Source organism: Aureibaculum flavum, assembly GCF_016406085.1.
In the GTDB taxonomy this organism is placed as follows: domain Bacteria; phylum Bacteroidota; class Bacteroidia; order Flavobacteriales; family Flavobacteriaceae; genus Aureibaculum; species Aureibaculum flavum.
The window spans coordinates 115343-173013 of the sequence record NZ_JAEHFJ010000007.1; the positions used below are offsets into that span (position 1 = coordinate 115343).

59 protein-coding genes and 1 other RNA gene (2 of these 60 running past the window's edge) are annotated in these 57671 nt (G+C 31.6%); 26 read left to right on the forward strand and 34 right to left on the reverse strand.

Going from position 1 to position 57671, the window contains the following annotated elements:
* A protein-coding gene (locus JBL43_RS14465) for a glycoside hydrolase family protein (RefSeq protein ID WP_233098792.1) crosses the window boundary here: on the forward strand, positions 1–632 show its 3' portion. Its footprint begins 505 nt before the window's first position; only the last 632 of its 1137 coding nucleotides appear in the window; the start codon falls outside the window, past its left edge; the stop codon is at positions 630–632.
* A gap of 87 nt (positions 633–719) precedes the next feature.
* On the opposite strand, the gene JBL43_RS14470 is transcribed toward JBL43_RS14465, so the two are convergent.
* From JBL43_RS14470 to JBL43_RS14490, 5 genes are all read right to left on the reverse strand, one after another.
* A complete protein-coding gene (locus JBL43_RS14470; protein WP_198842119.1) occupies positions 720–1241 on the reverse strand; it encodes a hypothetical protein in 522 nt (173 codons plus the stop codon).
* Between the two features lie 65 nt (positions 1242–1306).
* Entirely contained in the window at positions 1307–2854 is a 1548-nt protein-coding gene (locus JBL43_RS14475) for a phospholipase D family protein (protein ID WP_198842120.1), read from the reverse strand.
* A gap of 30 nt (positions 2855–2884) precedes the next feature.
* Positions 2885–3439: a DUF1572 family protein gene (locus JBL43_RS14480; RefSeq protein ID WP_198842121.1), complete on the reverse strand. Its 555-nt coding sequence runs from the start codon at positions 3437–3439 to the stop codon at positions 2885–2887.
* Positions 3440–3497: 58 nt separating this feature from the next.
* Positions 3498–3998, reverse strand: coding sequence for a peptide-methionine (R)-S-oxide reductase MsrB (msrB, locus tag JBL43_RS14485; RefSeq protein ID WP_198842122.1), 501 nt, complete (start codon positions 3996–3998; stop codon positions 3498–3500).
* Positions 3999–4081: 83 nt separating this feature from the next.
* Positions 4082–4930: an alpha/beta fold hydrolase gene (locus JBL43_RS14490; RefSeq protein ID WP_198842123.1), complete on the reverse strand. Its 849-nt coding sequence runs from the start codon at positions 4928–4930 to the stop codon at positions 4082–4084.
* A 93-nt stretch (positions 4931–5023) separates the two neighbouring features.
* Here JBL43_RS14490 and JBL43_RS14495 point away from each other — a divergent pair, with 93 nt between their 5' ends.
* From JBL43_RS14495 to JBL43_RS14505, 3 genes are all read left to right on the forward strand, one after another.
* Positions 5024–5845 (forward strand): M48 family metallopeptidase, encoded by an 822-nt coding sequence (locus JBL43_RS14495; RefSeq protein WP_117885006.1) that lies wholly within the window; start codon positions 5024–5026, stop codon positions 5843–5845.
* A gap of 162 nt (positions 5846–6007) precedes the next feature.
* Positions 6008–7312: an MFS transporter gene (locus JBL43_RS14500; RefSeq protein WP_198842124.1), complete on the forward strand. Its 1305-nt coding sequence runs from the start codon at positions 6008–6010 to the stop codon at positions 7310–7312.
* Between the two features lie 78 nt (positions 7313–7390).
* Positions 7391–7912: a hypothetical protein gene (locus JBL43_RS14505; protein ID WP_198842125.1), complete on the forward strand. Its 522-nt coding sequence runs from the start codon at positions 7391–7393 to the stop codon at positions 7910–7912.
* Positions 7913–7973: 61 nt separating this feature from the next.
* Here JBL43_RS14505 and JBL43_RS14510 read toward each other — a convergent pair whose 3' ends face one another.
* Both JBL43_RS14510 and JBL43_RS14515 read right to left on the reverse strand, forming a co-directional pair.
* Entirely contained in the window at positions 7974–9773 is a 1800-nt protein-coding gene (locus JBL43_RS14510; protein WP_198842126.1) for a DEAD/DEAH box helicase, read from the reverse strand.
* Positions 9774–9922: 149 nt separating this feature from the next.
* Complete coding sequence (locus JBL43_RS14515; protein ID WP_198842127.1) at positions 9923–11326, reverse strand: TlpA family protein disulfide reductase; 1404 nt, start codon at positions 11324–11326, stop codon at positions 9923–9925.
* Positions 11327–11597: 271 nt separating this feature from the next.
* Here JBL43_RS14515 and JBL43_RS14520 point away from each other — a divergent pair, with 271 nt between their 5' ends.
* Positions 11598–13217, forward strand: a complete 1620-nt coding sequence (locus JBL43_RS14520) for an ABC-F family ATP-binding cassette domain-containing protein (RefSeq protein ID WP_198842128.1) — start codon at positions 11598–11600, stop codon at positions 13215–13217.
* Between the two features lie 135 nt (positions 13218–13352).
* On the opposite strand, the gene JBL43_RS14525 is transcribed toward JBL43_RS14520, so the two are convergent.
* From JBL43_RS14525 to JBL43_RS14550, 6 genes are all read right to left on the reverse strand, one after another.
* A complete protein-coding gene (locus JBL43_RS14525) occupies positions 13353–13700 on the reverse strand; it encodes a DUF6515 family protein (RefSeq protein ID WP_198842129.1) in 348 nt (115 codons plus the stop codon).
* Positions 13701–13766: 66 nt separating this feature from the next.
* Positions 13767–14225, reverse strand: coding sequence for a sensor of ECF-type sigma factor (locus JBL43_RS14530; RefSeq protein ID WP_198842130.1), 459 nt, complete (start codon positions 14223–14225; stop codon positions 13767–13769).
* Positions 14225–14815: a hypothetical protein gene (locus tag JBL43_RS14535; RefSeq protein ID WP_198842131.1), complete on the reverse strand. Its 591-nt coding sequence runs from the start codon at positions 14813–14815 to the stop codon at positions 14225–14227. The genes JBL43_RS14530 and JBL43_RS14535 overlap by 1 nt, the downstream gene beginning before the upstream one ends.
* Positions 14816–14855: 40 nt before the next feature.
* Positions 14856–15395 carry an RNA polymerase sigma factor gene (locus tag JBL43_RS14540; RefSeq protein ID WP_233098793.1) on the reverse strand — a complete coding sequence of 180 codons (540 nt, stop codon included), beginning with the start codon at positions 15393–15395 and terminating at the stop codon, positions 14856–14858.
* A 154-nt stretch (positions 15396–15549) separates the two neighbouring features.
* Complete coding sequence (locus JBL43_RS14545) at positions 15550–18009, reverse strand: TonB-dependent receptor (RefSeq protein ID WP_233098794.1); 2460 nt, start codon at positions 18007–18009, stop codon at positions 15550–15552.
* Positions 18010–18099: 90 nt separating this feature from the next.
* Positions 18100–19788, reverse strand: a complete 1689-nt coding sequence (locus JBL43_RS14550) for a M23 family metallopeptidase (protein WP_198842132.1) — start codon at positions 19786–19788, stop codon at positions 18100–18102.
* A gap of 174 nt (positions 19789–19962) precedes the next feature.
* Between JBL43_RS14550 and JBL43_RS14555 the strand changes: the two genes are divergently transcribed.
* The 6 genes from JBL43_RS14555 to JBL43_RS14580 all read left to right on the forward strand — a co-directional run bounded on the left by JBL43_RS14555 (position 19963) and on the right by JBL43_RS14580 (position 23672).
* The gene (locus JBL43_RS14555) at positions 19963–20253 is read left to right on the forward strand and encodes a coiled-coil domain-containing protein (protein ID WP_198842133.1); all 291 of its coding nucleotides are present in this window, start codon (positions 19963–19965) and stop codon (positions 20251–20253) included.
* 5 nt (positions 20254–20258) lie between these two features.
* Positions 20259–20549, forward strand: a complete 291-nt coding sequence (locus tag JBL43_RS14560) for a cell division protein ZapA (protein WP_117884986.1) — start codon at positions 20259–20261, stop codon at positions 20547–20549.
* Between the two features lie 56 nt (positions 20550–20605).
* Positions 20606–20733, forward strand: a non-coding RNA gene (ssrS, locus tag JBL43_RS14565) — 6S RNA.
* Positions 20734–20825: 92 nt separating this feature from the next.
* Positions 20826–22394, forward strand: coding sequence for a ribonuclease Y (gene rny, locus JBL43_RS14570; RefSeq protein ID WP_198842134.1), 1569 nt, complete (start codon positions 20826–20828; stop codon positions 22392–22394).
* 2 nt (positions 22395–22396) lie between these two features.
* Positions 22397–23200 (forward strand): aminotransferase class IV, encoded by an 804-nt coding sequence (locus tag JBL43_RS14575; protein ID WP_198842135.1) that lies wholly within the window; start codon positions 22397–22399, stop codon positions 23198–23200.
* Between the two features lie 22 nt (positions 23201–23222).
* Positions 23223–23672, forward strand: coding sequence for a GNAT family N-acetyltransferase (locus JBL43_RS14580; protein ID WP_198842136.1), 450 nt, complete (start codon positions 23223–23225; stop codon positions 23670–23672).
* A gap of 44 nt (positions 23673–23716) precedes the next feature.
* Here JBL43_RS14580 and xerD read toward each other — a convergent pair whose 3' ends face one another.
* Positions 23717–24613, reverse strand: coding sequence for a site-specific tyrosine recombinase XerD (gene xerD / locus JBL43_RS14585; RefSeq protein ID WP_198842137.1), 897 nt, complete (start codon positions 24611–24613; stop codon positions 23717–23719).
* Between the two features lie 56 nt (positions 24614–24669).
* On the opposite strand from xerD, the gene aroQ reads away from it, so the two are divergent.
* The gene (aroQ, locus tag JBL43_RS14590) at positions 24670–25086 is read left to right on the forward strand and encodes a type II 3-dehydroquinate dehydratase (protein WP_198842138.1); all 417 of its coding nucleotides are present in this window, start codon (positions 24670–24672) and stop codon (positions 25084–25086) included.
* 104 nt (positions 25087–25190) lie between these two features.
* Here the strand turns inward: aroQ and pncA are convergent, their stop codons facing one another.
* Both pncA and JBL43_RS14600 read right to left on the reverse strand, forming a co-directional pair.
* On the reverse strand, positions 25191–25805 hold the full coding sequence (pncA, locus tag JBL43_RS14595; protein ID WP_198842139.1) for a bifunctional nicotinamidase/pyrazinamidase: 615 nt from the start codon (positions 25803–25805) through the stop codon (positions 25191–25193).
* Positions 25806–25818: 13 nt separating this feature from the next.
* Positions 25819–27222 carry a nicotinate phosphoribosyltransferase gene (locus JBL43_RS14600; protein WP_198842140.1) on the reverse strand — a complete coding sequence of 468 codons (1404 nt, stop codon included), beginning with the start codon at positions 27220–27222 and terminating at the stop codon, positions 25819–25821.
* Positions 27223–27459: 237 nt separating this feature from the next.
* Between JBL43_RS14600 and ffh the strand changes: the two genes are divergently transcribed.
* A complete protein-coding gene (ffh, locus tag JBL43_RS14605) occupies positions 27460–28788 on the forward strand; it encodes a signal recognition particle protein (protein ID WP_198842141.1) in 1329 nt (442 codons plus the stop codon).
* 73 nt (positions 28789–28861) lie between these two features.
* Positions 28862–29737: a bifunctional 5,10-methylenetetrahydrofolate dehydrogenase/5,10-methenyltetrahydrofolate cyclohydrolase gene (locus JBL43_RS14610; protein ID WP_198842142.1), complete on the forward strand. Its 876-nt coding sequence runs from the start codon at positions 28862–28864 to the stop codon at positions 29735–29737.
* A gap of 3 nt (positions 29738–29740) precedes the next feature.
* Here JBL43_RS14610 and JBL43_RS14615 read toward each other — a convergent pair whose 3' ends face one another.
* From JBL43_RS14615 to JBL43_RS14640, 6 genes are all read right to left on the reverse strand, one after another.
* Complete coding sequence (locus tag JBL43_RS14615) at positions 29741–30199, reverse strand: YybH family protein (protein WP_198842143.1); 459 nt, start codon at positions 30197–30199, stop codon at positions 29741–29743.
* 189 nt (positions 30200–30388) lie between these two features.
* Entirely contained in the window at positions 30389–30811 is a 423-nt protein-coding gene (locus JBL43_RS14620) for a VOC family protein (RefSeq protein WP_198842144.1), read from the reverse strand.
* 12 nt (positions 30812–30823) lie between these two features.
* A complete protein-coding gene (locus JBL43_RS14625) occupies positions 30824–31186 on the reverse strand; it encodes a cupin domain-containing protein (protein WP_198842145.1) in 363 nt (120 codons plus the stop codon).
* 33 nt (positions 31187–31219) lie between these two features.
* Positions 31220–31516: a chaperone modulator CbpM gene (locus JBL43_RS14630; RefSeq protein ID WP_198842146.1), complete on the reverse strand. Its 297-nt coding sequence runs from the start codon at positions 31514–31516 to the stop codon at positions 31220–31222.
* Positions 31517–31518: 2 nt separating this feature from the next.
* Positions 31519–32412 (reverse strand): DnaJ C-terminal domain-containing protein, encoded by an 894-nt coding sequence (locus tag JBL43_RS14635; RefSeq protein ID WP_198842147.1) that lies wholly within the window; start codon positions 32410–32412, stop codon positions 31519–31521.
* Positions 32413–32424: 12 nt separating this feature from the next.
* A complete protein-coding gene (locus JBL43_RS14640; protein WP_198842148.1) occupies positions 32425–32790 on the reverse strand; it encodes an arsenate reductase family protein in 366 nt (121 codons plus the stop codon).
* Between the two features lie 119 nt (positions 32791–32909).
* Here JBL43_RS14640 and JBL43_RS14645 point away from each other — a divergent pair, with 119 nt between their 5' ends.
* Complete coding sequence (locus tag JBL43_RS14645) at positions 32910–34268, forward strand: MBL fold metallo-hydrolase RNA specificity domain-containing protein (RefSeq protein ID WP_198842149.1); 1359 nt, start codon at positions 32910–32912, stop codon at positions 34266–34268.
* A gap of 16 nt (positions 34269–34284) precedes the next feature.
* On the opposite strand, the gene bla is transcribed toward JBL43_RS14645, so the two are convergent.
* The gene (gene bla, locus JBL43_RS14650; protein WP_233098795.1) at positions 34285–35022 is read right to left on the reverse strand and encodes a subclass B1 metallo-beta-lactamase; all 738 of its coding nucleotides are present in this window, start codon (positions 35020–35022) and stop codon (positions 34285–34287) included.
* Positions 35023–35099: 77 nt separating this feature from the next.
* Here bla and argS point away from each other — a divergent pair, with 77 nt between their 5' ends.
* The 9 genes from argS (at position 35100) to JBL43_RS14695 (ending at position 46718) form a co-directional block, all read left to right on the forward strand.
* Positions 35100–36884: an arginine--tRNA ligase gene (argS, locus tag JBL43_RS14655; protein WP_198842150.1), complete on the forward strand. Its 1785-nt coding sequence runs from the start codon at positions 35100–35102 to the stop codon at positions 36882–36884.
* Between the two features lie 12 nt (positions 36885–36896).
* Complete coding sequence (locus JBL43_RS14660; protein ID WP_198842151.1) at positions 36897–37700, forward strand: HAD family hydrolase; 804 nt, start codon at positions 36897–36899, stop codon at positions 37698–37700.
* A 141-nt stretch (positions 37701–37841) separates the two neighbouring features.
* The gene (locus tag JBL43_RS14665; RefSeq protein WP_198842152.1) at positions 37842–39128 is read left to right on the forward strand and encodes a DEAD/DEAH box helicase; all 1287 of its coding nucleotides are present in this window, start codon (positions 37842–37844) and stop codon (positions 39126–39128) included.
* A 16-nt stretch (positions 39129–39144) separates the two neighbouring features.
* Positions 39145–39627 carry a CIA30 family protein gene (locus JBL43_RS14670; RefSeq protein WP_198842153.1) on the forward strand — a complete coding sequence of 161 codons (483 nt, stop codon included), beginning with the start codon at positions 39145–39147 and terminating at the stop codon, positions 39625–39627.
* Between the two features lie 83 nt (positions 39628–39710).
* The gene (locus JBL43_RS14675) at positions 39711–40394 is read left to right on the forward strand and encodes an SGNH/GDSL hydrolase family protein (protein WP_198842154.1); all 684 of its coding nucleotides are present in this window, start codon (positions 39711–39713) and stop codon (positions 40392–40394) included.
* A gap of 212 nt (positions 40395–40606) precedes the next feature.
* Positions 40607–42211 carry a beta-N-acetylhexosaminidase gene (locus JBL43_RS14680; protein WP_198842155.1) on the forward strand — a complete coding sequence of 535 codons (1605 nt, stop codon included), beginning with the start codon at positions 40607–40609 and terminating at the stop codon, positions 42209–42211.
* Positions 42212–42322: 111 nt separating this feature from the next.
* Positions 42323–43447, forward strand: a complete 1125-nt coding sequence (locus JBL43_RS14685) for a glycoside hydrolase family 18 protein (RefSeq protein WP_198842156.1) — start codon at positions 42323–42325, stop codon at positions 43445–43447.
* 196 nt (positions 43448–43643) lie between these two features.
* The gene (locus JBL43_RS14690) at positions 43644–45449 is read left to right on the forward strand and encodes a TonB-dependent receptor plug domain-containing protein (protein ID WP_198842157.1); all 1806 of its coding nucleotides are present in this window, start codon (positions 43644–43646) and stop codon (positions 45447–45449) included.
* 162 nt (positions 45450–45611) lie between these two features.
* Entirely contained in the window at positions 45612–46718 is a 1107-nt protein-coding gene (locus JBL43_RS14695; protein ID WP_198842158.1) for a serine hydrolase, read from the forward strand.
* A gap of 8 nt (positions 46719–46726) precedes the next feature.
* On the opposite strand, the gene JBL43_RS14700 is transcribed toward JBL43_RS14695, so the two are convergent.
* The 8 genes from JBL43_RS14700 to JBL43_RS14735 form a co-directional block, all read right to left on the reverse strand.
* Entirely contained in the window at positions 46727–47179 is a 453-nt protein-coding gene (locus JBL43_RS14700; RefSeq protein ID WP_198842159.1) for a YciI family protein, read from the reverse strand.
* A 14-nt stretch (positions 47180–47193) separates the two neighbouring features.
* Positions 47194–47532: an avidin-fold protein gene (locus JBL43_RS14705; protein WP_198842160.1), complete on the reverse strand. Its 339-nt coding sequence runs from the start codon at positions 47530–47532 to the stop codon at positions 47194–47196.
* A gap of 76 nt (positions 47533–47608) precedes the next feature.
* Positions 47609–47992 carry a DUF3037 domain-containing protein gene (locus tag JBL43_RS14710; protein WP_198842161.1) on the reverse strand — a complete coding sequence of 128 codons (384 nt, stop codon included), beginning with the start codon at positions 47990–47992 and terminating at the stop codon, positions 47609–47611.
* The gene (locus tag JBL43_RS14715) at positions 47982–48761 is read right to left on the reverse strand and encodes a HipA family kinase (RefSeq protein ID WP_198842162.1); all 780 of its coding nucleotides are present in this window, start codon (positions 48759–48761) and stop codon (positions 47982–47984) included. Before JBL43_RS14715 ends, JBL43_RS14710 begins: the two co-directional genes overlap by 11 nt.
* A 124-nt stretch (positions 48762–48885) precedes the next feature.
* On the reverse strand, positions 48886–49806 hold the full coding sequence (locus JBL43_RS14720) for a YeiH family protein (protein ID WP_198842163.1): 921 nt from the start codon (positions 49804–49806) through the stop codon (positions 48886–48888).
* A 76-nt stretch (positions 49807–49882) separates the two neighbouring features.
* Entirely contained in the window at positions 49883–50767 is an 885-nt protein-coding gene (locus JBL43_RS14725; RefSeq protein WP_198842164.1) for a LysR substrate-binding domain-containing protein, read from the reverse strand.
* Between the two features lie 55 nt (positions 50768–50822).
* Positions 50823–51521: a YARHG domain-containing protein gene (locus JBL43_RS14730; protein WP_198842165.1), complete on the reverse strand. Its 699-nt coding sequence runs from the start codon at positions 51519–51521 to the stop codon at positions 50823–50825.
* A 246-nt stretch (positions 51522–51767) separates the two neighbouring features.
* Entirely contained in the window at positions 51768–53342 is a 1575-nt protein-coding gene (locus JBL43_RS14735; RefSeq protein ID WP_198842166.1) for an alpha-L-fucosidase, read from the reverse strand.
* Positions 53343–53497: 155 nt separating this feature from the next.
* Between JBL43_RS14735 and JBL43_RS14740 the strand changes: the two genes are divergently transcribed.
* On the forward strand, positions 53498–54076 hold the full coding sequence (locus JBL43_RS14740) for a peroxiredoxin family protein (protein WP_198842167.1): 579 nt from the start codon (positions 53498–53500) through the stop codon (positions 54074–54076).
* A gap of 102 nt (positions 54077–54178) precedes the next feature.
* On the opposite strand, the gene rlmD is transcribed toward JBL43_RS14740, so the two are convergent.
* The 3 genes from rlmD to JBL43_RS14755 all read right to left on the reverse strand — a co-directional run bounded on the left by rlmD (position 54179) and on the right by JBL43_RS14755 (position 56635).
* A complete protein-coding gene (rlmD, locus tag JBL43_RS14745; protein WP_198842168.1) occupies positions 54179–55588 on the reverse strand; it encodes a 23S rRNA (uracil(1939)-C(5))-methyltransferase RlmD in 1410 nt (469 codons plus the stop codon).
* 57 nt (positions 55589–55645) lie between these two features.
* Positions 55646–56059 carry a c-type cytochrome gene (locus JBL43_RS14750; RefSeq protein WP_198842169.1) on the reverse strand — a complete coding sequence of 138 codons (414 nt, stop codon included), beginning with the start codon at positions 56057–56059 and terminating at the stop codon, positions 55646–55648.
* Between the two features lie 123 nt (positions 56060–56182).
* Entirely contained in the window at positions 56183–56635 is a 453-nt protein-coding gene (locus tag JBL43_RS14755) for a c-type cytochrome (protein WP_198842170.1), read from the reverse strand.
* Positions 56636–56850: 215 nt separating this feature from the next.
* On the opposite strand from JBL43_RS14755, the gene prfA reads away from it, so the two are divergent.
* A protein-coding gene (gene prfA / locus JBL43_RS14760; protein ID WP_198842171.1) for a peptide chain release factor 1 crosses the window boundary here: on the forward strand, positions 56851–57671 show its 5' portion. Its footprint extends 256 nt past the window's final position; 821 of the gene's 1077 nt are visible here — the first part of the coding sequence; its start codon is at positions 56851–56853; its stop codon lies off the right edge, out of view.

Consider the following 57671-nt stretch of genomic DNA (forward strand, 5'->3'; position numbering starts at 1 on the left):
CAAACGGTTTATGGGAAAAATATAATTTGGTAATGGATAAAGAGTTTCCAAAATACGATTATTGTTATTGCGATAAGTGCGTGTCCGATTTCAAAGCGAAATCAGGTATTGATATAAAAGAAGTTGAAGATCCTTCACAAGTGGAGGAATGGAAACAATTCAGATATGATTTAATTACAAATATGGTGAATAAAATTGCTGAGGTAGTCCATGCAAAAGGAAAGCAATTAAATGCAGCCGTTTTTCCGGGACCTTCATTAGCGAAAAAAATGGTGCGTCAAGAATGGGAAAAATGGGACTTAGATGCAATTTTTCCAATGAATTACAATGATTTTTATTTAGAAGATACCAAATGGGTTGGTGAAATGGTAAAAGAAGAGGTGGCGTCAGTTAATAACGCCAAACCAATTTATAGCGGACTATTTATAACACCATTTCCTAATGAAAAGGCAGAACATCCAGATCCTGAAGATCACGGTGTTTCTCCAGAAGAATTAGTGGATGCTATTGAACAGTCTATGATAAACGGAGCTGCGGGAATTTGTTTATTTACACCAGGGCGTATGACTGATGAGCACTGGAAAGTATTTAAAGAAGCTATTTATAAGGACTATAGTAAAATTGAAGATTGATGGATTTTATATTTATTGAAAAAAAATCATTTTTGTAAAAAATTAAGCATAACATATTACTATATAACCTGTTCGAAAGAAGATGAATTAATATGAATTAATAGTATTAAAGAAGTATGGGAATAATTCTGGAGAAATAGAAACATTTCCGTAATCTAAATCTTTTCTAACTAAGTCAAGATAAATACCCCAATCAGCAGCTGAAGATTGAGTTCCAAATATTTTGAAATACTGCTTTAATACTTTTTCATCATCAACAAATATGCATAATTTGCCAAAACAATCGTTGATTTCGGATTCTGTCGGTCTTTTTTCGTCAATTTTCCTATTTTTTGGAACTTGTTTACCAATCCACTTTTTCGAAGCAAATTCTCTTGACATCAAATTAACAGATTGATATATTATATCTCTTTTTGAATTTAAATAATTTTCTTTTTTTAGAATTTCGGATGCGGTAAATGGTTGCATATTATTTATTTTTTTTAAGTATTCATGTTTTACTTTTTCAATTTTTTTATTATTATAATAATTTATGATACTTGGGATTATAGCAACGACTAAACCAATAATAATACCTTGAATTAATTGGTTGTTAAAAATATTTTCCATAATAAGTATATTTTTTATTTAACGACTTTACTAATTTATTTAATTAATAGTTTTTTAATTTAGTATTACAATATCTCTTTGGGTACAATTTTTCGAGTCCATGCCTTAATACGTTTGGCTGTTTTAACTTCACTATCAGGATTAAAGTCTGTAGTAGTTTGCCATGAATTTTCGGGTTTAAACTCAATTTCCATGCCTTTTAAAACATTGTTAGATATCTTTTTATTGTTGATAATTGCCAAACATTCTGTATTAAGATTGGCACTTCTTGGGTCTAAATTAAAAGTTCCTATCACTGTTGTTTCACCATCAACTACCATTGATTTTGAATGTAAGCCAAAAATGGGTTTAAAATCTAACTTGGCTTGTAAATGGCCTGTCATTATTTTAAAACGCTCTTCGGCATCTGGTTTGAATTCATAGATTTCTACACCAGTTTCTAACAACGCTTTTCTATCTCGTTGATAGCCGCTAAAAGCTTCTAGATTATCTGTAGAGGCTAAACTATTGGTCAAAATTCTAATTTTCACACCGCGTTCTACAGCATTTTTAAACAGGTTACGACTCAATGTTGTCGTAATTAAATAGGGCGTTTGAATGTCTAAAGACGTTTTTGCATTTTTCACTAATTTAATCAATGCATCTGTAGTATATCCGCCACCACCTAAACCTTCAGAGCCATCATTTTTTCCTGGTGCGTCAGAAATAAATGCTACTTCTTTAGTCCAAACTAAACCGCCTGACTCTATTATTTTTTTAAAGGTAGTAGGTAAATTTTCAATTTGTGTCCTTATCTGTGGCCAAAAATTGTCTGGATTACATGCATATTGATGTAATTTTTCAAACCGGTTAGGGTCATTAAATTTTTCGGGTAACTCATCAGCTAAATTTTTAATGGGTACGCTTAAATTATTATTCCAAAACTGTTCAAAGGACTGCTCCACTTTTGGAGCAATTTTGCCAAGCAGTAATACATCTCTATCCCTAAAATTATATTCATGGTCATAATCAAAATATTCATCAGCAATATTTCGGCCTCCCGTAATCACTACTTTATTATCAACAATAAAGGTTTTATTGTGCATTCTTAAGTTTGCAGATCTAAAGTCAGTTGCAAACTTTTTAAGTTTACTAACTATACTTTTACCAAAATTTACACCAGGATTATAGACTTTTATAGAAATGTTTTCATGGCTTTCCATCATTAATATATCCTCTAACTCTGCATCAACCATAATATCATCAACCAAAATTCTGACTTTTACACCACGGTCAGCTGCTCTAATCAAATAATCACATGCTATAAGTCCTACATTATCAGTTGAAAATATAAAATACTGTATATCAATTGTTTTTTCAGCATTTTGTGTAAGCCAAGCTCTTGTGGTCAAAGATCCACCACCATCTTCTAAAACATAAACACCAGTTTTCGTTTGCATTTCCCCCTCAATAGCTGCTAATTCTTTAGAAAGACTAGTGCTGTCATTACTATGAATTGTTTCGCAGAAGTTTTGACTATTAACTATTTCGGGAATTGGTTTTTTGCAATTGCTAAGTAATAGAATGAGTAAAATCGTTGCTGAATAATACTTCGAATAGCTTATATGAGTCATTTATTTTTAATAGAAGATTGGTTAAAGGTATTATAAATCATCAGTAAAATGACCTTTGTGTTTATCTTTTTCAAATTTACTCTTATTATATGTTGAAGACTTATTTTTAGCTATTGAAAGGCTTTTCCATTGTTCACCTTTTATTAATTTACCAACAAAAACGAGTTGACCTATATGATAAGAATAATGACACAATTGTCTATTAATAGCTTCTAGAGCGGTGTGGCCTTCGTTTCTGATATAAATAATTCGTTGTAAATCTTTCGCTTTTAAGTTGTCAATTATAAGAAATAAACAAGCCCATCCCTTTTCCCATGCTCTAGTCATTTCGGTTTTTGAAGTATAACTGTCCTCAAATTCTGAATCTCTATGTCTCCAATCTTTTTCACCATCTTCAGTGTAAAAATATGTCCAACGAGACAACATATTACCTACGATATGTTTTACGATAATGGCAATGCTATTGCTATCTTTATGGAGAGACCAATGAATTTCAGTATCACTAACTTGATCAAAAGTCTTATCGCCTAAGCTTTTGTAATAATTAAATTGTTTTTGAATGCTGTCTATATAATTTTTGTTCATATTTTAAAAAAAAAGAGTCCTCGCTACAAGGACTCTAAATTTAATAAAATAATATTAGTTATTTTTTCTCTGCGGGAACAAACTTTATAGAGCTTGTATTCACGCAATAACGTTGTCCTGTGGTCTCTTTAGGACCATCATCAAAAACATGACCCAAATGTCCATCACATGTTGTACACGTTATTTCCGTTCTAATCATACCAGCACTATTGTCCTTTTTAAAATCAACCGTTCCAGGAATCGCATCATCGAAAGAAGGCCAGCCGCAGTGACTTTCATATTTACTTCCTGATTTAAATAACTGGGCATTACAAGCTCTACAAACATAAGTGCCTTTTTCAAAATGTTTTGTATAGCCAGTGTCACCTGGTCTATCAGTACCTTTTTGACGTAATACATAGTATTCTTGATCAGTTAATTCAGCTTTCCATTCTGCGTCTGTTTTTACAATTTTATCTTTATTGTCTGTCATGTTTTTGTTTTCTTTTTTTGATTTTTGAGCATTACCAGTACAGCTAGCCAGTACCGTAATACATAATAAAGTGATTATACTTTTCATACTTTTAAAATGTTTATTCTTAGCATTTATATGCTTTAAGAAAGTGATTTTTTTAGTGGTGAAGCGGTTCAAATAGTTTACAATTAGTTTTTTATAAATTTAATTATTTTCCCAATTATTTTAGGTTCTCTAAGAATCCTTCTATGTCCTAAACCATTTGAAATTAAAAGCTCACCATTACTTAGGTTTTGTCGTATTTTATAAGCGGAACTTACATCGGCATCATAATCTTCCATATCATGTACTACCAAGGTAGGGATGGTTACTTTTTTAGAACTAGTATTGGCAGCTAATGATTCCAAATCTACTTTAAATTTAGCTCTTATTTGTGCTTTCATTAATTCCGAAATTTTTGGCTTTAGCTTTAATTTTTTTACAAAAAGATCTAAAAATTTGTTGTTTGAACTTTCTACGCCAATGACAATCAGTTTGTTTATAAATGTTTTTTTAGCTAATGCTGCTAATAAAGAAATGCCTCCGAAAGAATGACCTATTGCAGCTTCAAATGGCCCAAATTTTTCATTTAGATATTCAATAGTTGCTATTGCTTCTAACATATTGGTAATTTTACCAGAAGAAAGCCCGTGTGCGGGTAAATCAAAACTAACAACCATCATGCCGTTTTCAAGAAGTTTATCAGCTATTTCGTAGAGTTGAGTGCCCCGTCCGGCCCATCCATGTACTAAAAGAACTTTTGTTTTTGAAAATCCATATTCATAAACATTTACATCTTTTTGGATTGATGGAATATTTACTAAAATATTTTTAGCACTCTTTCGCATCATTTCCTCTCGTTCAGGAGTTTTAAATTTGGGAGGAGTCGTAAATAGTTTTATGGCAAAATTTGCAGCTAATTTGTTAGAAAATAATTGTAATATTTTTCCTGTTCGAATAATAGAACTCGGTATTTCAAAATTGTTTTTTTTTGGCATTATTTTGGATTAATTACAATAAATATTAGCAAATACGAAGTTAATCATTTTTTGTATATTTATATTTGCATTCTTAAAACTTAAAAAAACAAGATGAAAAAAATTATTGCATTAACTATTGTGACCTTATTTTTAATTAGTTGCAGTACAGTGCCAATTACTGGAAGGAAAAGAGTGAACTTTGTAAGCGATGCTGAAGTTTTACCTATGGCCTTCGCTCAATACAAGGGGTTTTTGGAAGAAAATAAATTATCTACCAATGCTTCGAAAACTAAAGAAATTAAAGATATAGGTGCTAGAATATCTCAAGCTGTTGATCGATTTATGCGTGTAAATGGTATGAAAGCAGAAGCTGATAGTTACCAATGGGAGTTTAATTTAGTTGAAGATGAAACGGTTAATGCTTGGTGTATGCCAGGTGGAAAAGTCGTTTTTTATACAGGTATTTTGCCTATTTGTAAAAATTCCGATGGAATTGCTGCTGTAATGGGACATGAGGTTGCTCATGCCTTCGCTAAACATGGTCAAGAACGTATGTCAACTGGTCAATTACAACAGTTAGGTGGCGTTGCAGTTGCTGTTGCAACTGCAAACAAATCAGCTGAACAGCAGCAAATATGGAATACTGCTTATGGTTTAGGTTCTCAAGTTGGAATTATGTTGCCATTTAGTAGAACTCACGAACGAGAAGCTGACAGATTAGGACTAGTATTTATGATTATGGCAGGTTATAATGGTGAAGAAGCAGCCGAAGTGTGGGTGAGAATGAGTGAACGTGCAGGAGGAGAGGCTCCGCCTCAAATTCTAAGTACGCACCCATCTAATGAATCAAGAATAGCCGATTTGAAGGCTTATTTACCTGAAGCAAGAGCTCATGCAAAAAAGTATAATGCGAAAGCATTGACAAGTGAATAAAGATGAATGAATTGATTGGTTTTGATCACATAAAACGATATTTTATATCTGAAAAAATTTAGGATTGGTTAATGTATTTTCCCCAATCTTTTAAAATTATTAGTACATTGTAAGCCGTATTTCATCAGAAATACGGCTTTTTATTTACAATCAACCAACCCTATGTTAAAAAAAGGAGACAAGAAACTAATCAATGCGTGGTCATTTTATGACTGGGCAAATTCGGTATATTCTTTGGTAATTGGTACCGCTGTTTTTCCTATTTATTATGAGTCTGTTACAGAAGGTGGTAACGGTGTAGTCCAATTTTTAGGTTCTGAATGGTATAACACAACGATTTATTCGTATGCTCTCGGATTTTCTTTCTTAATTGTGGCTTTATTGTCCCCAATACTTTCTGCTATCGCAGATTATACCGGTAATAAGAAACGATTTTTAAAATTTTTCTGTCTGTTAGGTTCCCTATCTGTAATGATGTTATTTTTTTTCACAGGTAAGGAAAACGTATGGATTGGAATTGTCTTCACTATTTTAGCCAGTATTGGTTTTTGGGGCAGTATGGTTTTTTATAATGCCTATTTACCTGAAGTTGCTTTTCCTGAACAACAAGATAAAGTGAGTGCTAAGGGATTTATGCTGGGCTATGTAGGTTCTGTAATTTTATTAGGATTTAACTTATCAATGGTTATGATGCCTGAGTTATATGGTATAACTGATGCCACACTTCCGGCTAGAATATCATTTTTAACCGTAGGTCTTTGGTGGATAGGGTTCGCACAGTATACTTTTAAAAATCTCCCTAATAACCCTTACAAACGAAAACCAGAAAAAGATTTCATTTTTAAAGGCTACAAAGAGTTGCGAGTGGTTTTGAAAGAAATAAAAACGCAATCGCAATTGAAAATATTATTAATTTCATTTTTTTTATATAGTGTAGGTGTACAGACAATAATATTATTAGCATCTATTTTTGGTACTAAAGATCTAGGCTTAGAAACAAGTAATTTAATTATTACAATTTTACTCATTCAAATTGTTGGAGTAGTGGGGGCTTACTTTTTTTCCAGACTGTCTACTAGAATTGGAAATATAAGTGCGTTAAAAATAACAATAATAATTTGGGCTTTTGCCTGTGTTGGAGCTTATCTTTTAAATAGAGAAGATCCTAATGTGTATTTAAAGTTTTATGTTTTGGGTGCGTTTTTAGGTTTTGTGCTAGGTGCTATTCAGACCTTGTCTAGATCTACATATTCTAAATTAATACCAGATGAAACACAAGATCATGCAACCTATTTTAGCTTCTTTGATGTAACAGAAAAGCTTGCTATAGTTGTAGGGATGGTTATTGCTGGTGTTGTAACTTCATATACGAGTTCTCTTAAATTATTTATTTTAATCTTAGGAGTATTTTTTATTGCAGGATTTATTGTGTTAAGTTTTATGAAAGCATCTAAGTATGTTAAATAAGGAGCCGTTGTTCTAGTTTATAATGATAAAGCAACCTATCTTAACTTTGGACATCTAAGATAAAATAGACACGCTAATATGATGTTTAAAACGATAAAAATTATATGTTTCTTTATAGTTAGTATATTATTTATTTCATGTCAAAAAGATGAGGATCCTGAAGAAAATCAGGAAATTTATTTTGAGCAATTTAGTATTAATTATGCATGGGGTTTAAATTATAACCATTGGATAATTGATAATGAAGGTAATGTAAGGGTAAATAAAGAAAGAGATTCAATCATTTGGATTGATACAGATAACTTGAATAGTTATAAAGAAATGTTCGACGCTATAGTTTTTAGAATTGATAAAAGTGAGCTTGAACAATATGTAGCTTTAATTTCAAAAGCAGCTAAGGGGAAAGTTGTTGAAAGCAAACAAAATCGTGCTGATTTTGGAAGTGTGAGGTTTAATTGTTTTATAAAAAACAATCATAATTATAAAACAGTTGTGCTTACTGAAATGAGTGATCTTTTAGATAAGAAAAACCTGAGTACAGAAGCTGAAAAACTTGCAATTTGGTTAAAAGAATTGAATCTTAAGATGAATTCTAATTAAAAAACACACCTTAAGATTAAATTCTAATAATTTGATTGTTAGTTCTTAACAGAGATTATTATTAACGTTTACCACTTCTCTTACCTCCACTAAAACCTCCACTTTTCTTACCACCTTTATATCCACCTCCACTAGAGCTTTTTCCTTTATATCCGCCACCAGAGCTGCCTCCAGAACGTCTTTCTCTTCCGCCACCGCCTGAATTTCTATCACCACCACCGAAGCTGCGTTTTTTACCACTTCTTCGTCCACCGCCACCTTTTGGTTTAGTGGTTACCTCTACAATTACAGACCTACCTTCAAATTCTGCATGTTGAAATGCTTCAACGGCTTGTTCTGCAAAAGCTTTATCAATTTCGAAGAATGAGAAACTTTTAAGAATTTCTATTTGCCCAATTTCAACATCACTCTTTTTAAGATTTTCGTTGATTAATCCTATCAATCTGGCAGGATTTAATCCGTCCATTTTCCCTAAATTGATATAGAATCTTGTAAAATTCTCATCAGTACTTCTAGTTCTTCGTTCTCTAGAATCGTCACCATTAAGGTCTTCAGCACCTTGGTAATAGGATAAGAATTGATTAAACTCTATAGAAACAAATCGTTTTATTAATTCGTCATGTTCAATATCTTTCAATTGAGCATAAATACCTTCTAAATAAGGATTTATTTGATCCTCATTTACTTCAACATCTTTTACCTTTTCAATCAGTTTGAATAATTGCTTTTCGCAAATTTCTTTACCGCCAGGTACCTGTTGAGCTATGAATTTTTTACCAATTTTACTTTCAATTGGTCTAAGAGAATTCTTCTCTCTGTTCGTAATTATTGCAATAGAAATACCTTCTTTACCAGCTCTACCCGTTCTACCACTTCTATGTGTATAGTTTTCTGCTTGATCTGGTAATTTATAGTTGATAACATGTGTTAAGTCATCTACATCTAAACCTCTTGCTGCTACATCAGTAGCCACTAAAATTTGTAAATGTTTAGCTCTAAACTTCTCCATCACTATATCACGCTGAGCCTGTGATAAATCACCATGTAAAGCATCTGCATTATAACCATCATCAATTAAATTGGCGGCTACACTTTTTGTTTCTCTTCTTGTTCTACAAAAAACGATTGCATATATGTTAGGGTTAACATCTGCTAATCTTTTCAAGGTTGGGTATCTATTTTTTTCAGAAACTAAATAGTATTCATGTGAAACTTTATCTGCACCAGCATTCTTTTTTCCTGCACTAATTTCTACAGGTTTAGTCATGTAGTTTTTAGCAATAGCATCTACTTCTCTAGGAAAAGTAGCTGAAAACAATAGCGTTTGTTTTTCTTTTGGTGTTACTTCTAATATCTGGTCTAAATCATCTTTAAACCCCATATTTAACATCTCATCGGCCTCATCTAATACGACCCACTTAATGTCTTTCAGTTTTAACTGTTTACGTTTAATTAAATCTACAGTTCTACCTGGAGTACCTACTACAATTTGAGCACCTCTTTTTAATCCACGAATCTGCTCGTCAATATTGGCTCCACCGTAAACGGTAACCACATTAACACGTTTCATGTATTTACAGAAATCTTCAATGTTTTTTCCTATTTGAATAGCTAGCTCCCGTGTAGGAGACAAAATAATAGCTTGTGTAGCCTTACTTTCTAAATCTAATTTTTCAAGAATTGGTAAACTAAATGCGGCAGTTTTTCCGGTACCCGTTTGTGCAAATGCTTTTAAGTCATTAGAAGCATTAATAATTTGCGGTATCGCTTGTTGTTGGATTGGTGTAGGTTTTTCGTAACCTAGATCGGTCAAAGCATTGACAATTTCTTGGCGTAGGCCAAGTTCATTAAATAAAGACATATATTAAAAATTTATCAAACTAAGGCTTCCCAATAGTGCTGTCTTAGCAGATAAATAAGCCTTTTCGTTTATGAATGTGCAAAAGTAGTCTTAATTTAATGATTATGAGAGGTTTTTAAGATTAATTAGTAAAATAGACGAATCAATCTTTATTTAATTTGCCTGATTTGTTTCTCAAAACTACGATTGGAGAGATGTGTCATATTGTTTTGAATTCTCCCATCTTTGTCTATTAAAATAGCTCTAGGGAAATTAATGTCTAACCAATCAATGCCTTCATCAATACGGTATTGATTGACTTTATTTAGCTTTTTAAGTTTGATTAAACTTTTCCACTCGGCTTCTTGATAAGCAGAAGTAAGACCAATAAAATTATATTCTGGATATTTTTTTTCTAAATAATTAAAACGTTTAGCAAAATTTTCCATTTCACTAGAGTTGGAAGGCCAAGTACATATTACCGTTTTTTTATTTTTAATAATGGTATTTAACTGAATGGATACACCATTTATATTGTTAGGTGAAATATTTGGTAACTTAAAGCCTTTAGCTAATTTTTTTGAAACCTCTATTAAATTTGAAATTTCAGCTACACTTTTTTTATCCGTAGAATGATCAAAAAATAAGCGTACAGCTCTTTCTTTTTCTACAATAGGGGTATCTTCATTTAATAGGGCATACCAAATACCCATATATAAAAAGTTGTTTTTAACCGATTCTGTTTTAATGTTTTCCAGTGCCGCTTGCATCATGTTAACATCTATGTCGCTTTTAAAACTATCTAAAACTTGTTTTTCATAGGCTAAATGATGTAAATAGGCTCTTACATAACTTTGATGTGGATAAAATCCAGTTAACTCTTTATCGTCGAGATCTATATTTTTTCTAAATTTAAAGAATCTTGGACTTATTCTAGGGTGTTCCATAGACCCTATAGATTTCATATGATTATGTGGGTAGATTTCCTTTTTTTTGTATAAAGGATAATTAATCGCGGTGTTTACCAATTTGTTAAATAGGATTGAACTTTCAGGAACTTCCGATTTAAACTGTGAGTAAAGTAGATTTTTTAATATTAATACAGAATCAATTTTTGATTGAAATAAGCTATCACTTAGTTTATAATAGTTGTTAAACTCATTATCTTCCTTTTGATTAACTAAAAATAAATTGATTAAAAAGTTATTGCGTTCAGCACCCTTTCCACTAAAAACAAGCGATTCATCAAAATCCCAAGTATTTAACCTTATAAGTAAGCTATCATTAGATTCTAAATATACATATTGGAATTCGTTACCATGTTTGAATTTGTAAAATCCGTTAGTGCATTTGTTTAATTTTATTAAAAATTTATTATTGATACTTAGCTTAGAAGAATCAATCAGTTGATCTTGATAATAAAAATAAACCTTGTCTGATTTCGGATTTATAATTTGTCCACCAAAATAAGCCTTGTCGGTTACAGCCTTATCTTTACAACTTACAATTAGTAATGTTGTAAAAGATAAAAACAATATTTTAGATGAAAAAAATGAAAGTAATTGTCTTGCCAAATTTGTTAGGTTTTTCTGAACAACACAAAAATAGCCATTCAAACCCCCAAAATTAGTTAATAGGATGTTAAATTAAGCAGTTGTGTATTTCAAATGACGCCTATTAATTTGCCTAAAAAGAGTTTATTTGGCAATTCTAAATTGAAGTAAAGAATGATGTTTTAAATTTTTTTAAAAACTAAGAAAGAGTGCTGCGTTTTAAATTATATACAGTTCTTTTCGCTAATAGCTAGGCATTTCTTACTTTTGCACGGAATTTAAAAAAATTATAATGTTATCAGTTTCTAATTTATCAGTACAATTCGGAAAACGCATCTTATTTGATGAAGTAAATACCATATTTACACAAGGTAATTGCTATGGGATAATAGGTGCAAATGGAGCAGGGAAATCTACTTTTTTAAAGATTATTGCTGGTGATATCGATCCAACTTCAGGGCATGTTTCTTTAGAAAAAGGAAAACGAATGTCTGTGCTGTCACAAGATCATAATGCCTCAGATGAATATCCTGTTTTAGAAGCTGTAATTAGAGGTAACAAATCACTTTTTAAAATTAAGTCAGAAATTGATGCTTTATATGCTGATTATACTGATGAAAATGCAGAGAAAATTGGAGAGTTGCAAGTGAAGTTTGAAGAAATGAACGGTTGGAATGCTGAGAGTAATGCAGCAGCAATGTTGTCTAATTTAGGTGTAAAAGAAGATCAGCACTTCACCTTGATGAAAGATTTAGATGGTAAGGCGAAAGTACGTGTATTATTGGCACAAGCTTTATTTGGAAATCCAGATGTCTTAATAATGGATGAGCCTACCAATGATTTGGATTATGAAACCATTAAGTGGTTAGAAAACTTTTTGGCCAATTATGAAAATACAGTTATTGTAGTTTCACATGATAGGCACTTTTTAGATGCGGTATGTACTCATATTTCTGATATTGATTTTGGTAAAATCAACAACTATTCTGGTAATTATTCTTTTTGGTACGAATCTAGTCAACTGGCAGCTCGTCAAAGATCTCAGCAAAATAAAAAAGCAGAAGAAAAGAAAAAAGAATTAGAAGAATTTATACGTAGATTTTCTGCGAATGTTGCTAAATCTAAGCAAGCAACTAGTAGAAAAAAGATGATTGAGAAATTAAATATTTCTGATATAAAGCCATCGAGTAGGAGGTATCCAGCCATAATATTTGACCGTGACCGTGAAGCAGGTGATCAGATATTAAATATTGAAGGTTTACAAAAATCTATTGATGGTGAATTGTTATTTGATAATATTAATCTCAATTTAACCAAAGGAGATAAGGTGGTCATCTTTTCAAAAGATTCAAGAGCAGTTACTGCATTTTTCGAAATTATCAATGGAAATATGAAGCAAGATGCAGGAAAGTTTGCTTGGGGGGTTACCACAACACAGGCCTATTTACCTTTAGAGAATGCACACTTTTTTGATAATGAATTAAGTCTAGTAGACTGGTTAAGACAATGGGCTACAACAGAAGAAGAAAGAGAAGAAGTTTATATCCGTGGGTTTTTAGGAAAAATGATTTTTAGTGGAGAGGAAGCTTTAAAACAATGTAATGTATTGTCGGGTGGTGAAAAAGTACGTTGTATGTTATCAAGAATGATGATGCTGAGAGCAAATGTATTGATGTTAGATGAACCGACAAACCACTTGGACTTAGAATCTATACAAGCTTTTAATAATTCACTTACGAACTTTAAGGGTACTGTTTTATTTGCAACGCACGATCATGAATTTGCACAAACTGTTGCCAATCGTGTTATTGAATTAACGCCGCAAGGAGCTATAGACAGATATACTACGTTTGATGATTATTTCGAAAACGATAAGATAAAAGAACAACGAGAAAAAATGTATCAGGTTTAAAAATAAAAGACGCGATATTTCGCGTCTTTTATTTTAACTATTGTTAATTGCAGCCTCAAATTTATGAGGTTAGATTTATTTTTGTAAATTTTAAAGATTTTCAGACTACTTATAGATTGAATATTGCCAATTTACTTATGGTCTCGCAACTTCGTAACCACCACCTTTTGACTTTTTATAAAAAACGCCATTTAATTTGTAATACTTTACACCTGCCATTACTACATTCTCACCGCCTTTAGGTAAATTTTTAAGTTTAGCACCTTTTGGAGCTGTTCTTAATACAAATCTCTTTTTTATTTTTGCATACCAAACACCATCAATAATATAGTAATCAATGTTTTTATAGACAATTTTTTCAGGTTGTTTGTCTGAACTGTTTATTGTTTCCTTATTAGTAGTAGCTGCATCAGATTGGGCGTTCATACTATTGAATGATAACATAGCAATACCCAAAATGGCAATAATTCTTAATTTTTTCATCTTTTTCTTTCCTTTTTTCCGGTGCAAATTTAAAAAATAACATTGTACTGCCAAATTCTCAGAGTATTAGTTTTTATTCATATTACCACCTCTATTTCTATATCGTTTTAATAATTCCTTATTAAAGTTTTGTTCTGCACTTAATAACTTTATAATTTTCTTAGAAGATATTACACCCGTTAGATCTTTTTTTAATTTTTGTTTCGCTTTGGCAACATTACCATCAATTTCCACAAATTCTTCTAAAATAGTATCAGCCTCTGAGTCACTCAATTGATCGACTCCACCGGCCGTTCTAATTTGTTTAAATATTTGGCCTGTTTTAACGTTTTTAATTTTTTGATACTCACTTGAGTAGGCGTTGTAAATGGGCCAAAACTTTTCTGCTTCATCAACAGTTAATTCCAATGCCTCCGTAATAAAAGCAGTTTTATAGGCCTTTATTTTTTCGTTATTATTACGCTGAGCTACTCCAGTAAAAACTGTAAATAACAATATTCCAAATATGATTTTTTTTAAATTCATCAGTTTTCTAGTATTAAGTTCTCAATATCCGTGCCATTTAAAAATTCTATAATTTCGTCATCTTCGAAAATAGGTTGGCTTTCCAATTCAATATCTTCAAATACATCCGTTATTTCGTAAGTGTCAAAGGCAATTAAATCTTCATCAATCCATTGTTCTATTTCGGCAGAAGCCAATTGATCTAAACTAGTATCCGTGGTGCTGTTGTTATAATTTATAAAAATAAATATTAATAATGACGCTGCCGCCGCAAGAGGAATTAACCTTTTTAAGAATATAGTTTTGAAGTCAATAACTTTGGACTTACTTTTTTTACTTTTAATCTTTTCTAAGACATGGTCTTCAATTGAATCTAAATAGTTTTTAGGAATTTTGTATCCTGATTCTTTTTTCTCATTATCCAATTGTAGTTTTTGTAATACATTTTCTTCAATAGAGTTAAAATAATCATCAGGATTTTCAAATCCCTCTTTTTTAGGAAATGTTTCACTAGTCATTTTAGCAAAAACAGCATCTTCAACCATATCAAAATACGCTTGTGGAGTTTTATATCCTGATTTTTTAATATGTTCTAGTTTCTTTTTTGACATCTTATCTTTTAGACTGTAATTTTTTGTAATGGTTTAATACTTATTTTGTTATATATTTTTCAATCTTTTTTACTGCGTGATGGTATGAGGCTTTTAATGCTCCAACAGAGGTTTCTAAAACATCAGAAATATCCTGATATTTCATATTGTCAAAATACTTCATGTTAAACACCAATTGCTGTTTTTGCGGTAATGTAGCAACTGCTTTTTGTAATTTTAATTGAATTTCATCACCATCAAAATAAACATCTGATTCTAAGTTCTGTATCATCTCACCTTGCAATTCATTGACATCAACTTGCCTCATTTTGGCTCTCTTATTGATAAATGTAATGGACTCATTGGTCGCAATTCTATACATCCATGAGTAAATTTTACTATCCGCATTAAATTTGTCAATATTTTTATAAACTTTAATAAATGTATTCTGTAAAACATCATCAGCATCATCATGTGAAATTACTATTTTACGGATATGCCAATACAAACGTTCTTTATATAAAGCCATCAATGCTCTAAACGCTTTTTCTTGCGTTAATGGATTTTTTAATTCAGATATGAGATCGCGTTCTACTATCAATAAAGTACTTTTTATTCTTAGACTATAAAGATAGTGAAAGGTTTAAATTAGTTGGATTGTTTTTAGTATTTATGTGGAGTAGGTTTCACAGAAAGTCCTCAAAGAGTTTTGCAATCATTTATTCTTTTAAACCACGAATTTCAATATGATAAACTTACAATCCTATCTTCAACTTTAGATTCAATACTCTTCCCGATAAGTAATTAGGAATTCCGATAGAGCGTGAGGAAGAAATATCTCTTACCCAAGTATTGGTAATTGAATTTTGAACATCAAACATATTAAAGAGTTCAATACCCAAAGAGAATTCTTTAAAATTTTCTAGCCATTTGATGTTGGTGGTATTTTCTGCATCTTTAAAAACATAAGACATGCCGATGTCTGATCTGAAATAATCTTTCAATCTGCTTTGAAAAATATAAGGATCAGCATACGATGGAGAACCTCCTGGAAGTCCCGTGTTATATACCATATTCAGATACATTTTTAAATTTGGATAATTGGGAACGTAATCTTGAAACAATACCGCAAATTTTAAACGTTGATCAGTAGGTCTCGCAATATAACCTTGGTTATCGATATTCTCTTCCGTTTTTAGATACCCAAAACTAAAGTAAGATTCTGTACCTTCTACGAACTCTCCATTGATACGAGCATCAAATCCAACAGCATAAGCTTTGGCATTATTTATAGCTCTATAACGTATTTGTACATTGTCAACGGTAAATGGATTTACATCTGTTAAAGATTTAAAATAGGCTTCGGTAACCAATTTAAAAGGTCTATTCCATAATTTAAAACTGTAATCATTACCCAATACAAAATGAATAGAGCGTTGGGCTTTTACTTCTGGATGCACCATACCTGAAGAATCTCTTAATTCTCTATAGAATGGAGGTTGGTAATAATAACCACCGGAAACTCTGAAAAGCATGTCTTTTTTCCAATCTGGTTTTATTGCAAATTGTGCTCGAGGACTTATCACCGTATGTCCTTTTTCTTCAGTGCCTTCGGCTTTAATTTTCCAGTTTTGAGCTCTAACCCCTAAGTTAAACCACAACTGAGTGTCATTTAGATATGTAGATTTACTCCATTGTCCAAACCCCGAAATTCTGTTGATTTGAACATTGTTTGTAGCTCTTACGCTGGTAAATGGTACAATTGGTCCGGTATAAGAATTATAAGGTTCGTCATTACTTGGTAGCAAGTTAGGAGGTCTTAAGGAGAATCCAGCAGAGTCAATCACTTCCCATTCAACGATACGGTCTTTTATGTCTTCTAATTGGTATTTGGCTCCAAATTCAAAAAGGTGTTTGTCTTTTTTTAGCGTTGCTTTTACTTGAATGTTTGTAATTAAAGCATCTAAATCATTACGAGCATGGTCTAATTGAGAACCAATGGCTTGCGAAAATTCTACATCTCCAAAGCTATCACTACCAAAATCAGCATTTACAGTGCCAATACCATAAAAAGCTAAAATATCGTAATGTTCTTCTTCTTGCGTATTATAAGCAGATGATGTTAATTCTAATTTAAGATTGTCATTTACTAAATAAGTACCTTTTAAAGCACCAAAAAGCGTTAAGTATTGATCTGTTTCTTTACCTCTGTAATTTACAATAAGGGCTTTGGGATCACTAATAGTTCCAAATTTCGTTTCTCTACTCACAGGTGTGTATTTGTAATTGTTAAGAGAGAAATTACCTAAAAAATCTAAACTAAACTTATTGTTAAATTGATACGAAACGTAGGTCTGAACATCCGTAAAACTAGGTTTAAAATTAGTTTCTATATCTTTTTGATTGACAAAAAGGCTATTATTTCTATATCTAGCTCCCAGTATGGCAGAAAGCTTTTTGTCTTTAGAGATTCCTTCTGCAGTTAAACTTCCTCCTAAAAGACTTGCTTCTAATCCAATGCCAAAAGATTTTGGTTTCTTATAGGTAATATCTAAAACCGAAGATAATTTATCGCCATATTTTGCTTGAAACCCACCTGCAGAAAATTTGACATTTTGTGTTAAATTAGGGTTTACAAAACTTAAACCTTCTTGCTGACCAGAACGGACTAAGAAGGGTCTGTAAACTTCAATACCATTAACATAAACTAAATTTTCATCATAATTACCTCCTCTTACATTGTACTGTGTACTCAGTTCGTTATTACCACTTACACCTAGTCCAATATTTTTTAAAGTACCTTCAATTCCAGCATTAGCACTCGGTAATTTTTTTATCGTTTCAATAGGAACTTTATCAATGCCTTGAGCATCATCTTTTTTATCCTTAACAACAACCGTTTCTATTTCTTCAATTTTGATTTTAAGTTTAGGTGAAAAAAATAAATTTCTATTTTTTGGAATTTTCACTTTTTTATTGAGAGTGGTGTATGCAATATGACTAAAGATAACTGTAACCTCTGTATTTGCAGGAAGTGAAAGTGTATACCTTCCGTTACTATCGGTAGTAGTTCCCTTTTGGTTATAGGTAACAGAAACATCTTCAATAGGTTTGCCTTCTTCATTTTTTACAGTACCTTTTATAGTTGCTGTCTGTGCTATAGCAATACTGGTAAAAAAGAAAAATACGACTAAAAAAGAAATTGATGCTTTCAACAATGATTGTCTTTAGTGAAATATGGTTTAATACTCCAAATCGGTTTGCTATGCCGAATTTATAAATTACAACGATGATATATAGCTACCCTACTTGGTATTAAACGATGCAATATACACATTAGTATTGTTTACATTATCAACAACCGTAAGTTTTAACTTGTGTTTTACACCTTCAATTTTACCATCATTAAAATCGTAAGTCAATAGGTTTTTCTTAGGCTCATATTCAAATAATACCCACTTACCATCAATCTCTCCTCTGTACGATTTTATTCCAGATAAATTATCAGTAATTTTTAATTTTAAATAACGGTATTTCGATAGCCACTGTTTATCCTTGAAATTAACGGGACTAATTTTTGGAGCTACAGAATCAATTGCCAATGTGTAATTTCCTAAGCTTCTACTTAACGTGTAAACTTTGTTGTCTTTTCTTTTTGTTGAGGCATAAGATCGTCTTCCTTTTTTATTTATGGATGCAATAATAACTTGCTTTTTGTCCTTGGCAGGATAGTCAGAAATATCAAAAGTTAAGGTAAAGTTACGATGCAATGGAACACCACCATTATGTAATTTTACAATGTTGTTAGCATAACTAAAATCGAAATAAATGTCCTCATAAAAACTGTTTTTAGGAAAAGCAACACTTATATTTTCTTTGTTAATTTTGTTGAACTCATTCGCTCTGAAAAAATGAGGCGTTTTTTCAGATTTCGTTTTTACGATGGTAGTTGTCTTTTTTCCTTTAATAGGAATAATTAGTTTGGTTGTGTTCCCCTTAAAATCTTTAGCCGTAATTTCTACGTTATAAGATGATCCATCCTCAATGGTTAAATAACCATTGTTAATTAATGATTTGTAAATACTTAGTTTGTTAGAAGGTTCTACAAAACACCTTTGAATTTTTTGTCTTTTTTTATAATATCGTTCATAATCTACTAAGGTGTTTATGTAACGGGTTTCCGCAAAACTGACAGTATTTACTTCATGCTCATAAACTTTTTTGCCATTAACGGTCATTTGTAAATTGAAAATACCATTGTTGTTTAAGGCTCCATCTAATTTATCAACGGCATTAATACCAATACCAATTTTTCCATAAGCAGTTATGGGATTGGCAACTAAGTTTCCATTCTTATTTTTGATAATTAATTCTTTAACGGCATTCGTTCCGTCAACATTTGTAGAATCACCAAAAGAATAAACCACTCCGGCTCTTATCAAAGGGTTTTGATGATCGGGAATGTCGATACCAAAAAACATTGGATTTATGGGATTTGATTTTCCGTCTCTAATTTCAAAATGTAGGTGTGGTCCACCAGAACTCCCTGAGTTACCACTATATGCAACTAGTTTTCCTTTCTCTACTTTTAAGGCATTGGCTTGAGGGAATAATTCTAATGTATACCTCTGTTTTTTATATTGTTGTTTTTTAACATATGCCTCAACTTCAGGAGCAAACTTTTTTAAATGTCCATAAACCGTTGTGTAACCGTTTGGGTGTGTAATATAAAGTGCCTTACCATAGCCCCAATGTGCAACATTTATTCGAGATACATAACCATCAGCCGCAGCCACAACATTTAATCCTTCACGTTGTTGTGTTTTTATATCCAATCCTCCATGGAAATGATTGGTACGTAATTCACCAAAAGTACCTGATAAAATTAGGGGCACTTCTAATGGTTTAATAAAGTAATCTTTCGGGTAATTGGCTTGTGAAAATCCTTGGAAAAAGACCAAGAAAAGCAAGGTAACTAAAATTGTTTTTCTCATGATAAGGGCAAAAATAATCAATCAAATTTGAATTAAAAAATATTATAAATGATGTTAATTAATTGCTTAACAATCAGAAATTTAGATTGAATAATTAATAATATTTTAAAAAACCTTGTTTAATTCTAAATAGAACACTAAATTTGTTGATAATGTTTAGAATCTCTGTATTTAATGAGTAATGTTTTAGAAATAGTTGATTCCCTGCAAAGTAAGCTTGAAAACTTACTTACCAAATATGAATTATTGAAGATTGAAAACCAACAGTTGTTGGAGAAAAGTGAAAACTTAGTTCAAGAAGTTCGAAAAGGGAAAGAATCTATAAACGCTATTGAAAGTAAATACGAATCATTAAAAGTTGCAAATGCGATGGTAGGCAGCAAAGAAGATAAACATTCAACTAAATTGAAAATAAATACATTAATACGCGAAATTGATAAGTGTATATTGCAGTTAAGTGAATAAACCCGATGGAAGATAAGTTAAAGATAAAAGTAACTATTGGAGATAGAGTTTATCCTTTGACTATAAACAGTGAAGGTGAAGAGGAAGGTGTAAGGAAAGCTGTCAAAAAAATAAACGACTTAATAAAACGCTTTGAAGAGAATTATGAAGTTAGAGATAAGCAAGACGTTTTAGCCATGTGTGCATTACAATTTGCCTCTTTACAGGAAGTGAAAAGTATTTATAATGATCAGGATGGTGAAGAAATAGAAAAAAAATTACTAGAAATGAGTGAAGTTTTAGATGCTCATTTATAATATACGTTCTTTAAAATATAACAATTACTGCCTACATTTAGTTATTTGTTCATTAAACTCAACATTATTTTTTTAAAAAGGGTGAGTCTAAGCTAGTAAAGCATGCCGCATGTGCCAAATTTATTTTGGATTTGGCGGATCCTTGATCAGCCAGTTAGCCCTAAACTTGTCTTACAAGGAGTTTAAAAAACCGTACTAGATGTAGGCTTTTTTTATGGACACCGTTCAAGTTGTTGAGCTGTGTTCTATTACACCAATTTACCTAAAACTAAAACAATGGATGGAATGATATTACCAATAATTATTGGTATTGTAGTAGGTTTGATTATCGGGTTTTTTATTGCAAAAGCTCTAGAGAAAAACAAAGCATCTGCTATACTGAAGGATGCAAAAAGCCAAGCCTCATCAATTATTAAAACAGCAAAAACCGATGCTGAAGTATTAAAAAAGGATAAAGTATTACAAGCTAAAGAGAAATTTATTGAACTCAAATCGGAACACGAAAAGGTGATTCTAAGTAGAGATAGAAAAGTTTCTGAAGCTGAAAAAAGAATACGAGAAAAGGAATCTAAAGTAGCTCAAGAACTTGATAAGAGCAGTAAGCTGAATAAGAAATTAGAAGAAAAAGCTGCCGATTACGATTTTAGAATTGATTTTTTAGAAAAGAAACAAACTGAGGCTGAAAAATTGCATAAAAAACATGTTGAACATCTTGAGGTAATTTCAGGACTTTCTGCTGAAGATGCGAAGAAGGAATTAGTTACTTCTTTAAGAGATGAAGCTAAATCAGATGCAATGAGCTACATTCAAGACACGCTTGAAGAAGCTAAATTGACCGCTCAACAGGAAGCTAAAAAGATTATTTTAAGTACGATACAGCGTATAGGTGTAGAGCAAACAGTAGAAAACTGTGTCTCTGTCTTTAACTTAGAATCTGATGATGTTAAAGGAAGAATCATTGGTAGGGAAGGAAGAAATATTAGAGCTATAGAATCTGCTACTGGTGTTGAAATTATTGTTGATGATACTCCAGAAGCAATTATTCTTTCATGTTTCGATCCAATACGTAGAGAGATTGCGAGATTGTCGCTTCACAAATTGGTAACAGATGGTAGAATTCATCCTGCTAGAATTGAAGAAATAGTCGCAAAAACTTCTAAAGAAATTAATCAAGAAATTATTGAAGTTGGTAAACGTACCGTAATCGACTTAGGAATTCATGGGTTACACCCTGAATTAATCAAAGTTGTTGGTAGAATGAAATACCGTTCTTCTTATGGACAAAATTTATTACAACACTCGAGAGAAGTTGCTAATTTATGTGCATTAATGGCTGCGGAATTAGGTTTAAATCCTAAAGTGGCCAAACGTGCAGGTTTATTGCATGATATTGGTAAAGTACCAGAAACGGAGAGTGAATTACCTCATGCTTTATTAGGTATGGAATGGGCTCAGAAATACGGTGAAAAACCTGATGTTTGTAATGCGATTGGTGCTCACCATGACGAGATAGAAATGAAATCGTTATATGCTCCAATTGTTCAAGTTTGTGATGCTATTTCAGGGGCTAGACCTGGTGCTAGACGTCAAGTGTTAGATTCTTATATTCAACGTTTAAAAGACCTTGAAAATGTAGCATTTGGTTTTGCAGGTGTACAAAAAGCCTACGCTATTCAAGCGGGTAGAGAATTACGTGTTATTGTTGAAAGTGAAAAAGTAGATGATATAAAAGCATCAGAATTATCATTTAATATTTCACAAAAAATTCAAAATGACATGACCTATCCTGGACAGGTTCGTGTTACTGTAATTAGAGAAACAAGAGCTGTAAATATTGCAAAATAATTGTGAAAGGATTTATAAATGATACCCTAATTGATTGTGATAATGCACAAATAAGTGCTTATGATTTAGGTTTAAATAGAGGATATGCCGTTTTCGATTTTTTTAGAATCGTAAACGGCAATTTTCGTTTTTTATCAGACCATTTAGATCGATTTGTCAATTCAATTTACTTAGCTAAAATTCCTAATCCCTATACTAAATCTCAACTACAGGATAAAGTATTAGAACTACAAATCATAAATAAAGTAGATAATGGTTATATTAGAATTACATTAACTGCAGGTACATCACTCAACTTTGGTTCATTAGCTGCATCTACCTTAATTGTTTTAACTGGTGTTTCAGGTGCGAATACAAAAACTGATTATACGGAAGGAGTAAAACTAATTTCTAAAACGCATCAAAGATCTTTTCCTAAAATAAAGAGTACCGATTATTTCTTTCCTCAAATGCTTCATCAAGAATTACAAGCCGCAAATGCCACAGATGTATTGTACGCAACTGATTTTATTACAGAAACTTCTCGTGCTAATATTTTTTGTGTAAAAGATGGAAAAGTCAGTACTCCTCAAAAGAATATTTTAGAAGGTATTACTCGAAAAAAAATAGTGACGATGGAACCATCCATAATCTTAGCTGATATAACTATTAAAGATTTATATACTTCTGATGAAGTATTTATTACAAGTTCAAGTAAAGAGTTGATGCCTGTTGTGCAGATTGATAATCAGATTATTGGAACAGGAAAAGTGGGGCAAGTTTATAGAGACTTACACACTCAGTTTTCTTCATTCTGTAAGGAATAATTATTACACTAAAATATCATAGGTGGTAAAGCTAATAAGAACAAATTCTGCAAATAAAGATTTTATTGCATTGGTTAAATTTCTCGATGCTGATTTAGCCATACGAGATGGTGAAGATCATGATTTTTACAATCAATTTAATAAATTGGATAGTATAAATCATGTGGTAGTGTTATACGAAAATGAAATTCCAATTGGCTGTGGTGCGGTTAAAGAGTTTGAATCAAGTACTATGGAAGTTAAACGCATGTTTACATTGCATGAGGCTAGAGGTAAAGGAGCGGCAAGTAAAGTGCTTAATGAATTAGAAAAATGGACAGCGGAATTGTTTTATACGCGACTTGTTTTAGAAACAGGATTACAACAACCAGAAGCCATTGCTTTGTATGAAAAATGTGGCTATAACAAAATATCCAATTACGGACAATATGCAGGTGTTGAGAATAGCGTTTGTTTTGAGAAAGTTATATAAAGTCAATTGTTTTAATCCGTTTAGTTACACCGCATATTGCCAACTTATTTCCTCGGATGATATTTTTCTACGACCTCCTTTAGAAAAGACTTATCTACATGCATGTAAATTTCTGTGGTAGTAATGCTTTCATGACCTAACATTTGCTGAATCGAGCGAAGGTCAGCCCCATTTTCTAACAAATGTGTAGCAAAAGAGTGTCTAAATGTATGTGGACTTACAGTTTTACCAAGTTCGGCTTTTAGAGCCAACTCTTTAATAATCATAAATACCATATTCCGTGAGAGTTGCTTTCCTCTTCTGTTTAAGAACAGCGTATCTTCAAACCCTTTTTTTACGTTGATATGAATCCTTATTTGTTTTATATAAATAGTAACAAACTTTTGAGTTTCGATATTTATAGGTACAAAACGCTCTTTATCTCCTTTACCAGTAACTTTTATAAAACCTTCAGCAAAAAATAAGTCTGATATTTGTAAAGTAATTAATTCCGTTACTCGCAAGCCACAGCTGTATAAAGTCTCTAACATAGCTCTGTTACGTTCACCTTCTGGTGTGCTAAGGTCAATTTGATTTATGATTAAGTCAATCTCTTCAATAGCTAGAGTATCTGGTAATTTTCTACCAATTTTAGGTGTTTCTAGAATTGCAGTGGGATTGTCTTTTCTATAATTTTCAAAAATTAAATAATCAAAAAAACTGCGTAGACCCGAAATTATTCGCGATTGACTTCTCGCATTTACTTCTTTAGAAATGTGATAAATAAATTGTTGAATGGTTTCATCGGTAATATTTTTAGGAGAAATTTTAATCTCATTTTCTTCTAAAAAAAGAATTAATTTTTCAACATCTCTCGTGTAACTTTGAACTGAATTAGCCGATAAGCCACGTTCAATTTTAAGATATAATTGATAATCATGTAAAGCGTTTTGCCAAGTCATGCTGAGATGGTAGTTTTTTTATATATTGCAATATTAAATTAAAAAAATCGAAACGAGTGAAAATAATCATTATCAACGGACCAAATTTAAACTTATTAGGTAAACGTGAGCCAACTATTTACGGTAATGCCTCGTTTGAGGAATATTTTAATAGTTTAAAAAAGCAATATCCCAACATTCAACTTGAATATTTTCAATCGAATATTGAAGGTGAACTTATTGATAAAATGCATGAAGTTGGTTTTGATTATCATGGTATCATCTTAAATGCGGCTGCTTATACACATACCTCTGTAGGTATTGGAGATGCTGTAAAAGCTATTGAAACCCCTGTGGTTGAAGTGCATATCTCTAATGTTTATGCTCGTGAAGAGTTTAGACAGCATTCTTATATTTCCCCTAATGCAGCTGGAGTTTTGGTAGGGTTTGGATTAAAAGGATATCAGTTAGCTTTAGAAAGTTTTATAAAATAGTGAGTTTTTCCGTTTGAGCAATTGTGTTATACAATTTAAAAACGTGAATTTGACAACGAGAGTTCTCTTGAGCTAATCCATTTTATTTAAAAAGTAATGAATAGTTATGTGTTGATAAGCTCGTTAATACCTATAAATTGCACTCCTTTTTTACGTAATTCAATTTGTTGCTGGTGATAAACATCTTTATCTAATGCTTGTACGGCTTCATTGATAACAATACACTTAAAACCTTCATTTAGAGCGTCAATTATAGAGAAATAGACACATATATCTGCAGCCAATCCACAAAAATAAATTTCACGAACTCCTTTATCTTTTAGATACCCAGTTAATCCGGTAGATTTTAATTGGGCGTTGTCATAAAAAGCACTATAACTATCAATTTCTACAGAAGTTCCTTTTCTGAAAATAGCTTCAATAGCTTGATCATTAAGTTTTGGATGCAAGGCAGCACCTAGTGTGTCTTGTATACAATGTGTAGGCCATAAGGTTTGTGATAGTCCATCAATGGTAATAACGTCAAACTCTTTTTTATCTGTGTGGTTAATAGCAAAGCTAATATGGTTTTTAGGATGCCAATCTTGCGTTGCTACAATCAAATCAAAATGCGATTGCACTTGATTGATGATAGGTATAATGGTGTGGCCGTCAGGCACAGGTAAATTACCATTAGGTATAAAATCTGGCTGAACATCTATTAATAGTAAAGCTTGCATATGTTTAAACAGGTTAAATTTTACGTGCTTTGATTAGTGCTTCTTGCTCTTTTTTGAGTACTGTACTTATTCCTATTTTGTATTGATGTGGATTGTAAAAACGTTTGTATTCTAGTGGTAGTTGAGCAAAACGCTCACGACTATATTCTGCAATTTCTGAAAGCGTACGGAGTTTAATTTTAATTTCTCCTTCGCCCATTACTTCTTTTAGTAACGGTTCTTGTTTTAAACTATCAATATCCATTTGCTTAAATGGGTCAAAAGGATGATGCATTGTTTTAACATGATTCTCGGTTTTTAAACTAATAACATCAGCCCCAATCCATGTACCCTCCTCAGATGTTACACGGTAAACTTGCTTGGCGTGTGGTAATGTGATTTTTTCTAGATTTTCTGAAATTTTAATTCTTGGTTTTCCATTAGAAAAGGCAAGTTTATACACACCATCTAGAGCTCCATTTGGTTTGCCAATTACCAAATTAGTACCTACGCCATAGATGTCAATGGGTGCATTTTGTTCTTGCAAACTTTTTATTACATATTCATCTAATTGATTTGATGCTGCTATTTTTACATAGTGTAGTCCGGCTGCATCTAGAAGTTTTCTGCTTTCTTTGGCAAAATAAGCTAAATCTCCACTATCCAAACGAATAGCAAATAATTTTTCACCACGTGCTTCCATTTCTTTGGCTACGATAATGGCATTGGGGATACCACTTTTTAAGGTGTTATAAGTGTCAACTAAAAGGACACATTTTTTTGGTAGTTGTATGGCAAAGTCTCTAAAAGATTCGAGCTCATTATCATAACTTTGCACAAAGGAATGAGCCATTGTTCCTGAAATAGGAATATTAAAATCTTCTCCAGCAATAACATTACTAGTGCCATCAAAACCACCAATAAAGGCAGCACGAGAAGCATAATAACCGCCTGGTCCTTGTGCTCGTCTAAGTCCAAAATCTAATAAAGAGCGATTACCAGCAATAAATCGCATACGACGAGCTTTGGTTGCTATTAAACTTTGAAAATTAAGTAAGTTTAGTACTATTGTTTCAATGAGTTGAGCTTCAATGAGAGTGCCTTCTACACGGAGCGTCGGCCGGTTTGGAAAAATTACATCACCTTCCATAACAGAAAATATTTTTCCATTAAAGCGGAATTTTTCTAAATAATCTAAAAAATCATCAGGAAAATTTTGAGTTTTTAAAAACGAGATATCTTCCTGGCTAAATTGTAAATTTTTCAGTTTTTGTAATAAATCTTCAAGACCAGCAAAAATAGTATAGCCTCCTTCAAAAGGGTTTTTTCTAAAGTAATAATCAAACACAGCTGTTTGCTCATGTTTATTATTTTTAAAATAGGCTTGTGCCATCCTGAGTTGGTACAAATCGGTATAAGTAGCAGAAATTTTGAACACGTCTTGTTTTTAAACAAAGATAAGTATTAGTCTTTAAGTATAATCTTAATTAATTATACTTTTTTATGAAAAATAGAATAAACTAAAGGGCTATGTGAGGTAATAAGTAGTTAAAAAGCCTTAAAAATAGTGACAAAATTTAAAAAAGAATGCTGTTTTTTTAAATCGAACACATTCGTTTATATTTTTAACTTCTAATCATTATCTTTGCACGATACAAAAAAATGCAGAACGCCAATGTTTTCAAATTTAAGTGATAAATTAGATAAAGCTATTCATGTCTTAAAAGGACATGGTCAAATAACAGAAATAAATGTTGCAGAAACATTAAAGGAAGTCCGTAGGGCTTTGTTAGATGCCGATGTTAATTATAAAATAGCTAAAGAATTTACCTCTCGTGTAAAAGAAAAAGCCCTAGGTCAAAACGTGTTAACCACGTTAAATCCAGGTCAGTTACTTGTAAAAATAGTTAAAGATGAGTTGACAGAACTCATGGGCGGTGAAACCGTTGGAATTAATTTAAAAGGTGCTCCTACTGTAATTTTAATGTCCGGTTTACAAGGGTCTGGTAAAACTACTTTTTCTGGTAAATTGGCTAATTATCTAAAGACCAAAAAATCAAAAGAAGTTTTATTAGTAGGTTGTGATGTTTACAGACCTGCGGCAATAAATCAATTAAAGGTTGTTGGCGAGCAGATTGGCGTTGAGGTTTATGCGGAAGAAGGTAACCAGAATCCTGTTGAGATTTCTGAAAATGCCATAAAGTATGCTAAAGCAAATAGCAAGAATGTTGTCATTATAGATACTGCTGGTCGTTTGGCTGTTGATGAAACGATGATGACCGAGATCTCAAATATTCATAAAGCTGTAAATCCACAAGAAACATTGTTTGTGGTAGATTCTATGACAGGGCAAGATGCTGTAAATACGGCAAAAGCCTTTAATGATGTCTTGAATTTTGAAGGAGTTATCTTAACGAAGTTAGATGGTGATACCAGAGGTGGTGCGGCTTTATCTATAAAATCTGTGGTTGATAAACCGATAAAGTTTATTGGTACAGGTGAAAAAATGGAAGCCATTGATGTTTTTCATCCAGATAGGATGGCAGAACGTATTTTGGGGATGGGTGATGTAGTTTCTTTGGTAGAAAGAGCTCAAGAGCAATATGACGAAGAAGAAGCTAGAAAAATACAGAAGAAAATAGCTAAAAACCAATTCGGATTTGATGATTTCTTAAAACAAATTCAACAAATCAAGAAAATGGGTAACATGAAAGATTTGGTGGGTATGATTCCGGGTGTTGGTAAGGCTATGAAGGATATAGATATCGATGATGATGCTTTTAAAGGAATTGAAGCTATTATACATTCAATGACACCTTTAGAAAGAAGTACACCAACGGCAATTAATGCAAGTAGAAAGAAACGGATTGCAAAAGGTTCAGGAACCTCTGTTCAAGAAGTGAATCAACTCATGAAGCAATTTGATCAAATGAGCAAAATGATGAAAATGATGCAAGGTGGTGGTGGCAAAAAAATGATGCAAATGATGAAGGGGATGAAATAAAACGAGAGTTGAGACTTGAGTAATGTGACTTGAGACTCAACTAAAAATAATATTAATATTTCATATTTTTATAATGATAATTCTTGACGGTAAAAAAACATCAGCGGATTTAAAATCTGAAATTGCTGAATCAGTAAAATTATTAAAATCACAAGGAAAAAAAACACCGCATCTTGCAGCCGTGTTAGTGGGTACTGACGGAGCAAGTATGACTTATGTTGGAGCAAAAGTTAAAGCCTGTGAATTGGTAGGTTTTGAATCTACATTAATAGATTTGCCGGAAGAAACTACTGAAGAGAAATTATTACAAGAAATTGAAAGTCTCAATAATAATGATAGTATTGATGGTTTTATAGTTCAGTTACCCTTGCCAAAACATATTGATGAACAGAAAGTTTTGATGGCTGTAAACCCAGATAAAGATGTTGATGGGTTTCACCCAACTAATGTTGGGAAAATGACCTTAGATTTACCTTCTTTTTTACCTGCTACACCGTATGGAATTTTAGAGCTTCTTGAAAGATATGAAGTTGAAACATCTGGTAAACATGTTGTTGTTATTGGAAGAAGTCATATTGTTGGTAGACCAATGAGTATATTAATGAGTCAAAAACGTAAAGCAGGTAATGCTACTGTAACCGTTGCTCACAGTCGTACAAAAAATCTAAAGAAATTAACATTACAAGCTGATATTATTGTTGCCGCTTTAGGAATTGCAGAATTTCTTACTGGTGATATGGTAAAGGAAGATGTGGTTGTTATTGATGTTGGTATTACCAGAGTTGATGATGCTACAAAAAAAAGAGGTTATAAATTAGCCGGAGATGTGCATTTTGAAAGTGTAAGTAAAAAGGCAAGTTATATCACTCCAGTTCCTGGTGGTGTTGGGCCAATGACTATTGCAATGCTTTTGAAAAACACACTGTTAGCTTGCGAAAATAAGGAGTAAAGTTTATTCGATTGAATTCCAGATATCTAGATATATTTTCCAGTCTTCATTTACTTTTTTCCAAACAATAACATATTTGCCTTTAAAAGCGGAAGTAGTATTGTTTTTGTTGTTTTTGGAAGTTCCTTCAAAGTATCCATAATCATATGCATAATTGTCAATTACGTTAATTTCTTTTGGAGTAACTTTATGTGATTCTATTTTTATGTGTTTGGGTATAGTCCACCGTTTTTTAATGGCGTCATATCCCTCAATTATATCAGAATTCTCAGGGAAAATTTTGCCATCTTCACTATAAAAAGAAGTTAATTTTTCAACATTACCATCGATATAAGCTTTCGAAAATTCTTTGGTGTTTTTCAAAATCATGCTAACATCCTCACCCTTACCGACATACTCTTGAGCGTTAACAGAAATGGTTAATAGTAAAAACAGTAAAAAAGCATTAACTTTAGATGACATAGTGACTTTAAATTAACTGAGTATTGAAAGAAGCGTAATAAGAACCGCAACAATAACTTTAACAAGAATCATGGTATATGAATTTTCATCAAAATTACAAATTCTGTTATGGTTACCGTATCATTATTAAAATAATTAGTAAACATTTAACCTTTATTTTAACAGAATTTTTATCAAAATAGTTTTAAGCTATTTGGCGAAAAGCTGATTCACATCTTTAAAAGCTTTAAATTCTAATGCATTTCCTGCTGGGTCTAAAAAAAACATAGTGGCTTGCTCTCCTATTTCACCTTCAAAACGGATGTAGGGCTCAATTATAAATTCCACATTTTTAGACTTTAATTTACTCGCAAAATCTTGAAAAGTATCCCACTCTAATACGACACCGTAATGTGGCACAGGTACACTTTTTCCATCAACAGCGTTTGTATGAGCTGTTTCTTCAGATTTTGGCTTGAAATGGATCACTAATTGATGTCCAAAAAAATTAAAATCGACCCAATGATCACTACTTCTACCTTCTTCACATTCTAAAACAGTATTGTAAAATTTTCTGCACTCGGCTAGGTTATGAACGGGAATTGCAATGTGGAATGGCTGTACTTTTGTCATCGTTTTTGTTTTTTAAGATTCTCTATTTACTGCATCAATTGAAAAAGCGGGCAGGCAAATTGCGAGATATTCACATGCTTCACTAAACGGATTTGAATACTGAACTCTTGCATTCTTTTTTATTTTAATGGATTGTCCCGTTTCTAAAACTATTTTTTCACCTTCAATAATAAATTGTTTTTTGCCTTTTATGATATACGTATATTCATCAAATTCAGGAGTCTGAAAAGGTTCAGACCAGCCTGGAGGAGCTATCATATGAGCAATGCTTACATCTGAATTACCATCGGTTGCTAAGCCAAAATGTTCTTCAATTACTTTTCCGTCATCAGTAGGCACAATAAATGGTGATTTCTGTATTTGAAAATGCTTCATTTTTTAATTATTTGTTTTCTGTAAAAATAAGAGTTATTCCTCTTCGTACAAATTTAACTTATTGTTTAATAATATAATTTCGGTTTGTAAATTTTCAACACGTTTTAAAAGTTTGTTTACAACATCTAATCCTTCCATATTAATATCTAAATCAAAATGTAAACGTATCAATTTTTCAATAGCACTGATATGATTTTTAGCTACACATTGAGTTTTTTCTATGTTAACGATTTCAACCAATTCATATTCGCTTAAGGTGTCTAAAAAAGATGTGGGTACATTATAATGAAGACAAAATTGCTGTATTGATATATAATTATCTGTGTCCATAATTACTGTAATTTTTTAAGTTCTTGAAATAATTCTTTCTCTTTAATGGAAAGATTTTTAGGCATCTCAATGGTATAGGTAATATACAGATTACCATATTCTCCTTCTTTTTTGTACTTAGGAAAACCTTTACCACTCAATTTAACTTTGGTGCCATTTTGTGTTTCTGGCTTCACTTGCAATTTTACCTTACCATCAAAGGTGTCTACGGTAATATCACCACCTAAAATAGCTGTATAAATATCAATAGAAGCATCGGTGTAAAGATGCTCATGATCTCGTTTAAACTTGGTGTTATTAATTATTGAAAAGGTAATGAACAAGTCGCCATTTGGACCACCATTAACACCTTTACTACCATGTCCTTTAATTTTAATTACCTGTCCATTTTCTATACCTGCTGGAATAGTAATTCTTATATTCTTACCGTTTACGGTTAATGTACGCTTGTGTGTTGTATAAACATCTATAAGATTCAGTTTTAATTCTGCATTAAAATCTTGTCCTCTAAACTTAACACCAGCACTACTTCGTTGACCGGAATTTCTACCGCCGAACATAGATTCAAAAAAATCTGAAAAATCATGCTCTGAAGAACTACCGGAGTAGGTACGTTGCCCTGAATTTCCTTGGTATTGATTTTGTTGTTTTGCCTTTTCAAACTGATCAGCATGCTGCCAGTCTTTACCATACTCATCGTATTTTTTTCTGTTTTCGGGATTACTTAAGACTTCATTGGCCTCGTTAATTTCTTTGAACTTTTTTTCAGATTCTTTATTATTTGGATTTAAATCTGGATGATATTTTCTGGCTAATTTTCTATAGGCTTTTTTAATGTCCTTTTCTGATGCCGATTTTGATATTTCTAATATTTTATAGTAATCTATAAATGCCATTTATTTAGATTTTTAAATTTTAATAATATCTGTGGGTGTCTCCACTAAAATAGTAATTTCTCCTCGCAAGGCAATTGGCTGTTTCATTATTTCAGGATTATTTTGTATCATCTTTATCCAATCATCAGTAGAGAAGTTGTGATGTTCAAAATGTTTAGCATAAGCGGGATGTTCTTGATTGATCAAATCTTTTACTTCCAAATTTAATTTATCAGCTAATTCAACAAGTTGTGTACCAGTTAATTTGGTTTTTAACATGTCTATTTCATGTATTGGCAATCCTTCTGATTTAGCATAAGCTAATGTTTGCTTTGCCCTTACTGAATTTGAATTATAATACAGTGTAATTTGTCTTTTTGGTGTCGCTATTTCTCCCATCTATTTATAATATATAACTATTGACTTATAAAAGTAGGAAAAAAGAGATAGAATAGTACTGATTAATATCATTTTAAATTTTAAACCTTAAGCTTAATATTACGTATAAATTAAAATATATGAAACTTACTTTTTTTGGAGGAGCGGGTACGGTAACAGGTTCTAAAATAGTATTAGAAGTTAATTATAAAAAAATATTAATTGATTGTGGCTTATTCCAAGGGCTTAAAGAATTACGCTTAAAAAATAGAGAACCACTCCCAATAAACCTAAGCGATTTAGATGTTGTGTTATTAACTCATGCTCATTTAGATCATTGTGGTTATTTACCTGTATTGGTGAAAAACGGTTATCAAGGTAAAATTTATTGTACCGAAGCGACTAGAGATTTAACAGAAATTATATTATTAGATAGTGGTAAAATTCAAAAGGAAGAGGCCGAAAGAGCTAATAAATATGGGTATACTAAGCATAAGCCCGCGGAGCCTTTATACGATGTAGATGATGCTAAAGATACCCTAGCTCATTTTAAAACTTTTGAAGAAAATGTATGGCATCCTATTGACAAAGAAATTAGATTTAAGTTTTTAAATAGTGGTCATATTTTGGGTAGTGTTTTTATTGTTTTAGATGTAAAAGGGAAAATATTTGTTTTTTCTGGAGATATTGGTAGAAAGGAACCTATACTTTTACATCCCTATACATACATTCAGAAAGCAGATTATTTGGTAATTGAATCTACTTACGGTAATAGAATTCACAAAAATGTTTCTATTGAAGATGAATTGTTAAGAATAATAAAACATACCTATACGAAAAGAGGTATATTAATAATTCCAACATTTTCAGTAGAAAGAGCTCAAGAAATTATTTATTTATTAAGTGTTTTAAAACGAAGAAATTTATTACCCAATGTTCCCATTTATTTAGATAGCCCAATGGGCGTAAATGCAACGAAGGTTTATTTTAAACATACAAAAAATCATACGTTAACCACGGCAGATATTAATAGTATGATAGCAACGGTAGAATTGATAAGTAATATTGATGCCTCAAAAGCGGTGGTAAATGATGATAACCCAAAGATAGTTTTAGCGGGTAGTGGAATGATTACAGGTGGACGCGTACTTCATTATTTGGATAAATATATTGGTGATAAAAAAAATAGTGTTTTAATTGTTGGTTTTCAGGCGGAAGGCACAAGAGGTAGGGCTTTATTGGAAGGAGATAGAGAAATTAAATTTTTTGGTAAATACCATAAAATTCAGGCAGAAGTCTTTAAGATTAATGCATTTTCTGGCCATGCAGATCAGAGTGAATTATTAGATTGGTTAACTCATTTTACCAGTCCACCAACGCTTACATTTATCAATCATGGAGAACCACATCAAAGTCAAGCATTAAGAACTAAAATAAAAACGGATTTAGGATGGAATTGTACTGTGGCCAAAATGAATAAAGAGTATTACTTAAGTTAAAAAGGGTACTTAACAGTTATTCTTTATTGAATAATTCTACTGTGTAAGATAATAATTCTGTGCCTCCAGCTTTACCATGCCCTGGAATGACATGTTCTATGGTTGGTAATTCCTTTATGATTTTTAAAACGGTAGTTGACCAATCTGCGGTATTAGCATCTTCCAAATTTCCTTTTTTTGCTCCAATTGATTTTATCAGACAACCTCCAAAAAGGACTTTTTCGCTGGGTATGTAGCTTACAATATTGTCTTTAGTATGTCCTTCTCCAAAATATGAATTTCTTATGATTTCACCTTTTAGAACTAGTTTTTTTTGAAGGTCTAAAGTGACTTGAGGTAATTCTGCACTTTTATCTTTTAGCAATGCTATGGTTTTTTCAGAGGCATATGATTCTATATTATTTTTGTGAAACTCATTTAATCCGCCAATGCAGTCGATATGAAAATGAGTTACCACCACACCTTTAATGTCGACCTTTTTATTATTCTGAAGCCAATCTATTAGTTCTTCTGAAGTGGTATTATCCGTAGGAGTATCAAAGACCATAGCTTCATCGTCTTTAATAAACAGCATACCATTACAGGCTACCTTTCCAAAATCTTGAGTTTGTAAATAAGAGATATGAATAAATATATTTTCTGTTACTTGTTGGATTACAAGGTTTTCAGATTTATATATTTCTTTTTCAGTTTGCGTTTGACATGAAACTAAAATTAAAAATAAAAGTAGACTTGTTAGCTGTTTAATTTTCATTTTGGTGTATTAATAAGCTTTAAAAATAGTAAATCCTTTATGAATTCATTAATTTTGCCCCCTAATTTTTTATTTTGATGAATATTCAAGAAACCATAAACAAAGCGATTAGAGCTGGATTGCAAGAGATTTATAATGTTGACATTGAAAATGTTGAGTTTCAAGCTACTCGAAAAGATTTTGAAGGAGATATAACTGTAGTGGTTTTTCCGTTTTTAAAAGTAATTAAAGGCAACCCTGTTGAAATAGGTACAAAGTTAGGTATGTATCTTACTGATAATGTTACTGAAATCACAAAATTCAATGTGGTTAAAGGTTTTTTAAATCTAGTATTGAGTGATGCTTATTTTATTGAAAACTTTGAGAAGAGCTATCAAATAGATAATTTTGGAATTAAAGAACCTGAGTCAGGTGAGAAATCGGTAATGGTTGAATATTCTTCGCCAAACACAAACAAACCATTGCACTTAGGTCATATCCGAAATAATTTATTGGGTTATTCAGTTGCTGAAATTATAAAAGCATCGGGTAAAAAAGTATATAAAACGCAGATAATTAATGACCGTGGTATTCATATTTGTAAAAGTATGTTGGCTTGGCAAAAATGGGGAAATGGAGAAACACCAGATAGTACAAGCCTAAAAGGTGATAAGTTGGTGGGTAATTATTATGTGAAATTTGATCAAGAATACAAAAAAGAGATTCTCGATTTAGTTTCTAAAGGGTACGCTGAAGATGATGCTAAAAAACAAGCTCCATTACTTCTAGAAGCTCAAGAAATGCTTCAAAAATGGGAAGCTAGTGATAAAGACGTTGTTGATTTATGGAAAGAAATGAATCAATGGGTTTATGACGGTTTCGAACAAACTTACAAAGCTCTTGGTGTTGATTTTGATAAGAATTATTATGAAAGTGATACCTATTTATTAGGTAAAGATATTGTAGCAGAAGGCTTACAAAAAGGTATCTTTTATAAAAAGGATGACGGATCCGTTTGGATAGATTTAACAGATGATGGTCTAGATGAGAAAATAGTTTTGCGTTCTGATGGTACAGCGGTGTATATGACACAAGATATTGGAACGGCAATACAACGAATTAAAGATTACCCAGATGTTGGAGGGTTGGTTTATACCGTGGGTAACGAGCAAGATTACCATTTTAAAGTACTTTTTTTGATACTTAAAAAATTAGGGTTTGATTGGGCAAAAAATCTTTACCATTTGAGTTATGGTATGGTTGATTTACCTTCAGGAAAAATGAAATCGCGTGAAGGAACGGTGGTTGATGCTGATGATTTACTGCTGGATATGACCAATACGGCTAAAGAAATTTCTGAAGATCTAGGAAAACTAGAAGGGTATACCGATGGAGAAAAAGCAAGCTTATTTAAAACCATTGGATTAGGAGCTTTAAAATACCATATTCTAAAAGTTGATCCTAAAAAGCGAATCCTTTTTGATCCTAAAGAGTCTATAGATTTTCAAGGAAATACAGGGCCTTTTATTCAGTATACGTATGCAAGAATACAATCTATACTGCGAAAAGCAGATTTTGATTTTGCTGTAGTATCAAATGGAAATGAAACCGTTTTAGAAGATAAAGAAAAATCAGTCTTAAAACAGTTGGCTTTATTTCCAGAGGTTGTACAACAAGCCGCTGAAAATTATAGTCCTGCTGTTATCGCAAATTATACCTACGACTTGGTTAAAGAATACAATTCTTTCTATCAAAGTATTCCTATTTTAGCTGCCGAAGACGAGCAAGAAAAGATATTTAGAGTACAGTTATCCAAAAAAACAAGTGAAGTTATAAAGAGTGCATTTGATATGTTAGGGATTGAGGTGCCTGAGAGAATGTAGTAAAATAATTATATGAATATACAACTAATTTGTTCTGATATTGACGGAACACTTTTAAATAAAGATAGAGAACTCTCAATGGCAACAATTGAGCAGATAAAAAGATTATCTCATATTCCTTTTATACTAATTTCTTCTAGAATGCCAAAGGCAATGACGCATTTGCAAGATCAATTGGGGATTGAAAATTTAGCTCTAATTGCATATAATGGCGGCTTGGTTTTAGAAAATGAAACGGTTGTAGATTCTACCGAAATATCTACCAGCATTATCGACAAATTGCATAAAACAATTTTGAACACTGAATTACATTTTAGCTTGTATCATGCCAATGAATGGTATGTGCCTGAGTTAGATTATTGGGCAAAAAGAGAGGCTAATAATACAAAGGTTAATCCTGATATTCAGGCTATTGATGTAACTATTGCGAACTGGAAAAAGGAAGAAAAAGGAGCTCATAAAATCATGATAATGGGCGATGCTGAAGATATTGATCGTGTGGTTGAGATTATAAAAGACCAATTTGATTCAGAAATCATTGGGTATCGATCAAAAGATACCTATTTAGAAATTGCTCCTAAATCCATTTCTAAAAAGACTGCCATTGAGGTTTTATTAAATAGTCATTATCCCAAATTAGCATTAGAAAATGTGGTTGCTTTTGGTGATAATTATAATGATATTGAAATGCTAAAAGCCGTTGGTGTTGGTGTCGCTGTTTCTAATGCTATAGATGAGGTGCTAGCTATAAGTAATGAAATTACAGACACCAATAAGAACGATGGTGTGGCTAAATATTTGAGAGATTTTTTATAGAATTTTTGAGGGATTAAAATACAGCGTAGCGTGATTTTTATTTTGGAATATCTTTAAAAAAAATCGTCGAGTGTAAACATTACTCGTACTTGGTAATCCATCAATTATATAAACCTTATCTTTGCGAACTTATAAAAAACTATGACATTTAAAGACTTAGGCATTGTTGAGCCGATATTAAAAGCCTTAAACGAAAAAGGCTATACAAACCCAACACCAATTCAAGAACAAGCAATACCCATTTTATTAAAAGGTAAAGACCTTATGGGCTGTGCCCAAACCGGTACCGGTAAAACGGCCGCCTTTGCCATTCCTATTATACAGCATATTTATAATAACAATCAAAACGGTAGAGATTCTAAAAAAATTAAAGCCCTAGTAGTTACACCTACACGTGAGTTAGCCATTCAAATTTTTGACAACTTTAAAATCTACGGTAAAAATACAGGCATAAAATGCAACGTTATTTTTGGCGGTGTAAAGCAACATGCTCAAACAGCAGCTCTTCGACAAGGAGTTGATGTTCTTGTGGCAACACCAGGTAGATTATTAGATTTGATGAACCAAGGTTTTATCAGCTTAAGAGATATTGAGTATTTTGTATTAGATGAGGCGGATCAGATGTTGGACATGGGGTTTATACACGATATTAAAAAAATATTAGCCAAATTACCTCAAAAAAGACAGTCACTTTTCTTTTCAGCGACAATGCCTAAAAGTATTGTAGAATTATCTAGAAAAATATTGGGTAATTTTGATACAGTGACAATAAAACCAGAACAAGCTACTGCCGAAAAAGTGGAACAAGCTATTTATTTTGTCCACAAAAAAGCAAAAATAAAACTATTAATTCATTTATTAGAAACGCAATCTATAAACTCTACATTGGTGTTTTCTAGAACAAAGCACGGAGCAAATAAAATTGTGAAATTACTTGAAAAATCGGGAATTAATGCTGCGGCTATCCATGGTAATAAATCACAGGGAGCAAGAGTTAAAGCTTTAGAAGGTTTTAAAGATGGTAAAATAAAAGTATTAGTTGCAACTGATATTGCAGCACGGGGTATTGATATCGATGAATTAGCATTGGTTGTAAATTATGATTTACCAAATATTGCAGAAACATATGTACACAGAATTGGTAGAACAGGCCGTGCAAAAGCAAGTGGAATTGCAGTTTCATTTTGTGATCAAGAAGAAAGAGCTTATTTACGTGATATTGAAAAATTAATCAAGCAAAAAATTCCTGTTATTTCAGAACATCCTTTTATTAATTTTAAAGATGATAATCCAGGAAGTGACGAAAAGCCAAGAAGACAGTCTAGGTCTAATAACTCATCTAATAGGGATAGTAGAAATGGGAATAAGATCAAGAAAAATCCTAATAAAAAACGTCGTGAATCTAACTCTAATTCTAGAAATAGATAAAGCTTTTAAATAGATTATGATACTGTTTGATTTTAATGAAAATACCGACATATCTCTTTGGACAGTTACCAATGATGCTGTTATGGGAGGTAAATCGAATGGTGAATTTTTACTCGACAAAGAAGGTAATGCGGTTTATAAAGGCGAGGTGTCTTTGGAAAATAATGGCGGATTTTCTTCAGTCAAATCTACTTTTGAACCAAAAAATATTGCGAATTATAATACTTTTGTTTTAAAGGTTAAAGGAGATGGTAAAACATATCATTTTAGAATAAAATCAGATATATCTCAACGTCATTCTTATATCCATAAATTTGAGACTACAGGTGAATGGCAAACTATAGAAATTCCTATGGCTGATTTATATCCAGTATTTAGAGGTAGAAAGCTGGATATACCTAATTTTTCAGATAAAATTTTGGTGTCAATAATATTTCTTATTGGCAATAAGAAAAATGAATTTTTTCAATTAAAAATAGCAAGTATTGATATAAAATAATTAGTTATATTTAACCTAATGTAAAGCTAAAATCAAAATAATTTTAAGCTTTATATTTTATTAATTATTTTAGAAGTCCGTATATGAAACCAACTATATTTTTACTACTCATGTTTTCATTTCTTTCAAATAATAAAGTATCTGCTCAAGATTGGCCTAACCTTAATAAATTCAAAATAGACAACGCACGTATAGCAAAAGAAGCGATTGATCAAAACCGTATTGTGTTTATGGGAAATTCTATTACGGAAGGGTGGCTGAAATTAGATACTGCTTTTTTTGACAATAAAAATTATATAAACAGAGGGATAAGTGGGCAAACCACACCCCAAATGTTACTAAGATTTAGGGCTGATGTAATTAATTTGAAACCTAAAGTTGTGGTAATTCTTGCGGGTACAAATGATATTGCTGGCAATACTGGACCAATGAGTTTCGATATGATTATGGATAATATGAAGTCTATGTGTGAGTTGGCAAAAGCTAATGCTATCAACGTTGTATTATCTTCGGTACTTCCTGCCTATGATTATCCTTGGCGTAAAGGATTAAATCCGAATGAAAAAATTCCCGAATTAAATAAACTATTAAAAGCATATGCTGATGAAAATGAAATGGTTTATTTAGATTATTTCTCAGCTATGGTTGATAATGATAATGGTATGAAAAAAATATATACTGAAGATGGTGTACACCCCAATAAAGAAGGCTACCAAGTTATGGGACCTCTTGTTGAATCGGCCATTTTAAGAGCTTTGAAAAATTAAATTACAGCTTTTTATTTTCATGATTGTTGTAATTCTAAGTCCTTCAGAATCACCTCAAAATGAAGCTACCATTACTACTTTATTCCCAATTGTAATAAATTTAGTGGTTATTCATTTTAAAAGATACCGTTTCCTTAGCTAGATTGGTTATTCAGCTAAATAATTAATAATAATAAATTATAATGATTATTTTTATCGCTTAATCAATCATTATGAAAATTAAAGCATTCTATCCTCATTTATTCGCTATTTGCATTGGTGTTATTAGTTTAACTTCATGCGAAACCATCGTCAAAAAAACTGCTGTTCCTAAAAATTTAGCTGAGCAACAAGTGATTCCAAAACCTATCAATGTAAAGGCCACTGGTAGTTCATTTGAAATAAATAGCAATACTTCTATTCAGTATCAGTCTGACGAATTACAACCTATTGCAACGTATCTTGCTGAAATATTACGTCCTGCTACTGGATTTGAAATTCCAGTAAAAATAATGGATTCAAAACCATCCTCTGATCATATATTTTTAACGTTAACCGATAGTGTTTCTTCTGTAGAAGGTTATCAGTTGGAGACAAAAGAAAACGGTATCGTAATCAAGGCAAATAAACCTGCGGGTTTGTTTTATGGTGTACAAACGTTGCGACAATTATTACCGGCAAGTATTGAAAAAGGCACTAAAGTATCTGACACCTTGTTAGTGGCTACAGGAATAATTACAGATAGTCCATCATATGGTTATCGTGGTGCAATGCTCGATGTATCTCGTCACTTTTTTGGAGTAGATGATGTGAAAAGAGTAATTGATTTACTTTCAATTTATAAAATGAATAGGTTGCATTTGCACCTTTCTGACGATCAAGGTTGGCGTATAGAAATAAAATCATGGCCAAACTTAACCACACACGGAGGAAGTTCAGAAGTAGGAGGTGGAGAAGGTGGATTTTACACGCAAGAGCAATATAAAGACATTGTTAAATACGCTCAAGATCGTTTTATAACTATTGTTCCAGAAATAGATATGCCAGGGCATACAAACGCAGCCTTAGCTTCTTACCCAGAATTAAATTGTAATGGAAAAGCACCAGAATTATACCACGGAACAAAAGTTGGTTTTAGTACATTTTGTATTGATAAAGAGATTACCTATAAATTTATTGATGATGTATTTGGTGAATTAGCAGCTATGACTCCCGGAGAATATATACATATTGGTGGAGACGAATCTCACGTTACTCCTATAAAGGATTATATTCGTTTTATTAATAGAGCTCAGAAAATTGTTGAAAAGCATGGAAAAAAAGTTGTGGGTTGGGATGAAATTGCACATGCTACATTATTGCCAAATACTGTGGTACAATATTGGTCAAAAGGCGAAAATGCTATCAAAGGTATTGAGCAAGGAGCGAAAGTATTGATGTCTCCAGCAACAAAGGCATATTTAGATATGCAATATGATTCTATTACTCCAATTGGACTACACTGGGCCGCTTATATAGAGGTTGATGAAGCTTATAATTGGGATTTAGCCACTTTTGAGGAAGGGATTTCGAAAGAAAATATAATAGGTATAGATGCTCCTTTGTGGACTGAAACTGTTGAGACCATGGACGATATTGAGTATTTGGTCTTTCCTAGAGTTATGGGGCTAGCAGAAATAGGATGGACGCCAGCGTCTCAAAGAAGTTGGGATGAGTACAAAGTGAGACTGGGTAAGCATAAGGATAGGTTGGACGCTTTAGATATAAATTATTATCCTTCTACTCGTGTACCATGGGAATCTTTACTTAGTAGCAACGATAGTCTTGTAAAAAAATAAGAACAATAGGGTTCTCATTACATTCTAAACTTTAAAACATAAAAGTGCAAGGCTTATTTTAATCAATTTGTCTTGCACTTTTTATTTTTTACCAAATCAAATTTATTGGATATGAACTACCTTTTAAAATATCTTTTTCTCAGTTTTTTATGTTTTAGTTGTTCCAAAACCAATAAAAAAGAAGAAGTAAAAAATGTTGATAATAATGATTATAAAGTAATAGCATATGTTCAAGGTTATCAAGATAATTGGGGTGAAAATTTAGAAAAAGCAAGACAGATAACACATATTAATTATGCTTTTGCCAACATAAAAAATGGTAAAGTTATTGAAGGTTATAGTGTAGATACGGAAGCATTAAAAAAACTAAATGCATTAAAGTCAATAAACCCCAATTTAAAAATATTGATTTCTATTGGCGGATGGTCTTGGTCTAAAAATTTTTCAGATATCGCACTAACGGAACAATCAAGAGAAATTTTCGCAAATAGTGCCATTGATTTTATGAAAAAGCACAAGATTGATGGTATTGATTTAGATTGGGAATATCCAGGACAGAATGGTGATAACAATACATTTAGACCTGAAGACAAGGAAAATTTCACAGCTTTACTAAAACGAATTCGAGAAAAATTAGAAGCTATAAAACCAGAACATTATTTATTGACTATTGCTACAGGAGCAAATCAAGCGTATTTAGACCATACAGATATGGCAAAAGCTCATCAATACTTAGATTTTATAAATATAATGACTTATGACTATTATACTGGTGGGTCAAATAGTACTGGTCATCATTCAAACTTGTTTTCTTCGTCATTAAATCCTAATGGAGTTAGTTCTGCGAAAGCTGTAGAAGAACATGTAAACGCAGGAATTCCAATAGAGAAATTAGTGCTAGGAGTGCCCTTTTATGGGAGATGGTGGAAAGGAGTAAATGCAGAAAATAATGGATTATATCAAGACTCTTCGGGCAAAAGAGGAAGTTACAACTTCAAGGAAATTGAAGAAAATTACATTGATAAAAACGGATTTGTAGCTCTTTGGGATGATGAAGCAAAAGCTCCTTACTTATGGAATGCTAAAGAAAATCAATTTGTAACTTATGAAAATTCCAAATCACTAAAGTTTAAAATTAATTATATCAAAGATAAAAAAATGGGTGGTGTCATGTTTTGGCAATTTAACCAAGATAGTGGTACGTTGCTAAACACTATTTCAGGTAACTTAAAGTAACTTAAGTGTTTAATTGTTTTATTCACGAGCAAGTAAGTGTAATCTTATTGTAACGTAATATAGCCTATCTCAGTTTTCTCAATATCTTTGGTAAATTAGTTTAGAAACTACTGACTTATTTATCATCATTCTATTGCCGTATTTTCATTTCAACTAATCATATTTACCTATATTTGTCGCCACCAAAAAAAATAGGATGTTAGAAAGAAAAGTCGGTACTTTAATTGTGTTTTGTTTGTTATTTAGTGTCTTTACTAATGCACAAAAGGATACGGTAAAATTGGAGGAGGTAATTGTTACATCAAACAGAATATCAATTCCTTATTTTAAAACTTCAAGAACAATAAATCTAATTACAGCTAAAGAAATAAAAAACTCTACGGCAACAAATGTTGTAGAAGTTTTACAACAGGTTGCGGGAATTGATGTAAGACAACGCGGTGTTGATGGTACACAATCAGATCTTTATATTAGAGGCGGTAGCTTTGATCAAACACTTATTTTAATTGATGGCATAAAAATGGATGATGCCCAAACAGGGCACCATACTATGAATGCTATGGTAGCCTTAGATAATATAGAACGTATTGAAGTCATTAAAGGTCCAGCTGCTAGAGTATTTGGACAAAACGCCTTTGCTGGAGCTATAAATATTGTGACTAAAAAAATCCAATCAAATGCATTATCGGCATCGCTTGGGTATGGTTCTTATAATAATTTAAAGGCATCAATAGGATATAGAAAAACCTTCGCTAATGGAGGAGGTTTTCAAATCCATGCACAAAAACAAAAATCGGATGGTTATAGAACAAATTCTGATTTTGATAACACGGCCGTATTTTTAAAATCACAAGTTAAAAATTATAATTTTTTAGTTTCATTAAGTGAGCGAAAATTTGGTGCAGAAAATTTCTACACCTCAAATCCTGATTGGAAAGAATATGAAGAAACACAAACGAGTTTATTTGCAGTTTCTTCTGTCTACAGAGCTAAGAATTTAATTATAAAGCCTAGAATTTATTGGAGAAGAAATCAAGATATATTTTTATTGAAAAGATATGAGCCTAGTTTTTTTAGGAATTTGCATATCACAAATAAAATTGCTGCAGAAACTAATTTTGAATTGAGCTCTGATTTGGGGAAAACGGGATTTGGAATAGACTTAAATAAAGTGTTTTTGTCAAGTAATAATTTAGGTGATCGTGATCGATTTATGCTCACTTCATTTTTAGAACATCGTTTTGAAATTGGTGATTTAGATCTAACGCCGGGATTAGCATTTACCTATTTTTCTGATTTTGATGCTCAACTATTTCCTGGTTTAGATGTTGGATATGGGGTGACAGATCACATCAAGTTATATGGAAATATAGGCTATACGTATCGGATACCAACCTTTACAGATTTATACTATTCTGATCCAGGCACGGAAGGTAATTCTGATTTAAAACCAGAATCTGCCTTGTCTGAAGAAATTGGATTTAAGTATACCACTGAAAAATTTCAGGTTAATGTTGCTGTTTTTAATCGGACTTCTGATGATTTAATTGATTATACCAAAGAGGTTGAAGCTGATAAATGGAAAGCTCAAAATTTTAGTAAAGTAAATACCAAAGGTTTTGAAACTTCAGTTAATTATAATTTTGAAGTTAGTAATTATAATCAAAATATAAAATTAGGATATAATTTTATAGATGATGATATAAAAGACGTAAACGTTGCATTTACCAGATATGGATTAAATAGTTTAAAGCATCAATTTACTTCTAGTTTACATACTCAATTTTTGTCTTTTCTAGATCAAAGTCTGAGTTTTAGATTTGTAGAAAGAACGAATGGGCAAACGTATAATTTGGTTGATTTTAAGTTAAGAGCCAAGCTAAATAAATTAGAAATTACAGCAAAGGCTAATAATATTTTTAATACGGAATATAGAGAACAAGGTTTGGTGCCTATGCCAAAAGGAAATTTTATGTTCGGATTAACCTATAATTTATATTAATCAACCATAGCATAATACTCCAAAAGGGTTTGTTTTTATCAAGTAAAAATATTTGGCAAAGGTTATGATTTTTATAAAGTAGATAACTCTAGTGGAGTTAATAAATGAGATTATAATTGCAAATTCTTACAAATCCGTATATTTATACCCAAACCTTTTTTCATGAGATTTTTACTGTTATTTGTGTTTGTATTTAGTATTGCTTGCTCACAACCCAATACAACTCCACTTGAACAAGTTTTAGCATCTGAAAACCAGAAGATACGTGCAGTAATGGATAGCTTAGAGCAGTACGAGGTGCAAATTTTATATACGGAAGTAATTAGAGATGAAGCTAATATACCTTCATTTAAAGATGATAGGTTTCAAGTTAATGATAGTAATTATTTTTATCCTGCAAGCACTGTAAAATTTCCAACCACAATTTTGGCTTTGGAAAAGCTAAATGAAGATGGTCGTTTTGACAGAAATACCAATTTTTTTGTTGAAGGAGATACTTTAGTCACAACATTTGGTAATGAAATTAAGAAAATATTTGCAGTTAGTGACAATACGTCTAACAATAGGTTATTTGAATATTTAGGGCAAGATGAAATCAATAATCGATTAGAAAGTAAAGGAATAAATGCTCGTATTTCACATAGATTATCTATTCCTAATTCAGATGAACTAACGACAAAATCACTGGTCTTTTATTTAAATGACAGTACCACAACTCCTACAAAGTCTATAATTAATAAACCTTTAGAACCGCTAACTATTAAAAAATTAAGCAAAGGAGTAGGCTATTTAGATGATGATGAGTTGATCAAAGAACCGATGAGTTTTTCCTTTAAAAACTATTTACCTATCACTTCATTGCATAATACAATGAAGCAATTGATGTTTCCTGAACTATATCCGAAAGAAAAACAGTTTCATTTAACAGAAAGTGACAGAGAATTTTTAATCAATATGATGAAAATAACACCAAAGGAAGCTGGTTATATTGGTGATGATTATTACGACAGTTATGTGAATTTTTTGGTTTTTGGAGATGATAAAGCACCAATGCCAGATACTATAGAAATTTACAATAAGGTTGGGTATGCTTATGGATACTTAACTGATTGTGCGTATATCAAAAATAGAAAAACGAATAAAGAATATATTATTACGGCCACTATTCATACCAATAAAAATAAAATTTATAATGATGGTGTTTATGAAACAGAATCCATCGGAATTCCTTTTTTGGCAGAGTTAGGTAGGCAGTTAGTTATTGAATAAACTTCAATTTACATTTTAATTTTGGTAATTTTAGGGTGATATTTTCCTACTAAATCTAATGCTGCTGAACCGTACCAAGGATGCAATTCCATTACTAAACTACCAGCTTTTATAGCTGGGTCAGTTTCAGTTAATTTTTTGGCTTCTTTTACTGTTTCAACATTAAAAATATAAATACCTCTTAATTCTCCATCGTCTAAAAATGGTCCAGCAATTGCCAATTTACCTTCCCTTGAAAGTCTTTTTATATTTGACATATGTGCCATTTGTAAATCAGCAGCTTTAATTGAGTCTTTGATTCTGTTGGGACCTTTTTTTAAAAAGGCAATAACATAACGTTTCATACCATAGTCATCTGCACCTAATTCTTTGGCAAGTTTTTTATCAAAAGAAGAGATATCCTCTTGAGCATAGAATGAAGTTGCTATTAAAATTGTGAAAATTAGAAGTAAAGTTTTCATACGTTTTTTTAAGTTTATATTTCTTCCAATACAGATTTTCCTATTGATTTATCTCCAGAAGTCCATTGCCAAGTTTCATGTAATCTAAGCTTTCCAGTAGACATAATTTCAGGAGTCGATTTACAATTACCAGTCATTATTTCACCATTTTTATTAACTTGATGATAGGTCATTTCAATGTTTCCTTCACTATCAACCAAGCCAATTAAATGACCCGTAATTATTTGTCCACCTGAATAATTGGAGGTAAGTATATTGCCTTTTTGTTTATATTCAAAAACGGTTTCGGTTGTAGTTTCTCCATTTTCACTATTTGATATAGGGCGAAATTTTTTGTTATTATAATTCATCATTTGGATGATTTTACCTCGTTATAATTTTTTTTAAGAGCTAATTATATTGGCCTTTTAAAGACTCTTCTTTATTAAATTATAAAACATACTTGTTAAAGATATCCTCTAACTCTTCTTCTGGATTATAACAGAGTCCTGAGTGTGTTTTAGAGCTTTGTATAATGGTACTTCTACAAGCGGCTAACCACCTAAACCTATCAGATAATTCCAGTTTACCTATAGGGCCACCGGTAGATGCTCCATCACAAATTAATTTCCAAGCATTTAAATATTCATTCAATACTTCTAGCTCTGTTTCAGGAGAAAATACCTTTAATAATTCGTGATTAACGTTGTATTTTATACCTAGAAATTTTTTCCGTTTAGAAAACAGAATTACACCAACATTAAAAAATTCTTCGCGTTCTACTCTAGGAACAACTCTGATTATGGCATATTCAAATGTAACTCTATCTTGCATCCGTTGCTTCTTTAACTAAAATATCAATCATAGATAATTTAGTAGTTATAAACTGAATATATGCTACTCTCATTTCATCAGGATTTAAAGTGTCAGATTCACTGAGCAACCAGTCTTCTGGAATATTTGAAACTATTTCAATAATTTTATTTTTATGAAGTAACTTTTGTATTTCTATTGAAGCTTCCTTTAAACAAGTAGCTCGTTGTAAAAGTACATGGTCTTTAATATATGGAAAAGTCCTTTTAAGATGGCTTTCCCAATTTTCCCAGTTATGATGAAAATAGAAACTAGCTCCGTTATCTATAACCCACAGTTCATTATTCCAATTCAGTAAATTGGTGTTTTTGGCTGTTCGATCAATATTACTAATTAGGCTATCTAAAATAACCACTTTGGAAGCCGTCAATGCATCAACTTTTGAAACTAAAGGGTCGAAAGTAATGGAACCAGATAAATAATGCAATCCTAAGTTTAAACCAATACTAAATTTAAGTAAGTCTTGTATTTCTTCATCGGGTTCTGTCTTGCTAAAAGAATCATCCAAATTCATAAAAACCAATTCAGGAACTTTTAATCCAATGGCTCGAGCTAGTTCTCCACCAATAAATTCAGCAATAAGAGCCTTTTTTCCCTGTCCTGCTCCTCTAAATTTAAGCACATATAGAAAACCATCATCAGCTTTTACAATCGCGGGTAGCGAACCACCTTCTCTTAATGGATGTACATATTGAACAACATCTACTGTTCTAATATCAATTTTATTCATGAATACTAAAATAGTAAAAATATTAGGTTGAGAGCCTAAAGATATTTTTATTATTAAAATATATTTGTTTATAATAATGATTTAGCGGTTGACTAATTTTAAAAATACAATCACGATAAAGCGGTTAATTTAATATATACATAAGTGAAAAAAATGAAATGAAAATCCATAAGGTAAACGCTAAAAGTATAGGTTTTATACCTGAAGATTTTAGATCTTTAATTGAAATTGTTGAGCCTACAATAAAGAGCGTAACTATTAATAAGCGTTTTGCCATTAAAACAATTTTATGAGTAGCTGGTTCAGGGATAATATGATAACTATTTATGATTATTGCTAAGACAAATAGAATTATAAAATAAGGAATCTTTATGCGTTCTCCTTTTGTTTTAAATAGAAACATTGAAAACATTGACAAAGGGATAATCCATAAGGTTCTTGATAGTTTTACAGTGGTTGCAATTTTTAAGGCTTCATCTCCATAACCTATTGCGGCTCCTACAACCGAACTGGTATCATGTATTGCTACAGCACACCATAAACCAAATTGTTGTTGTGTTAAGTTGAGTAAGTGGCCAATGGCAGGGAAAACAAACAGAGCAATAGAATTGAATAGAAATACAATTCCTAAAGCGATACTTATAATATTACTTTTAGCTTTAATTACCGGTGAAATTGCTGCTATAGCACTACCACCACAAATGGCAGTGCCAGAGGTTATAAGATGTCCTAATTTTAAATCTATCTTCAAAAGCCGTGTAAATAATAATCCTAATGATACCGTTAGTAGTATTGAAAAAATGGTTAAGCCAAACCCATCTTTACTTGCTGTTAGGGTCTCTTTTAAGAACATACCAAACCCTAATCCAATAACCGAAATTTTTAGAAAATAATGAATAGCTTTGTGACTATATGATTTAAAAGGATTATTAAAAATAAGTACAAATACGAAACCTAACAGTAATGCTGATGGACTGTTTATTTTGCCTAATAGGGCAATAACAATAATAAGTAGATAGACTGTTTTTGAAAAAATACCTTTCATATCAATTCGCTATATTTGATACAAAAGTAATTTTATCAAATAACTTCTAAGCAAAGTAATATGTTATCTGAGATAACTAATGGTTATAACTCATTCGTATAAATTTTTCAAAATTTTCGATTTTACTTGACTGATAACCAGTTCTTTTTACAAAATAAAACCACCGTTCTATACCTTGGCTATTAATATCTATTATTTTTAATTTGTTATTAATCAGGTCATTATTAATAGCATGTATAGAAAGAAGTGCATAATCATCAGAATGGTATAAATAATTTTTAATGGCTTCTGTACTGTTTAAAGAGACCACACTATTCAGTTTTTTTATGTTATTATCTTTTAAAAACTGATCAATAATGTCCTTAGTACCAGAGCCTTTTTCGCGTTCTATAATAGGTAGATTTTGTAATGTTTTAATATCTATACTACCTTTTTTAAAAGAATTATTTTTGTAATTAGTAACAAGTACGATTTCATCTTTAATAAATTTTTCAAAATGTAACTTTGTATTGGTTACGCTTCCTTCTGTGATGCCAAAATCTATATAATCATTTAATATTAACTCTTCAATGTTGGTAGAATTATCACTAATAATTTCAAATTTTGTTTGCGGAAATTGGGTTCTGAATTTGGCTATTACTTTCGGAATAATATAATTGGATAACGTGGTACTTACACCGAAACTTATAAACTCAGGAAAAAGTTCTTTTTTATGAAGAAATTGTTCCTCCATTTCAGAATATATAGCAAGTATTTTATGAGTATATACAAGAAATGACTTTCCTTCTGCGGTTAGCTCAATTGAGTTTCTCTTTCTTATAAATAATGTAGTTTTATATTCTTCTTCTAAATTTTTTATGGCCTTTGAAACTGCAGGTTGAGAAACAAATAATTGTTCTGCAGCTTTTGTAAAACTTAAGTGCTTAGCAACAATTTTGAATATATGTAACTTGGTTTTCATTGACTTTTATAAAAAAAATATCGGATTTATTTTCGGTTTTGTTATAAGCCGTTTTTTATTCTAATTGTTTAATGAGATTGATATTATAGAGTTCAATTTTTGTCAAAAAACTACTTACGTTTTTATGCTCTGCTCTATACCATTTTTGATTTCTGAAATATTTATCCATTTTTCCATCTTTAATAAAAATGTATCCATACCGTGCATATATTTCATTTTTCATTATTTTTAATTCCTCAGCACTCATTTTTTTTAGCTCATCCTTGCGTAATTTTTTAAAAGACGCTCTTCCATACTTTCCATAATAGATGTTTTCAAATTGAAGTTTTGTCTTTGTTCCTATTTCAAATTCGCTATCTTCAATCCAACTGGTCCAAGGATTATTAATTTTTAATCCATTTAAAAATTCTCCATTTTCAGTTTTATACCTGATGAATTGTCCAGTATGCTGGTCGCTTACAAACGTTCCTCCTTTATCAATTTTAATATTAGTTATGTTTAAATAGTTACTTTTCCTAAGGCCTGTTTTCTCTTCCCAGTATCCGCTTTGAACTTGACCAATTATACCGTCTTCAGTAAAAAACAAATGAAAATCAGATTCACTTTCACTTTCCCCGAAATGATAAGATCCGGCGTATTCAATTTCAAATTTAGGTATCCAATTTGTTAATTCAGAAGCTTTTATTTCTTGTCCTCCCCAATATTGAGCAGCGGTGAAATTTGATATAAATAATAAGATTAGTAATATTCTCATGTTTTTTTTTAATGGCTTACGTTGTTGTATATGGTTTGTTGCGATTTCGTGCGTGTAAATTTCGCTATTAGGTGGTCGAATCCATAGAAAATCTGTAGACTTTTCATAAAATACTAAATAGTTTTAATTGGTAAAAAGAGTGATTAGAAAGATGGTTTCCGAACCGCCCTATACGAGACCTTATGTACAGAGGTGTAAGGGGGTGCTCCCTCAATTGTAAGGTGTTTAGCTACTATTCATAAACGCTTATGGTGTGTTCTTAGAAACTTTTATCGCCCAAGCATGCTCACTAGGTGGGTTTTCTTGAATCGATTTAGGGATCTTTACAATAAATCCTTTATCTCTTTTTTCCCATTTCAATTTTTTATTCACTCCCAGTAAAGTAATTTTAACACCATCATTTGGTTGAAAACTTGAAATGTAAATTTCTGATGGAGGAGTTGTTTCCTCATCATCTGTTGAGTAAATCACATAAATAGCATCTTTCTTTTGTGTAAAATATACCTGTTTTTCTTGATAAGGCTTCATTACACGCGTGTTATAAATAGCTTCACCGTTAATTTTTAGCCATTTTCCCATAGCATAAAGACGTTCAAGATCAATTTCAGAAAAAGTTCCATCAGACTTTGGTCCAACATTAAACTCTATATTTCCATTATGACTGACGCAATCTATTATGGTATTAATAACCTTCTTAGGTGATAGTATATTATCAGGATGCTCATTTTTATTATAGCCATAGCTATTTCCAAAACCTCGCCACATCGCCCATGTTTTTGTGCTATCTATATTAGCATAATATTCTACATGACTAAAATCACCATATACTCCTCTGGTATCGGAAAATCCTTCCTTTTTTTGACCAAAACGATCGTTAATAACAACTTCTTGACCACGAGCTACTGCTTGATTATAATAGTAAGCAAGAATCTGGCGAGATCTCCAGTGAGGGTATGGATAATCCCATTCCCCATCGAAACAAATGTAGTCTGGGTGATACTTATCAATTAACTCTTTAATTTGAGGAATCATAAAATCATCTACATACTCGTTAAGAATACCGTCTTTATCTTCGTCTTTAAGTACCTTTAACCCTTTATAATTGTTTAAATCGTTATTTTCTTTATAAATTGGATTGTTCCATTCATAAAAGGAATAGTAAAATCCTATTTTAATATCATTTTTTCTTGCGGCCTCCACCATTTCTCCATACAAATCGCGTTTAGGCCCCATCTTTTTTGAGTTTCGGTCAGTGTATTTACTGTCAAAAATGCAAAATCCATCATGATGTTTTGAAGTAATAAAAAAGTACTTAACTCCAGCTTTTTTCATGATTTTCATCCACTCGTCTGCATCAAAATTTTTAGCATCAAAACCTTCGATTTCACCAGTTATTAAATTTTTAGTACCATCAATAAAATCATCATAACTGGCATCACCATAGATTTTTTTATGATGTTTTTTTACAGCTTCATTTTGTTTAAGCCACTCCCAATACCATTCTGAATAGGCCACTCCATAAGGTGTGTCTTTTTTTGGTGTCCATCCTGGTACGGCATAAGGTCCCCAATGTGCACTAAGACCTACTTTTCTATCAAGAAACCAATCAGGCATTGGATGCTCCACAAGAGACTTCCATTGAGGTACATAAGGACCTGCTTCAATTACCTCGGCTAACATTGGATGAAGTTCTCCATGTGGTGGATCTTCAGTTGGTACTTGTGCATAAATATATGTACAGCATAGAGAAATGATAATTAATACTGTAATTTTTTGCTTAATAATTTTATTTGTACTTTTCATTAATTTGAGTGTTCTCATATTTTATAATTCATTCTAATCATATGCCATTCAATAATTGTGTAAACGCAATACATTGTGTTTGTACGACAATATACATGCAATATACACAATTTTATTTTTTTTGTAAGGCTGGTTTCTTTTTTCGACTACCTAAAAAAATAAACATAAAATACATGAGAAATTTAACACTAGTTATTGCATTATTTATTTCAACAATTTCATTTTCGCAAATTGATGCTGAACATTTAGAAATAGGAGATGCTGCTCCGGTAATTACCGGAACCGATCAATTTGATAATAAAATAAGCTCTTCAAAAATATTAGAGGACAATAAAATTATTCTTATTTTTTATAGAGGTAATTGGTGTCCTCATTGTAGAAAGCATTTAAAAACATTACAAGAAAACTTAACGGCTTTAAATGAAAAAGGATATGCTGTGGTAGTAGTTACACCTGAAAAGGTAGAAAAAACTAAGGAAACTGCAGAACAGTTTGGAAGTACTTTTTCTATTTTACATGATGTTGATAATACAATAATGAACAATTATAAAGTTGCTTTTGAGGTAAACGAAAAAAGTGTACTTAAAAGTTTTAGTGCAACTCAGAAAAAATTAGCAGAATATAACGAAGAAAATAATAATGTATTACCTGTACCAGCTACATATATTATAAATAAAAAAGGTGAAATTGAGTTTGTACATTACGACCCAAATTACTCTAACCGTTTTGATGTTACTGAGTTATTGAAATAGTAGGAAAACGATAATATATGATATTAAAATTCCAAATGGTTAGCTTAAAAGTAACTATTTGGAATTTTTATTTTAGCACTGAAAAAAGAAGTGACGTTTTGTTTAACGCTTAACTAATAGCACCACATTCTCTACATGATGGGTTTGTGGAAACATATCTACCGCTTGTGTTTTAACAAGCTTATATTTTTCGTCTAATAAGGCTAGATCTCTGGCCTGTGTAGCTGAATTACAACTTACATATACAATTTTTTCGGCTTCAATTTTCAAGAGTTGCTCTATAACATTTTTGTGCATACCATCTCTTGGCGGATCCGTAATAATTACATCTGGTTTACCGTTTTTTGCAATAAATTCATCTGTAAAAACTTTAGCCATATCACCTACAAAAAAGTTAGTATTGTTGATGTTGTTATTTTTGGCATTTTCTTTAGCATCTGCAATAGCTTCAGGTACACTTTCTATTCCTATTACTTTTTTTGCTTGCTTAGAAATAAACTGAGCAATAGTACCTGTACCTGTATACAAATCGTACACCACTTCATTGCCAGATAAATTGGCAAAATCTCTCGTTATTTTATACAATTCATAAGCTTGTGATGAATTAGTTTGGTAAAAGGACTTGGCATTAATTTTAAATTTTAACCCTTCCATTTCCTCAAAAATATGGTCGCGACCTTTAAAGCAAACTATTTCTTGATCATAAAAAGTATCATTAGCTTTCTGATTTACCAAATACTGTAATGAGGTTATTTGTGGAAATTTTTCGGCTACAAAATTCAATAACAATTCTCGTTTTTCTATGTCATCATCATAAAATTGAACTATGAGCATAATTTCTCCATTAGAAGAAATACGAACCATCATGGTACGTAATAATCCACTTTGTTCACGAGGATTAAAAAAACTTAAATTGTTTTCTGTGGCAAATTCTTTAATTGAATTTCTAAGATCATTAGAAGGGTCTTCTTGTAGATGACATTTTTTAATATCTAATATTTTGTCCCACATACCTGCAATATGAAACCCTAGTGCGTTTTTATTTTCAATAGTAACATCAGAGTTTATCTCTTCCAACGTCAACCAACGACTGCTAGAAAATGAAAATTCCATTTTGTTTCTATAAAAATAATGCTTGCTAGCTCCTAAAATGGGTGTAATTTCAGGTAATTCGATATGACCGATCCGTTGTAGATTATTAGTAACTTCCTTTTCCTTGTAGAACAGCTGATCTTCATATTTCATATGTTGCCATTTACAACCACCACAATTTTCAAAGTGTTCGCAAACGGGTGTTGTTCTTTTATCAGAAAAGGTTTTGAAATTAATGGATTTACCTTCGTAGTAGGCCTTACGCTGCTTAAAAGTTTGTACATCAACTACATCTCCAGGTATCGCATTTGATAAAAAAATAACTTTACCATCTGGTGCCTTAGCTACTGATTTACCTTTAGCTCCAGCATCAAGAACTTCAATATCTTCAAAAATTTTATGCTTATTTTTTCTTGCCATTTTGCAAAGGTAAGGGTTTGGTTAGAAATAAATTTTATAAATTAGTTTCAAATGCTACTATTTAGTATGTAATTCATCTACATGCATCATATAAGTAGCAATGGTGTTTAACATTTCATCGGACAACCCTTTAACAAAACCATTGATGTTGTCTTGCATAATAGCAACTTGGCTAGCGGTTGTATCTACAATTGGTTCAGCTTTACCTTTTAAAAAGGCTACGATATTTCCGTTTTTTTCTTTATAAATACGCATAATATCTAGAACAGAAGGACCTATTTTCTTGTTTTTAATATCATGACAAGTAACACATGTTTTTTCGGAGAAGAGTCTATTACCAAGAAAAATTTGAGAGTCTAAACTTAATGGCCCACGTGTTGGGGCTTCTTTTATTTTATCATCAACTGATTTTTTATCAGAAGCACAATTACAGCAAAGTAGCAATACGAAAGCAATTAGAAATAAACGCATGTTTTTTTTGTATTAGTTAGCACTAACAAATATAATTAAATTGGTAATAGCAGTGACGAACTTGCATTAAACAAAAAAGCATCTGCCTTAGGCAGATGCTTTTTTGTTTAATTGATAGATTGCTTATTTACCAGCATCTCTCATGTAAGCAGATAATGCTTGTAATTCTTCAGCACTCATGTCTTTTACAAATCCATCAAGGTTTGCTTTCATTATAGCTACTTGACCAGGGTCAGTATCAACAATAGCATCAGCATTACCTTTTAAAAACTTAACGATATTAGCATCTTTTTCTTCATAAATTTTTATGATGTCTTTTAAAGAAGGGCCAATAACTTTAGTGTCTAAGGCATGACAAGTAGTACAGGTTTTATCTGTAAACAGTTTTTTACCCATAGCTATTTGAGTATCTTTATCAGATGCAGTATCAGTAGTTGTAGTTTCTTTAACTACTTCTTCCTTAACTACTTCTTCTTTTACTTGTTCTACATCCTTTTTAACATCTTCTTTCTTTTTGTCGCCACAACTTGTAGCTATCATTGCTAAAGCGATAAACAGAATTGATAATTTTTTCATAATTTTAGTTTTTAATACAGCGTAAATTTAATTAAATATAAATTTCTAACTAAATAATTGAATACATATTGTAATAGAATTTCTAATTTAGAGATATTCTAAATTATTTATGGTTAGAATTTTAGTTTAGTTGAAAATTATCCTAAAATTTAACTAAATTTGTCAACGGCTAAATTTACTATTTTATTAAAATTAGCTCTTAAAAAAAACAGTAGATGTTAGATAGATTATATATTGTAAAACAACGTTTTGATGAAGTTTCTGATTTAATTATTCAGCCAGATATTATTACTGATCAGAAAAGATATGTAAAACTTAATAAAGAATACAAAGACCTTAAAACTATTGTAGATAAAGGGGAAGAGTATAAAGTTATATTGAGTAGGGTAGATGAGGCAAAAGAAATTATTGATGATGGGTCTGATGCTGAAATGGTGGAGATGGCACAAATGCAATTAGGGGAAGCTTCTGAAAAATTAGAAAAATTAGAGTCAGATATAAAATACATGCTGATACCTAAAGATCCAGAAGATGCAAAAGACGTAATGGTCGAAATTAGAGCGGGTACAGGTGGTGATGAGGCTAGTATTTTTGCAGGAGACCTTTATAGAATGTACACTAAATTCTGTTCAGATAAAGGATGGAAAACCGAATTAGTTGATGTCAGTGAAGGTACTTCAGGTGGTTTTAAAGAGGTTATTTTTAGTATATCAGGTGAAGATGTTTATGGTGATATGAAATTTGAGGCCGGTGTACATCGTGTACAACGTGTACCGCAAACTGAAACCCAAGGTAGAGTGCACACTTCGGCTGCAACCGTGATGGTTTTACCAGAAGCTGAAGAGTTTGACGTAGAACTTGATATGAAAGATGTAAAAATTATTAGAACAACATCTACAGGTCCTGGTGGGCAGAGTGTAAATACTACGTATTCTGCAATTCAACTGAAACACATTCCTACTGGTATTGAGGCAAAGTGTCAAGATCAGAAATCGCAACATAAAAATTTAGAAAAAGCTATTAAAGTATTACGTTC

Coding starts and splice junctions, on each gene's coding strand:
- JBL43_RS14560 (WP_117884986.1), top strand. CDS start 20,259: ATGGAAGATAAGTTAAAGATAAAAGTAACTATTGGAGATAGAGTTTAT.
- JBL43_RS14695 (WP_198842158.1), top strand. CDS start 45,612: ATGAGATTTTTACTGTTATTTGTGTTTGTATTTAGTATTGCTTGCTCA.
- ffh (WP_198842141.1), top strand. CDS start 27,460: ATGTTTTCAAATTTAAGTGATAAATTAGATAAAGCTATTCATGTCTTA.
- JBL43_RS14700 (WP_198842159.1), bottom strand. CDS start 47,179: ATGAAAACTTTACTTCTAATTTTCACAATTTTAATAGCAACTTCATTC.
- JBL43_RS14665 (WP_198842152.1), top strand. CDS start 37,842: ATGACATTTAAAGACTTAGGCATTGTTGAGCCGATATTAAAAGCCTTA.
- JBL43_RS14690 (WP_198842157.1), top strand. CDS start 43,644: ATGTTAGAAAGAAAAGTCGGTACTTTAATTGTGTTTTGTTTGTTATTT.
- JBL43_RS14755 (WP_198842170.1), bottom strand. CDS start 56,635: ATGAAAAAATTATCAATTCTGTTTATCGCTTTAGCAATGATAGCTACA.
- JBL43_RS14530 (WP_198842130.1), bottom strand. CDS start 14,225: ATGAATTTAAAAAAAATCATATTTGGAATATTGTTATTTACAGTTTTT.
- bla (WP_233098795.1), bottom strand. CDS start 35,022: ATGAAAATTAAACAGCTAACAAGTCTACTTTTATTTTTAATTTTAGTT.
- JBL43_RS14635 (WP_198842147.1), bottom strand. CDS start 32,412: ATGGCATTTATAGATTACTATAAAATATTAGAAATATCAAAATCGGCA.
- JBL43_RS14525 (WP_198842129.1), bottom strand. CDS start 13,700: ATGAAAAAATTAAGAATTATTGCCATTTTGGGTATTGCTATGTTATCA.
- xerD (WP_198842137.1), bottom strand. CDS start 24,613: ATGACTTGGCAAAACGCTTTACATGATTATCAATTATATCTTAAAATT.
- JBL43_RS14725 (WP_198842164.1), bottom strand. CDS start 50,767: ATGAAAACCAAGTTACATATATTCAAAATTGTTGCTAAGCACTTAAGT.
- pncA (WP_198842139.1), bottom strand. CDS start 25,805: ATGCAAGCTTTACTATTAATAGATGTTCAGCCAGATTTTATACCTAAT.
- JBL43_RS14660 (WP_198842151.1), top strand. CDS start 36,897: ATGAATATACAACTAATTTGTTCTGATATTGACGGAACACTTTTAAAT.
- JBL43_RS14495 (WP_117885006.1), top strand. CDS start 5,024: ATGAAAAAAATTATTGCATTAACTATTGTGACCTTATTTTTAATTAGT.
- JBL43_RS14610 (WP_198842142.1), top strand. CDS start 28,862: ATGATAATTCTTGACGGTAAAAAAACATCAGCGGATTTAAAATCTGAA.
- JBL43_RS14490 (WP_198842123.1), bottom strand. CDS start 4,930: ATGCCAAAAAAAAACAATTTTGAAATACCGAGTTCTATTATTCGAACA.
- JBL43_RS14475 (WP_198842120.1), bottom strand. CDS start 2,854: ATGACTCATATAAGCTATTCGAAGTATTATTCAGCAACGATTTTACTC.
- JBL43_RS14715 (WP_198842162.1), bottom strand. CDS start 48,761: ATGAATAAAATTGATATTAGAACAGTAGATGTTGTTCAATATGTACAT.
- JBL43_RS14505 (WP_198842125.1), top strand. CDS start 7,391: ATGATGTTTAAAACGATAAAAATTATATGTTTCTTTATAGTTAGTATA.
- JBL43_RS14550 (WP_198842132.1), bottom strand. CDS start 19,788: ATGAGAAAAACAATTTTAGTTACCTTGCTTTTCTTGGTCTTTTTCCAA.
- JBL43_RS14705 (WP_198842160.1), bottom strand. CDS start 47,532: ATGATGAATTATAATAACAAAAAATTTCGCCCTATATCAAATAGTGAA.
- JBL43_RS14685 (WP_198842156.1), top strand. CDS start 42,323: ATGAACTACCTTTTAAAATATCTTTTTCTCAGTTTTTTATGTTTTAGT.
- JBL43_RS14510 (WP_198842126.1), bottom strand. CDS start 9,773: ATGTCTTTATTTAATGAACTTGGCCTACGCCAAGAAATTGTCAATGCT.
- JBL43_RS14680 (WP_198842155.1), top strand. CDS start 40,607: ATGAAAATTAAAGCATTCTATCCTCATTTATTCGCTATTTGCATTGGT.
- JBL43_RS14630 (WP_198842146.1), bottom strand. CDS start 31,516: ATGGACACAGATAATTATATATCAATACAGCAATTTTGTCTTCATTAT.
- JBL43_RS14675 (WP_198842154.1), top strand. CDS start 39,711: ATGAAACCAACTATATTTTTACTACTCATGTTTTCATTTCTTTCAAAT.
- JBL43_RS14500 (WP_198842124.1), top strand. CDS start 6,008: ATGTTAAAAAAAGGAGACAAGAAACTAATCAATGCGTGGTCATTTTAT.
- JBL43_RS14670 (WP_198842153.1), top strand. CDS start 39,145: ATGATACTGTTTGATTTTAATGAAAATACCGACATATCTCTTTGGACA.
- JBL43_RS14470 (WP_198842119.1), bottom strand. CDS start 1,241: ATGGAAAATATTTTTAACAACCAATTAATTCAAGGTATTATTATTGGT.
- JBL43_RS14730 (WP_198842165.1), bottom strand. CDS start 51,521: ATGAGAATATTACTAATCTTATTATTTATATCAAATTTCACCGCTGCT.
- JBL43_RS14740 (WP_198842167.1), top strand. CDS start 53,498: ATGAGAAATTTAACACTAGTTATTGCATTATTTATTTCAACAATTTCA.
- JBL43_RS14640 (WP_198842148.1), bottom strand. CDS start 32,790: ATGGGAGAAATAGCGACACCAAAAAGACAAATTACACTGTATTATAAT.
- JBL43_RS14710 (WP_198842161.1), bottom strand. CDS start 47,992: ATGCAAGATAGAGTTACATTTGAATATGCCATAATCAGAGTTGTTCCT.
- JBL43_RS14520 (WP_198842128.1), top strand. CDS start 11,598: ATGTTATCAGTTTCTAATTTATCAGTACAATTCGGAAAACGCATCTTA.
- JBL43_RS14750 (WP_198842169.1), bottom strand. CDS start 56,059: ATGCGTTTATTTCTAATTGCTTTCGTATTGCTACTTTGCTGTAATTGT.
- JBL43_RS14480 (WP_198842121.1), bottom strand. CDS start 3,439: ATGAACAAAAATTATATAGACAGCATTCAAAAACAATTTAATTATTAC.
- argS (WP_198842150.1), top strand. CDS start 35,100: ATGAATATTCAAGAAACCATAAACAAAGCGATTAGAGCTGGATTGCAA.
- msrB (WP_198842122.1), bottom strand. CDS start 3,998: ATGAAAAGTATAATCACTTTATTATGTATTACGGTACTGGCTAGCTGT.
- JBL43_RS14555 (WP_198842133.1), top strand. CDS start 19,963: ATGAGTAATGTTTTAGAAATAGTTGATTCCCTGCAAAGTAAGCTTGAA.
- JBL43_RS14620 (WP_198842144.1), bottom strand. CDS start 30,811: ATGACAAAAGTACAGCCATTCCACATTGCAATTCCCGTTCATAACCTA.
- JBL43_RS14735 (WP_198842166.1), bottom strand. CDS start 53,342: ATGAGAACACTCAAATTAATGAAAAGTACAAATAAAATTATTAAGCAA.
- JBL43_RS14645 (WP_198842149.1), top strand. CDS start 32,910: ATGAAACTTACTTTTTTTGGAGGAGCGGGTACGGTAACAGGTTCTAAA.
- rny (WP_198842134.1), top strand. CDS start 20,826: ATGGATGGAATGATATTACCAATAATTATTGGTATTGTAGTAGGTTTG.
- rlmD (WP_198842168.1), bottom strand. CDS start 55,588: ATGGCAAGAAAAAATAAGCATAAAATTTTTGAAGATATTGAAGTTCTT.
- JBL43_RS14615 (WP_198842143.1), bottom strand. CDS start 30,199: ATGTCATCTAAAGTTAATGCTTTTTTACTGTTTTTACTATTAACCATT.
- JBL43_RS14535 (WP_198842131.1), bottom strand. CDS start 14,815: ATGTCAAAAAAGAAACTAGAACATATTAAAAAATCAGGATATAAAACT.
- JBL43_RS14720 (WP_198842163.1), bottom strand. CDS start 49,806: ATGAAAGGTATTTTTTCAAAAACAGTCTATCTACTTATTATTGTTATT.
- JBL43_RS14625 (WP_198842145.1), bottom strand. CDS start 31,186: ATGAAGCATTTTCAAATACAGAAATCACCATTTATTGTGCCTACTGAT.